At 71.0% G+C, this 57671-nt stretch carries 50 protein-coding genes and 1 tRNA gene (1 of these 51 running past the window's edge); 18 read left to right on the top strand and 33 right to left on the bottom strand.

The window, feature by feature from the left end; translation table 11 throughout:
- The 3 genes from FV229_RS02205 to glgX all read right to left on the bottom strand — a co-directional run.
- Positions 1–1488 carry the 5' portion of an AI-2E family transporter gene (locus FV229_RS02205; protein ID WP_147750370.1) on the bottom strand. It extends 480 nt beyond the left edge of the window, so only the first 1488 of its 1968 coding nucleotides appear in the window; its start codon is at positions 1486–1488; its stop codon lies beyond the left edge, outside the window.
- Between the two features lie 189 nt (positions 1489–1677).
- The gene (locus FV229_RS02200; protein ID WP_147750369.1) at positions 1678–2058 is read right to left on the bottom strand and encodes a response regulator; all 381 of its coding nucleotides are present in this window, start codon (positions 2056–2058) and stop codon (positions 1678–1680) included.
- A 142-nt stretch (positions 2059–2200) separates the two neighbouring features.
- Positions 2201–4471, bottom strand: coding sequence for a glycogen debranching protein GlgX (gene glgX, locus FV229_RS02195; protein WP_147750368.1), 2271 nt, complete (start codon positions 4469–4471; stop codon positions 2201–2203).
- 308 nt (positions 4472–4779) lie between these two features.
- Here glgX and FV229_RS02190 point away from each other — a divergent pair, with 308 nt between their 5' ends.
- From FV229_RS02190 to FV229_RS02180, 3 genes are all read left to right on the top strand, one after another.
- Positions 4780–5544, top strand: coding sequence for an SHOCT domain-containing protein (locus FV229_RS02190; protein ID WP_147750367.1), 765 nt, complete (start codon positions 4780–4782; stop codon positions 5542–5544).
- A gap of 135 nt (positions 5545–5679) precedes the next feature.
- Positions 5680–6747 carry a spore photoproduct lyase family protein gene (locus tag FV229_RS02185; protein ID WP_147750366.1) on the top strand — a complete coding sequence of 356 codons (1068 nt, stop codon included), beginning with the start codon at positions 5680–5682 and terminating at the stop codon, positions 6745–6747.
- Positions 6748–6812: 65 nt separating this feature from the next.
- Complete coding sequence (locus FV229_RS02180) at positions 6813–7277, top strand: nucleoside deaminase (RefSeq protein WP_147750365.1); 465 nt, start codon at positions 6813–6815, stop codon at positions 7275–7277.
- Positions 7278–7301: 24 nt separating this feature from the next.
- Here the strand turns inward: FV229_RS02180 and FV229_RS02175 are convergent, their stop codons facing one another.
- The 3 genes from FV229_RS02175 to FV229_RS02165 all read right to left on the bottom strand — a co-directional run bounded on the left by FV229_RS02175 (position 7302) and on the right by FV229_RS02165 (position 8042).
- Entirely contained in the window at positions 7302–7613 is a 312-nt protein-coding gene (locus FV229_RS02175) for an ETC complex I subunit (RefSeq protein ID WP_147750364.1), read from the bottom strand.
- A gap of 28 nt (positions 7614–7641) precedes the next feature.
- Positions 7642–7718: transfer RNA gene (locus tag FV229_RS02170), tRNA-Pro, on the bottom strand.
- 90 nt (positions 7719–7808) lie between these two features.
- Positions 7809–8042, bottom strand: coding sequence for a hypothetical protein (locus FV229_RS02165; RefSeq protein ID WP_147750363.1), 234 nt, complete (start codon positions 8040–8042; stop codon positions 7809–7811).
- A 262-nt stretch (positions 8043–8304) separates the two neighbouring features.
- Between FV229_RS02165 and FV229_RS02160 the strand changes: the two genes are divergently transcribed.
- Entirely contained in the window at positions 8305–9009 is a 705-nt protein-coding gene (locus tag FV229_RS02160; RefSeq protein WP_147750362.1) for a glutathione S-transferase N-terminal domain-containing protein, read from the top strand.
- Between the two features lie 148 nt (positions 9010–9157).
- Here FV229_RS02160 and FV229_RS02155 read toward each other — a convergent pair whose 3' ends face one another.
- From FV229_RS02155 to FV229_RS02085, 16 genes are all read right to left on the bottom strand, one after another.
- A complete protein-coding gene (locus FV229_RS02155; protein ID WP_147750361.1) occupies positions 9158–10024 on the bottom strand; it encodes an MBL fold metallo-hydrolase in 867 nt (288 codons plus the stop codon).
- Positions 10025–10106: 82 nt separating this feature from the next.
- Positions 10107–11117, bottom strand: coding sequence for an SDR family oxidoreductase (locus FV229_RS02150; protein ID WP_147750360.1), 1011 nt, complete (start codon positions 11115–11117; stop codon positions 10107–10109).
- Positions 11118–11237: 120 nt separating this feature from the next.
- Positions 11238–14447 (bottom strand): multidrug efflux RND transporter permease subunit, encoded by a 3210-nt coding sequence (locus FV229_RS02145; RefSeq protein ID WP_147750359.1) that lies wholly within the window; start codon positions 14445–14447, stop codon positions 11238–11240.
- 161 nt (positions 14448–14608) lie between these two features.
- Positions 14609–15742, bottom strand: a complete 1134-nt coding sequence (locus tag FV229_RS02140) for an efflux RND transporter periplasmic adaptor subunit (RefSeq protein WP_147750358.1) — start codon at positions 15740–15742, stop codon at positions 14609–14611.
- Between the two features lie 118 nt (positions 15743–15860).
- Positions 15861–16181 (bottom strand): rhodanese-like domain-containing protein, encoded by a 321-nt coding sequence (locus FV229_RS02135; RefSeq protein WP_147750357.1) that lies wholly within the window; start codon positions 16179–16181, stop codon positions 15861–15863.
- Positions 16182–16303: 122 nt separating this feature from the next.
- Positions 16304–17584 (bottom strand): glycosyltransferase family 1 protein, encoded by a 1281-nt coding sequence (locus tag FV229_RS02130; RefSeq protein WP_147750356.1) that lies wholly within the window; start codon positions 17582–17584, stop codon positions 16304–16306.
- Between the two features lie 118 nt (positions 17585–17702).
- Positions 17703–18593, bottom strand: a complete 891-nt coding sequence (locus FV229_RS02125) for a LysR family transcriptional regulator (RefSeq protein WP_147750355.1) — start codon at positions 18591–18593, stop codon at positions 17703–17705.
- A gap of 196 nt (positions 18594–18789) precedes the next feature.
- Positions 18790–19767, bottom strand: coding sequence for a thioredoxin-disulfide reductase (gene trxB / locus FV229_RS02120; RefSeq protein ID WP_147750354.1), 978 nt, complete (start codon positions 19765–19767; stop codon positions 18790–18792).
- A 125-nt stretch (positions 19768–19892) separates the two neighbouring features.
- Positions 19893–20924 (bottom strand): mitochondrial fission ELM1 family protein, encoded by a 1032-nt coding sequence (locus tag FV229_RS02115; RefSeq protein WP_147750353.1) that lies wholly within the window; start codon positions 20922–20924, stop codon positions 19893–19895.
- Between the two features lies 1 nt (position 20925).
- Entirely contained in the window at positions 20926–21447 is a 522-nt protein-coding gene (locus FV229_RS02110) for a hypothetical protein (protein WP_147750352.1), read from the bottom strand.
- Positions 21448–21456: 9 nt separating this feature from the next.
- Positions 21457–21933, bottom strand: a complete 477-nt coding sequence (gene greA, locus FV229_RS02105) for a transcription elongation factor GreA (protein ID WP_187273746.1) — start codon at positions 21931–21933, stop codon at positions 21457–21459.
- 132 nt (positions 21934–22065) lie between these two features.
- Positions 22066–25539 carry a carbamoyl-phosphate synthase large subunit gene (gene carB, locus FV229_RS02100; protein WP_147750350.1) on the bottom strand — a complete coding sequence of 1158 codons (3474 nt, stop codon included), beginning with the start codon at positions 25537–25539 and terminating at the stop codon, positions 22066–22068.
- A 434-nt stretch (positions 25540–25973) separates the two neighbouring features.
- Complete coding sequence (locus tag FV229_RS02095; protein WP_147750349.1) at positions 25974–26351, bottom strand: hypothetical protein; 378 nt, start codon at positions 26349–26351, stop codon at positions 25974–25976.
- Between the two features lie 152 nt (positions 26352–26503).
- Entirely contained in the window at positions 26504–27478 is a 975-nt protein-coding gene (cysK, locus tag FV229_RS02090) for a cysteine synthase A (protein WP_147750348.1), read from the bottom strand.
- Positions 27479–27724: 246 nt separating this feature from the next.
- Positions 27725–27877 (bottom strand): hypothetical protein, encoded by a 153-nt coding sequence (locus FV229_RS27190; protein ID WP_187275034.1) that lies wholly within the window; start codon positions 27875–27877, stop codon positions 27725–27727.
- A 110-nt stretch (positions 27878–27987) separates the two neighbouring features.
- Positions 27988–28500 (bottom strand): META domain-containing protein, encoded by a 513-nt coding sequence (locus FV229_RS02085; RefSeq protein ID WP_147750347.1) that lies wholly within the window; start codon positions 28498–28500, stop codon positions 27988–27990.
- A 254-nt stretch (positions 28501–28754) separates the two neighbouring features.
- Here FV229_RS02085 and FV229_RS02080 point away from each other — a divergent pair, with 254 nt between their 5' ends.
- From FV229_RS02080 to FV229_RS02065, 4 genes are all read left to right on the top strand, one after another.
- Complete coding sequence (locus FV229_RS02080) at positions 28755–29072, top strand: helix-turn-helix domain-containing protein (RefSeq protein WP_238270225.1); 318 nt, start codon at positions 28755–28757, stop codon at positions 29070–29072.
- 119 nt (positions 29073–29191) lie between these two features.
- On the top strand, positions 29192–29446 hold the full coding sequence (locus tag FV229_RS02075; protein WP_147750346.1) for a hypothetical protein: 255 nt from the start codon (positions 29192–29194) through the stop codon (positions 29444–29446).
- 73 nt (positions 29447–29519) lie between these two features.
- A complete protein-coding gene (locus tag FV229_RS02070) occupies positions 29520–30119 on the top strand; it encodes a nitroreductase family protein (RefSeq protein ID WP_147750345.1) in 600 nt (199 codons plus the stop codon).
- Between the two features lie 6 nt (positions 30120–30125).
- Positions 30126–31721 carry an AMP-binding protein gene (locus tag FV229_RS02065; protein WP_147750344.1) on the top strand — a complete coding sequence of 532 codons (1596 nt, stop codon included), beginning with the start codon at positions 30126–30128 and terminating at the stop codon, positions 31719–31721.
- Positions 31722–32039: 318 nt separating this feature from the next.
- Here FV229_RS02065 and msrP read toward each other — a convergent pair whose 3' ends face one another.
- The 4 genes from msrP to FV229_RS02045 all read right to left on the bottom strand — a co-directional run bounded on the left by msrP (position 32040) and on the right by FV229_RS02045 (position 37156).
- On the bottom strand, positions 32040–32978 hold the full coding sequence (gene msrP, locus FV229_RS02060) for a protein-methionine-sulfoxide reductase catalytic subunit MsrP (RefSeq protein WP_147750343.1): 939 nt from the start codon (positions 32976–32978) through the stop codon (positions 32040–32042).
- Positions 32979–33093: 115 nt separating this feature from the next.
- Positions 33094–34782, bottom strand: coding sequence for an AMP-binding protein (locus tag FV229_RS02055; RefSeq protein WP_147750342.1), 1689 nt, complete (start codon positions 34780–34782; stop codon positions 33094–33096).
- Between the two features lie 146 nt (positions 34783–34928).
- Positions 34929–35612: a hypothetical protein gene (locus FV229_RS02050; RefSeq protein WP_147750341.1), complete on the bottom strand. Its 684-nt coding sequence runs from the start codon at positions 35610–35612 to the stop codon at positions 34929–34931.
- Between the two features lie 44 nt (positions 35613–35656).
- On the bottom strand, positions 35657–37156 hold the full coding sequence (locus tag FV229_RS02045; RefSeq protein WP_147750340.1) for a leucyl aminopeptidase: 1500 nt from the start codon (positions 37154–37156) through the stop codon (positions 35657–35659).
- Between the two features lie 228 nt (positions 37157–37384).
- Here FV229_RS02045 and lptF point away from each other — a divergent pair, with 228 nt between their 5' ends.
- The 5 genes from lptF (at position 37385) to rsmA (ending at position 44683) form a co-directional block, all read left to right on the top strand.
- Positions 37385–38542, top strand: coding sequence for an LPS export ABC transporter permease LptF (gene lptF / locus FV229_RS02040; RefSeq protein ID WP_147750339.1), 1158 nt, complete (start codon positions 37385–37387; stop codon positions 38540–38542).
- Between the two features lie 6 nt (positions 38543–38548).
- A complete protein-coding gene (gene lptG / locus FV229_RS02035) occupies positions 38549–39637 on the top strand; it encodes an LPS export ABC transporter permease LptG (RefSeq protein ID WP_147750338.1) in 1089 nt (362 codons plus the stop codon).
- 94 nt (positions 39638–39731) lie between these two features.
- Positions 39732–42335 (top strand): LPS-assembly protein LptD, encoded by a 2604-nt coding sequence (locus tag FV229_RS02030; protein WP_147750337.1) that lies wholly within the window; start codon positions 39732–39734, stop codon positions 42333–42335.
- Positions 42336–42414: 79 nt separating this feature from the next.
- Positions 42415–43533: a 4-hydroxythreonine-4-phosphate dehydrogenase PdxA gene (gene pdxA, locus FV229_RS02025; protein ID WP_147750336.1), complete on the top strand. Its 1119-nt coding sequence runs from the start codon at positions 42415–42417 to the stop codon at positions 43531–43533.
- Positions 43534–43819: 286 nt separating this feature from the next.
- The gene (rsmA, locus tag FV229_RS02020; RefSeq protein ID WP_147750335.1) at positions 43820–44683 is read left to right on the top strand and encodes a 16S rRNA (adenine(1518)-N(6)/adenine(1519)-N(6))-dimethyltransferase RsmA; all 864 of its coding nucleotides are present in this window, start codon (positions 43820–43822) and stop codon (positions 44681–44683) included.
- Positions 44684–44717: 34 nt separating this feature from the next.
- Here the strand turns inward: rsmA and FV229_RS02015 are convergent, their stop codons facing one another.
- The 3 genes from FV229_RS02015 to FV229_RS02005 all read right to left on the bottom strand — a co-directional run bounded on the left by FV229_RS02015 (position 44718) and on the right by FV229_RS02005 (position 47930).
- Positions 44718–45701, bottom strand: a complete 984-nt coding sequence (locus tag FV229_RS02015; protein ID WP_147750388.1) for a TIM44-like domain-containing protein — start codon at positions 45699–45701, stop codon at positions 44718–44720.
- A gap of 160 nt (positions 45702–45861) precedes the next feature.
- Positions 45862–46953, bottom strand: a complete 1092-nt coding sequence (locus FV229_RS02010; protein ID WP_147750334.1) for an ATP-binding protein — start codon at positions 46951–46953, stop codon at positions 45862–45864.
- 344 nt (positions 46954–47297) lie between these two features.
- Complete coding sequence (locus tag FV229_RS02005) at positions 47298–47930, bottom strand: helix-turn-helix transcriptional regulator (RefSeq protein WP_147750333.1); 633 nt, start codon at positions 47928–47930, stop codon at positions 47298–47300.
- 199 nt (positions 47931–48129) lie between these two features.
- Between FV229_RS02005 and FV229_RS02000 the strand changes: the two genes are divergently transcribed.
- On the top strand, positions 48130–48477 hold the full coding sequence (locus tag FV229_RS02000; RefSeq protein WP_147750332.1) for a DUF952 domain-containing protein: 348 nt from the start codon (positions 48130–48132) through the stop codon (positions 48475–48477).
- Positions 48474–49565 (top strand): quinone-dependent dihydroorotate dehydrogenase, encoded by a 1092-nt coding sequence (locus FV229_RS01995; protein ID WP_147750331.1) that lies wholly within the window; start codon positions 48474–48476, stop codon positions 49563–49565. The genes FV229_RS02000 and FV229_RS01995 overlap by 4 nt, the downstream gene beginning before the upstream one ends.
- A gap of 71 nt (positions 49566–49636) precedes the next feature.
- On the opposite strand, the gene FV229_RS01990 is transcribed toward FV229_RS01995, so the two are convergent.
- A complete protein-coding gene (locus FV229_RS01990; protein ID WP_147750330.1) occupies positions 49637–49918 on the bottom strand; it encodes a hypothetical protein in 282 nt (93 codons plus the stop codon).
- Positions 49919–50079: 161 nt separating this feature from the next.
- Between FV229_RS01990 and FV229_RS01985 the strand changes: the two genes are divergently transcribed.
- The 3 genes from FV229_RS01985 to FV229_RS01980 are packed head-to-tail and all read left to right on the top strand — an operon-like array spanning position 50080 to position 53554.
- Complete coding sequence (locus FV229_RS01985) at positions 50080–52389, top strand: FdhF/YdeP family oxidoreductase (protein WP_147750329.1); 2310 nt, start codon at positions 50080–50082, stop codon at positions 52387–52389.
- Complete coding sequence (locus FV229_RS27185) at positions 52386–52709, top strand: hypothetical protein (RefSeq protein WP_187275033.1); 324 nt, start codon at positions 52386–52388, stop codon at positions 52707–52709. The genes FV229_RS01985 and FV229_RS27185 overlap by 4 nt, the downstream gene beginning before the upstream one ends.
- 59 nt (positions 52710–52768) lie before the next feature.
- The gene (locus FV229_RS01980) at positions 52769–53554 is read left to right on the top strand and encodes a class I SAM-dependent methyltransferase (protein WP_147750387.1); all 786 of its coding nucleotides are present in this window, start codon (positions 52769–52771) and stop codon (positions 53552–53554) included.
- A 28-nt stretch (positions 53555–53582) separates the two neighbouring features.
- Here FV229_RS01980 and FV229_RS01975 read toward each other — a convergent pair whose 3' ends face one another.
- From FV229_RS01975 to FV229_RS01965, 3 genes are all read right to left on the bottom strand, one after another.
- Positions 53583–54116, bottom strand: coding sequence for a hypothetical protein (locus FV229_RS01975; RefSeq protein WP_246688016.1), 534 nt, complete (start codon positions 54114–54116; stop codon positions 53583–53585).
- Between the two features lie 6 nt (positions 54117–54122).
- Positions 54123–56219 carry a M48 family metallopeptidase gene (locus FV229_RS01970; protein WP_147750385.1) on the bottom strand — a complete coding sequence of 699 codons (2097 nt, stop codon included), beginning with the start codon at positions 56217–56219 and terminating at the stop codon, positions 54123–54125.
- Positions 56220–56421: 202 nt separating this feature from the next.
- Positions 56422–57306, bottom strand: a complete 885-nt coding sequence (locus FV229_RS01965; protein ID WP_147750328.1) for a CoA ester lyase — start codon at positions 57304–57306, stop codon at positions 56422–56424.
- Positions 57307–57671: the final 365 nt, after the last annotated feature.

Below are 57671 nucleotides of genomic sequence, written 5' to 3'. Positions count from 1 at the left end.
CACCACGGCGGCGACCTTACGGTCCGGCCCCGCCGCGGCGACGGCGGCGGCGGCTTCGGAGCTCCCAGTCCGCGCCTTTCCCTTGCGCGGGCGCAGGGCCACCGGCGTCGTCCCGAGGCGGGCGACCACGGTGCGAATCGCGGCGCCGACCTCGCCCTGGCGCGCACGGTCGAGGGTGCCGCGGGACAGGTCGTCCTGCGCCAGCCGCAAGCCGGCCAGAACGACCTCGTCGTAGTAGGTGACGAGCGCGCGCTCCTTCAGGAACTGCCGGCCCTGGTCGATCGCCTCCGCCGGGTCGTTGGCAAGCATGCGCTGGTAGAAGATCTCGGGCGGGTCGAGGGCCGGCTTGTCGCCGAGCAGCACGTCGAGATACCAGAGCCTGTCGACGTGGCGGCCGAGCACGACGAGGCAGACCGTGAGCGGGGTGGCCAGCACGAGGCCGATCGGCCCCCACAGGAACGTCCAGATCGTCGCCGAGAGGATGACCGCGATCGGCGAGAGCCCGGTGGAGTGCCCGTAGAGCAGCGGCTCGATCACGTGGCCGGCGATCGGCTCGACCACGAGGAACAGCGCCGCCGTGGCGATCACCATGCTCCAGCCCGGATCGACGGAGGCCGCCAGCACCAGCGGCAGCAGGGCGCTGATCGCGGCGCCGATATAGGGCACGAAGCGCAGGATCGCCGCGAGCACGCCGAACAGGGTCGGGCTCGGTACACCGATCCACCACAGCCCGACGCCGATCACCACGCCGAAGGCCACGTTGAGGGCGAGCTGCGCCAGGAAGAACCGGCTGAGGCGGCGCGCCGCGTCGTCGATGGCCGCGGTGGTGCGGCGCAGGTCGCCCGAGCCGCCGGCCAGCCGGATCATCCGGTTCCGCAGGTCCTCGCGCTGGAGCAGGATGAAGATCGTGAAGATCAGGATCAGGCCGGTGGTGGCCAGCGGGTGCAGGATCGGCCCGGCGAAGGTCTGGAGGTTCTCGACGAGGCCGGCCCGCGCCGCGCGGATCTCCACGGTGAGCGGATGCCCGGTCGAGCCCGGATCGCCCTTCAGCTCCGGCGGCGGCGGCGGCGACAGCGTCGCGCTCAGGTCCTGGAACACGTCGACGATGCGCGACAGCGTGCCGGTGTCGGCGGTGGCGCCGCGCAGGGACTTGATCTTGTCCTGCATCACCAGGGAGTAGCGCGGCAGGTCGGAGACGAGCTGCCCGCCCTCGCGCACGATCAGGCTGCCGATCCCGAACAGTGCTCCGAACACCACGACGACCACCAGCAGCACCGCCGGCACCCGCGGCATGCGGATGTGCCCGAGCAGGCGCACCGCCGGCACGAGGACGAAGCTCAGCAGGATCGCCAGCGTCACCGGCACGAGGATGTCGCGCCCGAAATACAGCGCGGCCATCACCGCGAGGACGAGCAGCAGCGAGGCCAGGGCGACGAAGACCGGCAGGCCGTTCTTCAGGCGCTGCGCGGTGACGGGGTCGTCGCTCATGGATTACGCTCCGGTTACGCCTGTGTTCGACCGCTCGAGCGTTCCCCCATCGACGCCCCTTATCCTTAGGTGCCCGCGGCAGCGGGCTGCGAAGGAGCCCTCCAGGACCCGCCGAGACCGCGGGAGGGCTCTTTCGAGGCCCGCTGAGCTGCGGTACCTCAGGATGAGGTGGAAGGGAGGAGAACCGCCCTAGCCCGCCGTCGCGGTCTCGCCCAAGGCCGCGCTGATCTGGCTGAGCAGCTTCGAGAAGTCGACGGGCTTGGGGTGGTAGTCGTCGCAGCCGGCCTGGATCGCCTTGTCGCGATCGCCCGACATGGCGTGGGCGGTGAGCGCGATGATCGGGATGCCGCGGGTGTCGCTGCCGGACTTCAGCGCGCGGGCCGCCGACCAGCCGTCGAGGATCGGCAGGTTCATGTCGAGGAGGATCACGTCGGGGCGGCCCGAGCGCGCCTGCTGCACGCCGGCCTCGCCGTCATGAGCCAGGATCACCTCGTACCCGCGACGCTTGAGCCGGCGGGACAGGAAATCCCAGATCTCCTCGTGATCTTCGACCAGCAGAATCTTGGGCATGGATGTTGGGTCCCCGACGCACGGCCGTCCGACGCGTCGCCGCCGCGCATCGATTCTTCAACGCGCGGCGGCCCACGATCGTCCGATTTTTTGTATTCAAACCCTCGTGGCAGATCATCTGCTCGAGGGGAAGGCGCCGCGTTCAGCGATCTTCGTCGTTGAGGTGGAAATGGACCTCTTGGATGTTGGCCCGCTCGAAGGCCTGCATCACGTGCTGGTAGGAGCGCTCCATCTCCGTCACCGCGTCGCCGGGGGTGTCGTCGGGCTTGAGGACGAACATCAGCATCGAGCGCCCGGTCACGTCGTAGCGCTCGCCGGACGTGAAGCTCGCGACCTCCTGGCTGTCGGGCAGGTTGGTGTCGAGCAGGCGCGTCCAGGCCGATCCGCCGACCGACTCGGGCAGGGTGAACTGCACGAGGTCGTGGTAGGCGTTGTACATGATCAGCAAGGTGGCATCGCCGCCGCGCCGGTGCACGCCCGACGCCTGGGCGCGCCCGTCGAGCAGCACCGCTAGGGAGCGGGCGCCGCCGTCGGTCCAGTTCTCAGATCCCATCTCGTGCCCGTCCGGGCGCAGCCACGTCACGTCCTTGACGCCGAACTCCTCGTCGTACTGCCCGGTCAGGTAGCGGCCGCGGCTGAGGATCGGCAGGGCGTTGCGCAGCAGGATCAGGCGCTGGGTGAACTCGGCGAGGTCGCGCTCCTCGGCGCCGATCGCCCCCCAGTCGATCCACGAGACCTCGTTGTCCTGGCAGTAGGCGTTGTTGTTGCCCTGCTGGGTGCGCGCGAACTCGTCGCCGGCCAGCAGCATCGGCGTGCCGTGCGACAGGAACAGGGTCGCGAGCATGTTGCGCATCTGGCGCAGGCGCACGGCGCGGATCGCCGGGTCGTCGGTCGGGCCCTCGACGCCGTAATTGTACGACAGGTTGTGCGAGTGGCCGTCACGGTTGTTTTCGCCGTTGGCCTCGTTGTGCTTGTCGTTGTAGGCGACGGTGTCGTGCAGGGTGAAGCCGTCATGCGCGGTGAGGAAGTTCACCGAGGCCCAGGGCTTGCGCCCGCGCTTGTTGAACTTGTCGGCCGAGCCGGTGATGCGGTTGGCCAGATCCGGCAGCAGGCCCTCGTCGCCCTTCCAGTAGCCGCGCACGTCGTCGCGGAACCGGTCGTTCCACTCGGCCCAGCCGGGCGGGAAGCCGCCGACCTGGTAGCCGCCCGGGCCGCAATCCCACGGCTCGGCGATGAGCTTCACGTCGTTCAGCACCGGGTCCTGGCGGCAGGCGTCGAGGAAGCCGCCGCCCTCGTCGAAGCCGTGCGGCTCGCGACCCAGGATGGTGGCGAGGTCGAAGCGGAAGCCGTCGACGCGCATCTCGGTGGCCCAGTAGCGCAGGGAGTCCATGACGAGCTGCAGCACGCGGGGATGCGAGAGGTTGAAGGTGTTCCCGGTGCCGGTGTCGTTGATGTAGTAGCGCTCCTGCCCCGGCAGCAGCCGGTAGTAGGAGGCGTTGTCGATCCCCTTGAACGACAGGGTCGGACCCTTCTCGTTGCCCTCGGCGGTGTGGTTGTAGACCACGTCGAGGATCACCTCGAGGCCGGCGCCGTGCAGGCGGGCGACCATCTCCTTGAACTCCGAGAAGGCGAAGTCCGGCACCGCCGCGTAGCGACGGGCGGGGGTGAAGAACGAGATCGTGTTGTAGCCCCAGTAATTGACCAGGTTCTTTTCCTGCAGATAGTCGTCCTGCACGAAGGCGTGGACCGGCAGCAGTTCCACCGCGGTCACGCCGAGGCTCTTGATGTAGTCGAGCACGTCGGGGTTGCCGAGACCGGCATAGGTGCCGCGCAGGCGCTCGGGCACCCGCGGATGGTTCTTGGTCAGGCCCTTCACGTGGGCCTCGTAGACGATGGTCTTCTCCCACGGGACGTTCGGCTTGCGGTAGGCGCCCCAGGTGAAGGCCGGGTCGATGACCTGGCTGCGGCGGGTGAACGGCGCGCTGTCGCGCTCGTCGAAGGTCAGGTCGTCGCCGGTCTCCATCTGGTAGCCGAACAGCGCCGGGTTCCAGGTGATCGAGCCGACGAGCCCCTTGGCGTAGGGGTCGATCAGCAGCTTGTTGTGGTTGAAGCGGTGCCCGGCCTTCGGCTCGTAGGGGCCGTGGACGCGGTAGCCGTAGATCGTGCCGGGCCGCGCGTCGGGCAGGTAACCGTGCCAGACCTCGTCGGTGTATTCGGGCAGCGCGATCCGCTCGATCTCCTTCTCGCCGGACTCGTCGAACAGGCAGAGCTCGACCTTGGTCGCGTGGGCGGAGAAGACGGCGAAGTTCACGCCGAGGCCGTCCCAGGTGGCGCCGCGGGGATAGGGCTTGCCTTCCTGGATGCGCGAACGAACGGGGCGGGTCGAGACTACGTTTCGGATTGGGTCGGCCATGTTCACTCCGTCGGCCGGGGCCGCATCACGACGACCGCCGCCTGACGTTCGGCGACGGGGCCCCCGGGCCGTTTTGTGAACGTGCGGCCGACGGCGAAGCTCCCGGGCGCCGGAAATTTTTGCAGCGCAGCGACACGAGCCCGCGATCCGGGCGGAACCCGTTCCGGCACCTGAGATTTTTGCGCACGCTGGGTTCTTCCACCGCCCCGTGCGGCGCGCCATAGAAAGGGCTCGCCCCGGGCACGGCCCGGCATTCGCGGCCCATCGCGGCGCCAATCGGGCGCGTCGCGCCTTCCGGAGCAGACCGCATGAGCGTCGAGGCAACGAACGACGAAGGCCCCGATCACGCCTCCGGGCTGCAGATCGTGGCCGACCGCCACGGCGTCGGCCTCGACGCGGTACGCCACCTGTTGCGGGCGCTGGAGGCCGGCAACGGCACGATGGCGCAGTTCGACCACCCGGAGCTCGGCGGCATGGGCCAGTGGTTCTCCGGCGGCATGGTCATGGTCGGGCGGATGTTCGACGCCGAGCTGAAGGCCCGCGTCGCCGGCCTCTGCGCCGAGCTTGCCGGCGCGCTGCCCGCCGCCGGCTGGAGCGGCCAGGGCTGGAACGCAAGCGAGCGCGGCGGCGGCGAATGGTGGCCGGCGGGTCTCGGCCGGCCGTCGAGCGCCGGCGCCCAGGACGGGCTGCGCTACGCCTACTTCCCCGAGGCGCGGCGGCTGGCGATCGAGTCCGATTCCGGCGTCGCGCTCTACGACACCGGCGAGCACCAGATCTCGGGCGTCTCTCAGTCGAACGGCGCCCTGCGCTTCACGGGACCGCAGGGGAGCATCGGCCTCGACACCCTGCGCCGCCTCGCCCCCGACGCGACCGAGCCCGCACGCGCCGCCGCTTCTATACCCGAACCTTGCTCTCCCCCCGCCTCCACACCGCGGCCTGCGGCCGCGCCGGAGCCGGCGCCAGACGGCGACGTGTTCACGAAGATCGAGCGGCTCGCCGAGCTTCACGGGCGCGGCGTCCTCACCGAGGCCGAGTTCGCCGACAAGAAGGCCGAGCTGCTCTCGCGGATCTAGCGTCGCCCGCAAAACCCTGCCGCGCCGTTGGGCCACAGGGCGGAACGCACCGCTTTCGGGCGTTCCGCACAGGTCGTTCGAGCCCGCCCGCCCCATATGTCGAAGGCGGCCGCGTTCCGGTCCGCCGGACAGCGTATGGCCACGATCGGCGACCTCCTCGACGTCACCACGATCTACCACGAGCCGGCGGTGGAGACGTTTCCGCGCGGGCGCGAGATCCTTGCGCGCTATCCCGACGCGACGCGCATCGCGGTGCCGTCGCACTGGAACATCCCGGCGCTCCACGGCAACGAAGGCTCGGTGGAGGACTGGGTCCGGATCAAGCGCTCGACCCTGGTGCTCGGCGTGAAGAAGGGGCTGACGATGCGCCCCAATGGCCGCAGCGCCCACTTCATCGCGCCCTCGACCTCGAACGGCTGCGCCATGGCCTGCGCCTATTGCTACGTGCCGCGGCGCAAGGGCTTCTCGAACCCGATCTCGCTGTTCGTGAACGTCGAGGCCGCCTGCGCGGCGATCGCGCGGCACGCCACGAGGCAAGGGGCGCTGCCCGAGCCCGACACCATCGATCCGGCCGCCTGGGTCTACGACATCGGCGAGAACGGCGACCTCTCGGTCGACGCCGCGATCTGCGACAACGTCCGCGACCTCGTGGCCCTGTTCCGCACGCTCCCGAACGCCAAGGGTTCGTTCGCGACCAAGGCCGTGAACCGCGACCTGCTCGCCTACGACCCGCAGGGGCGCACCCGCATCCGCTTCTCGCTGATGCCGGCGCGGATCGCCAAGGTCGTCGACGTGCGCACCAGCCCGATCGCGGAGCGGATCGCGGCGATCGACGACTTCGTGGCCGCCGGCTACGAGGTGCACGTCAACTTCTCGCCGGTCATCCTCTACGAGGGCTGGGAGGCGGATTGGCGGGCGCTGTTCCAGGAGATCGACGGCACGCTCTCGGCCGCGGCCAAGGCCCAGCTCAAGTGCGAGATCATCCTGCTGACGCACAATGCCGGCCTGCACGCGGTCAACCTCGGCTGGCACCCGCGCGCCGAAGACCTGCTGTGGCGGCCCGACATCCAGGAGGCGAAGGTCTCGGAGGGCGGCGGCGCCAACGTGCGCTACCGCGCCGGATGGAAGGGCCGCTGGCTCGCCCGCTTCAAGGCGGTGCTCGACGAGACGATGCCGTACTGCACCGTGCGCTACGCGTTCTGAACGGCGAAATCGAACCGTTCTCGCCGGCTCCGCGTTCCCGTCCGCATTCGGGAGAGCGATCCACCATGAGCGACCACGCACGATACCTGAGCGAGGCGGTGCAGCTTGCCGCCGACAACGTCTGCGACGGGGGCACGCCCTACGGCGCCGTGCTCGTGCGCGGCGACGAGGTCCTGGCCCGAGTCGCCAACAACGTGCACACCACCAACGACCCGACCGGCCACGCCGAGATGGTGGCCCTGCGCGAGGCCAGCCGGCGCCTCAACAGCCGCGACCTGTCGGGGAGCGTGATGTACGCCAGCGGCCAGCCCTGCCCGATGTGCCACGCCGCGATGCGGCTCTCGGGGATACGCGAGGGCTACTTCGCCAACGCCGCCGCGACGGCCGGCGAATTCGGGCTGCTCGGTGCCGAGATCTACGCCGAGCTGTGCCGCCCGCTCGACGAGCAGCCGATGCGGCTGAAGCACCTCGACGTACCGGAGGCCACGGCACCCTACGCGGCCTGGAAGGCGCGCAAGGACCAAGCGTGACGGGGTCCGCCGCGTCGCGTCCCGTCAGTGCGTCCAGGGGGCCGTGCGGTTGAACTTGAAGTTGTCGGAGTAGGACAGCCCCTTGCGCGGGGGCGCCTTCTTCGGCTCCTCGACGCGGTAGGCGATGCCGGCCTTCTTGGCGTAGGCGACTGCGTCCTCCAGCGTCTCGAACTTCAGGTGGACCTGCTGCAGCATGTCGCCCGACCCGGTCCAGCCCATCAGCGGGTCGGTCTCGCGCGGTGCGGTCTGGTCGAACTCGAGGTGCCAGACCTTGGTGCGCGCGGTGCCGGACTGCGACGCGTCCTTGGACGGCTGGAAGATGCGGGCGCTCGACATGGCCTTCAGACACCGCTCCGGAAATCGATGGTCGGGGCGATAGGATTCGAACCTACGACCCCCTGGTCCCAAACCAGGTGCGCTACCAGACTGCGCTACACCCCGACATGCATCGGTCTTACGGGGTCGGCGCGATGCCGGCAAGGTTCGATCGGTGTCGCGGGAGAAGACGCGGTGGCCTTGGACGCGGCGGCCCTAGACGCGGATGTCGAGGAGCTTCCGCTCCATGGCGTCGGAGGCGCGCACGACCGCGGCGTTGGCCGCGAAGGAAGCCTTGTCCTCGATCATCCTGACGGCCGTGCTCGACAGGTCCACCTGGGTGGCGCTCGGCAGGCTCGTCCCGATCTCGGCCACCTGCGTGGCGCTCGACGCGAACCTCTGCGACGCGGCGACGAGGCCGGCACTGCTGATCGATGTCGCGCTGATCATGGATCGCCTCCCCGATGCAGCGACTCAAACCATGCCGCCCGTGAAGGAATCGGCCGCGGAGTGGATCGCATTTGATCGAGTCGGCAGTAACGCCCGGCACACGATTCGCGATGAGGCGATGGCCGACGTGATCCAAGCCGGCCTGACCTGCGCGGTCGTACCTTCGGACCCGCCCGGTTCCGAACGCCGCTTGATCCGCGGCGCATCCGACCCACCTGCGGCATCGAGGGCGCGACGGTCCACGTCACGTGAGGAAGTTTCGATGATCGATCTCTACTACTGGCCGACCCCGAACGGTCACAAGGTGACGATGTTCCTCGAGGAGGCGGGGCTTCCCTATACGATCAAGCCGGTCAACATCGGCAAGGGCGAGCAGTTCGATCCCGGCTTCCTCAAGATCGCGCCGAACAACCGCATGCCGGCGATCGTCGACCACGAGCCGGCCGGCGGCGGTGCGCCGATCACGCTGTTCGAGTCGGGCGCGATCCTGCTCTACCTCGCCGAGAAGACCGGCCGGTTCCTCGCCACGGACCTGCGCGGGCGGCAGGAGGCGCTGCAATGGCTGTTCTGGCAGATGGGCGGCCTCGGGCCGATGCTCGGCCAGAACCACCACTTCTCGCAATACGCCCCCGAGAAGATCCCCTACGCGGTCAACCGCTACGTCAACGAGACCAACCGGCTCTACGGCGTCCTCGACCGGCGCCTGGCCGACCGGGACTACGTCGCCGGCGATTACGGCATCGCCGACATGGCGGCCTATCCCTGGATCGTGCCGTGGGAGAAGCAGGGCCAAAACCTCGACGAGCACCCGAACCTCAAGCGCTGGTTCCATGCGATCAGTGAGCGCCCGGGCACGAAGGCGGCCTACGCCCGAGCCCCGGAGGTCAACCCGGACCACGGCAAGACCATGAGCGCGGACGCCAAGAAGGTGATGTTCGGGCAGACGGCCGGGAACACCAAGCGCTGACGGCGCGACGGACCCGCGTCGTCCAATCAGGGGTTCGCCGCGCGCGATGTGTGGTGATCGAAGCGCGGGTCCCCTCTCCCGGGGGTAGAGGGGGTCGCGCCGGGTTGGGCGCGCCAACCCTGATCCGCGGCTGAGCCTGTGAAGCGTGCTACCGCCTCAGCCCATCCAAGGGCACCGGTGCCGCGTGCGGCCGGGTGCCGAGCATGCCGTCGATCAGCGCCAGCACCTCGGCCCGGCCGCAATTGGCGGCGGGCTCGAACGGGGTCCAGGTCTGGGTGAAGTCGAGGCGGGCGAACACGTCGCGGTAGTGGCGCAGCTCGTTCGTCGTCAGCGGCACGCCGCGCACGAAGGCTTTGTGCGCCGAGATCGTCACGGCACGGCGGAAATCCGCGGGGTCGAGTTCGAACTTCAGCGCGTCGCCGCAGAAGCAGATCTTGCGGCCTCGGTCGAACAGCACCGCGTGGCCGTCGAAATGGCCGGCGGTGCGGTGCAGCTCGAGGCCCGGCAGCGGCTCGAGGAAGTCGTCGTAGGGCCACGACACCTGCAGCGCCGCGCTCCAGGTGAAGTCGGCAGCCGGCAGGCACAGCTCCGGGTCGAACCGGTCCTGCAGCTGCACCAGCGCCCCGTAGGCGTGCGGGTGCGAGGACGAGAGCACCTGCATGCCCCCGAGGCTCGCGATGTGGTCGAGCGCCGCCTCGCTGAACACCGGGCAACCCTCGAAGCCCATGTTCCCGGCATCCGTGCAGATCAGGTAGCTGGACGGGCCGATCCCCGAGACCGGCTCGTTCCAGAACCGCCAGACGCCCGGCTCGAGCTCCTGCCAATGGCAGGGGAAGCGTTCCTGGGCTTGCCCCTTGGTCCAGAACTGCCAGCCGTCCTGCGGCACCACGTGGCGGGCATCGAGGCACATCGGGCAGGCGGGCGGCGTCGTGAAGTGGCGCTGCCAGAAGCCGCAATTGTCGCAGACGTAGGCCGGCAGATCGAGGGCGCCGGCAAAGGGCAGGTATCCGGGCACGCGTCGCCTCGTGGCAGCAGGGATGGTCGCAGCGCTTCGTAGAACCGTTCCCGATCGCGTTGCAATCGCGAACGGAAGCCCGTCAGGGCCGCGGCAGCAGGCGGCGCGGAGCGCGGGCGACCGCGGCGGCGCTCGCGAGACCCACCAGGGCGATTCCGGCGAATCCCGCCATCAGCAGGTCGCGCTCGCGGCTGGTCCAGAACGCGGTGCGCGTCGCCTTAGTCCGATCGCCGAAGCGCCCGTCGATGCCGACGTCGCCCGGCACCGGGGCGTCGAGGTTGCCGGCCCGGTCGGCCATGTCCTCGTCGGTCATCTGCTTCGGCCACATCTCGGCGGCCTTCTTGTCGGCGAAGCCCGGGACCAGCGCTTGCGCTGCCGCCATCATCACCGTGCTGCGGCCGACCCAGACCTCGCGGCGTGGGTGCTCGGCGGCGAAGACGATCGCCTCGGCACAGAGGCGGGAATCGTAGACCGGGTCCGGCGCGTTCTGGTCGCGGCCGGTCCGGTTGCGGGTCCACTTGTATTGCGGCGTGTTCACCGCCGGCAGGTAGATCACGCTGAGCGAGACATCGCTCTTGTCGTGGATCAGCTCGCAGCGCAGCGAATCCGTGAAGCCGGAGACGGCGAACTTGGCCGCGCAGTACGGCGCCTGCAGAGCCGCCGCGCGAAAGCCTAAGCCCGACGAGACCTGAAGGATCGCCCCGCGGTTGCGCGGCTTCATGTAACGCAGGGCGGCCAGCGTCCCGTAGACCTGGCTGAGATAGGTCGTCTCGGTGACGCGGCGGTACTCGGCCGGCGTGATCCGGTCGGCCGGGCTCACCACCGTCGACATCGCGTTGTTGACCCAGGCGCGGATCGGCCCGAGCTCGGCCTCGATCCGGGCGGCGGCCGCATCCACCGCCTCGGCGTCCGACACGTCGGCGGAGATGGTGAGGACCGGGCGGCCGTAGGCGGCCAAGGCGGCGGCGGTGGAGCGCAGGCGGCCCACGTCGCGGGCGATCACGGCGACCGCCCAGCCGCGGGACGCGAACAGGTGGGCGGTGGCGAGCCCGATCCCGGCGGTGCCTCCCGTGACGACTGCGACCCGTGCCATGCGCGCTCTTCCCCCCGACGTCTTCGCAGCGACAAGCCGTCGCCGCCGAAACGGTTGCGGCCCGCAGGGCGTGCCCAATGGACACGCCCTGCGGGCCGCTGAAGGTCGCCGGTGATCCGGTCAGGCGTGCGCGGGTGCCGCGGGGGCCGGGGTGCCGCCGTGGCCGTCGTCGGCCTTCTTGCCGCGCTTCCGTCCGATCCAGATCACGATGTTCCGGATCATCACGTAGAAGACCGGCGTCAGGAACAGGCCGAAGAAGGTCGCGCCGATCATTCCGAAGAACACCGCCGTGCCGAGCGCCTGACGCATCTCGGCGCCGGGGCCGGTGGCGATCACCAGCGGCAGCACGCCGAGGATGAAGGCGAAGGCGGTCATCAGGATCGGGCGCAGGCGCAGGCGGCAGGCCTGGATCGCGGCGGCGACCGGGCCCTTGTGCTCGGCCTCCTCGATGTCGTGCGCGAACTCGACGATCAGGATGGCGTTCTTGGCGGCCAGGCCGATCAGCACGATCAACCCGATCTGGGTCAGGATGTTGTTGTCCTGGCCCCGCAACTGCACGCCGAAGAGCGCGGCGAGCACGCCCGTCGGCACCACCATCAGGATCGAGATCGGCAGCGCCCAGCTCTCGTACTGGGCGGCGAGCACCAGGAAGACCAGCAGGATGCCGAGCGCGAACACGTAGACCGCCGTGTTGCCGGTGGCCTTCTGCTGGTAGGCGATCTCGGTCCAGTCGTAGGCGTAGCCTTCCGGCAGCGCCTTGGCCGCGATCTGCTCCATGGCAGTCAGCGCCTGGCCGGTCGAGACGCCGGGCTTGGCCACGCCCTGCACCGGCACCGAATAGTACAGGTTGAACCGCTGCACGATCTGCGGGCCGGCCACGGTGCGCAGCGAGGCGAGCGTCCCCAGCGGCACCAGGGCGCCGGTGGAGGAGCGGACCTTGATCTGCGAGATGTCCTGCTGCGAGGTCCGGTAGGCGGCGTCCGATTGCAGGCGCACCTGGTAGATGCGGCCCAGCGTGTTGAAGTCGTTGACGTAGGCGCCGCCGAGGTCCGCCTGGACCGAGGCGAAGACGTTGGCCAGCGGCACGTTAAGCATCCGGGCGATCGTGCGGTCGATGTCGAGGTAGAGCTGCGGCGTGTCGTTGCCGAAGGTGGTGAACACCCGCTGCACGTCGCTGCTCTGGTTGGCCTGGCCGATCAGCTCGCCGGCGGCCGCCAGCAGCGGGCCGGTCTGCGAGGATTGCCGGCTCTCGATCTGCATCTTGAAGCCGCCGCCGTTGCCGAGGCCGCGGACCGGCGGCGGCGGGATGACGATGACCCGCGCCTCCTGGATGTTGGCGGTGGCCTTCAGCACGTCGCCGGTGATGACGGCCGCGCTGCGCCCGTGGACCGCCCGCTCCTTGGCGCCGGCCAGCGTGATGAACATCACGCCGGAGTTGGTGGTGTTGGTGAAGGTCGCGCCGTCGAAGCCGGCGATGATGACCGTGTTGGTCACGCCGTCGATCTTGCGCGCCTCCGCCGCCGCCCGATTCACCACCGCGGTGGTGCGGTCGAGCGAGGCGCCCGCCGGCAGCTGGACCACGCCGATCAGGTAGCCCTGGTCCTGGTCGGGGATGAAGCCCGTCGGCGTCGTCTGCACGAGGTGGATCGTGCCGAAGATGACGAAGCCGTAGAACACCATCACCGCGACGATGCCGACGGTGTAGCCGGTGAGCAGGCCGACGATCCGGGCGTAGCCGTTCGAGAGCGCCTCGAAGCCGCGGTTGAACAGGTCCGCGAGCCACGCGATGAACCGCGTCAGGAAGAACTTCGGCTTCTTGCGGGCGTGGTGGGGCACCAGCAGCAGCTTGCAGAGCGCCGGCGACAGGGTCAGCGAGTTGAAGGCCGAGATGATCGTCGAGGCGGCGATCGTCAGCGCGAACTGCTTGTAGAACTGGCCCGAGATGCCGGGGATGAACGCCGTCGGGATGAACACCGCGGCCAGCACCAGCGCGATGGCGACGACGGCCGAGCCGACCTCGTCCATGGTCTTGTGCGCGGCCTCGCCCGGCGAGAGCCCCTCCTCCATGTTGCGCTCGACGTTCTCGACCACGACGATCGCGTCGTCGACGACGATGCCGATGGCGAGCACCAGCCCGAACAGGGTGAGGTTGTTCAGCGAGAAGCCGAAGGCCGACATCGCCGCGAAGGTGCCGACGAGCGACACGGGAATCGCGATCACCGGGATCAGCGCCGTGCGCCAGCTCTGGAGGAACACCAGGATCACGATCACCACGAGGCCGACCGCCTCGAAGAGGGTCTTGTAGACCTCCTGGATCGATTCCTCGATGAACTCGGTCGGGTTGTAGGCGATGCGGTACTCGACGTCGGGCGGGAAGTTCTTCTTGAGGTTCTCCATCACCTTCTTGACGGAGGCCGCCGCGTCCAGCGCGTTGGTGCCCGGGCGCTGGAACGCGCCGATGCCCACCGCCGGCGTGGCGTTCAGGAAGGAGTTCGTGGTGTAGTCCTTCTGGCCCATCTCGGTGCGGGCCACGTCCTTCACCCGCACGAGGCGGCCGTTGGTGGCCTTCACGATGACGTCGGCGAACTCCTCCGGCGTCTGGAAGCGGCCTTGCGACTGCACCACGAGCTGGAACGCCTCGCCGGTCTTGGCCGGCGGCGCGTTGAGGGCGCCGGCGGCGACCTGCACGTTCTGCTCCTGCAGCGCCGCGGTCACGTCGGTGGTGGAGAGGCCGTAGGCGGCGAGCTTGTTCGGGTCGAGCCAGATGCGCTCGGCGTACTCGTTGCCGCCGAAGATGGTGATGTCGCCGACGCCGTCGAGGCGAAGCATCTCGTCGCGAATGTTCAGGTAGATATAGTTGGCCAGATAGTTCTGGTCATAGGTCTTGTTCGGCGAAAGCAAGTGCACGACCAGCATCAGGTCGGGCGATGCTTTACGCACGGTGACGCCGAGGTTGCGCACGTCAGGCGGCAGGCGCGGCTGTGCCACCGAGAGCCGGTTCTGCACCAGCACGTTGGCGATATCGAGGTTGGTGCCGACCTTGAAGGTGACGGTCAGCAGCATGTTGCCGTCGTTGGTGGACAACGACGTCATGTAGAGCATGTTGTCGACGCCGTTCACCTCCTGCTCGATCGGCGTCGCGATCGTCGCGGCCACCGTCTCGGCGTTGGCGCCGGGGAAGCTCGCGCGCACGGTCACCGTCGGCGGCACGATCTCGGGATATTGCGAGACCGGCAAGCTCTCGTAGGCGACGAAGCCGAGGAGCAGGAAGATGATCGACGTGACCGACGCGAAGATCGGCCGATCGACGAAGAAGTGGGCAAAACGCATCGGTCAAACCTCTGGGTCGCCGCCCCTCGCGGAGCCGGCCACCGGCGTCGTCGATGGCGCCGCACCGGTCGGGACCGGTGCCGCTCGTCGGCTCGAGACCGCCGGGCGGCCTCGGGTCTTGCTACGCCTCAGGTCTTGCGCGGCCTCAGGTCTTGTTAACCCTAGGTCTTGCTCGGCGGCAGCGTGGTCGATTCCGGCGTGACCTTGGCGCCGGGGCGCACGCGGGACGTGCCGTTGACCACGATGGTCTCGTCGCCCTTCAGCCCGTCGCGGATCACGCGGTAGCCGTCGACCTTCGGCCCGAGCTTCACGTCCCGGGAGCTCACCGTCCCATCCTCGGCGACGAGGTAGACGATGCGCTTGTCCTGGTTGGCGGCGACCGCCTCGTCCGGGATCAGGACGCCCTGGAAGGGCTTCGTCGCGGGCATCGAGACGATGCCGAACAGGCCCGGCTTGATGAAGCCGTCGGCGTTCTCGACCGTGGCGCGCAGGAGGATCGTGCCGGTCGCGTTGTCGACGCGGTTGTCGACGAAGTCGAGGGTGCCCTTGCGGGTCGGCTTGGCCTCGCCCGACAGCGCGATCAGGATCGGGACGCCCTTGCCGCGCTGGGTCTGGCCCATGCCGATGCCGAGCGAGCCCTGGTATTTCAGGAACGACTTCTCGTCGACGGTGAAGGAGAAGTAGATCGGATCGAGCGAGACGATGGTGGTCAGCATCGTCTGGTCGGTGATGACGATGTTGCCCTCGGTGACGAGGCGCTGGCTGATCCGCCCGTTGATCGGCGACTTCACTTCCGAGAAGTCGAAGTTCAGCTGGGCGTTGCGGAGCGCCGCCTCGGCGCTGTCCACGTCGGCCTGCGCCGTCTGCGAGGCCTGCCGGCGCTGGTCGGTGACCTGCTCGGAGATGTTGCCGCCCTTCGACAGGGTCTGCGCGCGCTCCAGGTCGGTCTGCGAGAATGACAGCCGGGCCTTGGCGGAGGTCAGCGAGGCCTGCGCCTGCTCCAGGGCCGCCTTGTACGGGCGCCGGTCGATGACGAAGAGCACGTCGCCCTTCTTCACCGTGGCGCCGTCGGTGAAGTTGATCTTCTCCAGGTAGCCGGTCACCCGCGCCCGGACCTCGACGAACTCGATCGGGTCGAAGCGGCCGGTATATTGGTCCTGCTCGATGATCTCGCGGACCACGGGCTTGGCGACCGTCACCTTCGGCGGCGGGCCGCCCGGCGCCTGGGCGCGGGCCTGCGGCGCGGAGAGCGCCGCGGCGATCACGATGAGGCTTGCGAGCCGACGCTTGTACATGGATGGTTCCCCAGCAGCCCGCCACCTATTCCCCGAAGCGCACACAGGTTGTGCGCCGCCGCACATGGCTTCGCCGCCGCGAGACGGACGACGCGCGCGGTGCGACGCTTCGACGGACCTACTCAATCGCTTCACCGGCCGCCAACCAGTCGCGGTAGCCGCCCTTGTAGTGTTCGCTCAAGGACAGCCCGGTCGCCTGCATCGCGTCGAGCGCGTGGACGGAGCGCACGCCCGAGCCGCAGGAGAAGACCGGGCGGCGCCCGTCCGCCTCGATCAGCGCGGCGACCGCCGTCGGGTCGAAGGTCGAGAGCGGGTGCATCACCGCGCCGGGGATGTGGCCGTTCTCGTATTCGTGCGGCTCGCGCACGTCGATCACCAGCATCGAACCGTCGGCGAGGCCCTGCTTGATCGCATCGCGGTCGAGGTCGACAACACGCATCGGTCGATTCCCTGGGAGAGAGGCCGGCTGCGCGGGCACCGGCGCGCGGGCTGACGCTTTCCCTTATTCGTCAGCCGCCCACGGCGCAACACGCGCCCCCCATCCAGGGCGTGGGCTGCGGATCAGAGTGCGGCCAGCAGCGCGTCGGCCTGCTCGAAATGCGCGGGCCAGCTCGGAGCGACGTAGCCGTCGAGGCGCCGCGCCAGAGCTTCGCGATGTTCGCCCCCCGGACGGCTCAAGTCCTCCACCGCCCGCCGCCAGCCGAGCCCGTCGAGGGGATCGAGGAAGTCGGCGAAGCCCGCGCCGATCTCGCGATGGACCACGATGTCGGAGGCGACCACCGGCACGCCGGAGGCTGCGGCCTCGACGATCGGGATGCCGTAGCCCTCGGTGAAGGAGGGCATCAGCAGGGCGGTGCAGCTGCGCGTCAGCGCGGCGAGGCCATGGGTCGAGAGGCCCGAGACCTCGACGACGTGCGGGCGGATCGACTCGCAGCGCTCCAGCAGGTCGACGACGTTCTCCGCCTCCCAACCGCGGCGCCCGACGAGCACGAGGCGGGGCGTGTTCGGGCCGTGCCGTTCGACGAGGTCGCGCCAGAGGTGCAGCAGCAGCAGGTGGTTCTTGCGCGGCTCGATGGTGCCGCAGACCAGGAAGGTCGGCCGGTCGGGCGCGAATCGCGGCCCTTCTTGCCCGAAGGCCGGCTCGACGCCGAGATGGCCGACCGCGAGCGGCGGCCGCCCGAACCCGTCGGCGGCAAGATGCGCCAGCGTCCGCTCGCCGGTGTCGGCCGAGTTCACGAGGATGGCGGCCGCGTGCCGCCCGATGGTCCGCATGCGCAGGCGGTGGCGTTCGGCCTCGCCCGGCCGGCCGTATTCGGGATGGGTGATCGGGATCAGGTCGTGGACGAAGAACACCGGCCGCACGTCGGCGCGGGTGTAGAGCCAGTCGAACCGCTCCGGCTTGTCGAGGCGCAGGTGCGAGGTGTGGAGATAGAGGCTGCCCTCGGGCAGGGCCGCCACCGGTGCGGCGCGAAAGATGCCGAGCACGGTCTCCGCCTGGATGCGGCGGCGACGGAGCGTGCTCGATCGCGCGGGGCCGCGCCCGGCGGCGACGTCCGCCGGCCGGCCGGCGAGCCGCGCCTCCAGGCGGCGGTAGATCGGGTCGGATTCGGCCGCCACGTCCTCGATCCACCCGGCCGCGACCGCCTCGACGATCCGGGACGCATGCGCCCGGTCGAGCACGCGCGGCCCGAGCCCGGTCGAGACCAGCCCGAAGCGCGGCCCCGCGCCCGCGAGCACGTGGCGGGCGTAGGCGAGGTCGACCCGGTCGATCCCCGACGGGCTCGCATGGCGCAGACGGGTGACGAGGCGGGTGAGGTCGAAGGCGATCGGCCGTGTGGTCATGATGCTCCGCTCGGCCGTCCGAGGCCGTGGCGGGTGTTAGCCGGCGGGCGGACGGAGGGCCAGCGGAGCCGGGTTCGAGGGCTGACGGATCGACGGTGCTCGGCGAAACGCCCGCCCCTCAATACGTCCAGCGCTGGGCCTTCGAGACCAGGAAGTCGCGGAACGCCTGGACGCGGGCGACGGTGCGCATCTCCTCGGCGTAGACGAGGTAGCTCTCCAGCGTCGGCATCTCGCTCTCGCGCAGCACCTGGACGAGGTGGTCGTCGCCGTCGACGGCGTAGTCCGGCAGGATGCCGATGCCGGCGCCGGTCTCCATCGCCCGCTGCAGCGCGCCGATGTTGTTGACGGTGAAGGCGACCGGGCGGCGCTCGCGGCCCTCGCGGCCGACGTTGGCGAGCCAGTGCGCGGCCAGCAGGTAGGACGGCTCGTTGCCGCCGAAGGAGACGAGCCGGTGCTCGTCGAGGTCCTCGACGGTCTTGGGCTCGCCGAAGCGCTTCACGTAATCCTGGCTGGCGAAGGCGTGGTAGTGCACCGTGAACAGCCGCCGCTGGATCAGGTCGGGCTGGGCCGGGCGGCGCATGCGGATGGCGACGTCCGCCTCGCGCATGGCGAGGTCGAGCTCCTCGTTGGTGAGGATCAGCTCGATCCGCACGTCCGGGTACAGGTCGAGGAACTCGGCGACGCGTTGCGCCAGCCAGGCGGTGCCGAGCCCGACGGTGGTGGTCACCTTGAGGTCGCCCGACGGCCGCTCGCTGGTCTCGACCAGGCGCGCGCGGGTGTTCTCCAGCCGCAGCTTCATGTCGCGCGCGGCGCGGAACAGCAGGTCGCCCTGTTCGGTCAGGATCAGCCCGCGGGCGTGCCGGTGGAACAGCGGCGCCTTCAGCTCGCGTTCCAGCGCGCTGATCTGGCGGCTGACCGCGGATTGGCTGAGGCCGATGTCGTCGCCGGCACGGGTGAAGCTGCCGGCCTCCGCCACGTTGAGGAAGATCCGGATCTTGTCCCAATCCACGGCGAGACTCCCTCACGCAAACCGACGGTGCCGGGACGCGCAGGCTCCGTCACGACGCCTGCCACTCATGCGTCCTGGGCATGGTCGCGCGCAAGGCGCGGCACAAAGAAAATGTTGACAGAACCGTCGAGCGGCTTCGATCCGCGCAGTCGTGCCCCGCCCGAATGCGGATTCGGGCGGTCGGATGGACGTCCGGCTACTCGGCGGCCGCCTGGACCGGGCTCTCGCCGATGTCGAGGTTGGCGAGGTACTTCTCCGCCTCCAGCGCGGCCATGCAGCCCATGCCGGCCGCAGTGATCGCCTGGCGGTAGACGTCGTCGGTGACGTCGCCGGCCGCGAACACGCCGGGGATCTCGGTCTCGGCGGTACCGGGGCGGACGCTGAGATAGCCGCCGTGGCGCATCGTCAGCTGCCCCTCGAACACCTCGGTCGCGGGCTTGTGGCCGATCGCGACGAACACGCCGTCGACCGGCACCTCGCTGGCCTCGCCGGTGCGGGTGTCCTTGAGGCGCAGGTGGGTCACCGACGGGGCGGGGCTGGTGGTGCCGCAGATCTCGTCGATCTCGCGGTTCCACAGCACCTCGACGTTCGGGTGCTTGAACAGGCGCTCCTGCAGGATGCGCTCGGCGCGGAACGCGTCGCGGCGATGGATCACCGTGACCTTCGAGGCGAGGTTGGCGAGGTAGAGCGCCTCCTCCACCGCGGTGTTGCCGCCGCCGACCACCGCCACCGGCTTGCCGCGGAAGAAGAAGCCGTCGCAGGTCGCGCAGGCCGAGACGCCGCCGCCCTGGAACTTGGCCTCGGAGGGCAGGCCGAGCCACTTCGCCTGCGCGCCGGTGGCGACGATCAGCGCGTCGCAGGAATAGGTCTCGCCCGAATCCGCCTCGAGCCGGAACGGGCGCACCTTGAGGTCGACCTTGGTGATGTACTCCGACAGGATCGTGGTGCCGACGTGCTCGGCCTGGAGCCGCATCTGCTCCATCAGCCACGGGCCCTGGATCGCCTCGGCGAAGCCCGGATAGTTCTCGACGTCGGTGGTGATCATCAGCTGGCCGCCGGGCTGGAAGCCCGAGATCATCAGCGGCTGGACCATGGCGCGGGCGGCGTAGATCGCGGCCGTGTAACCGGCCGGCCCCGAACCGACGATGATCAGCCTGGAATGGGTGTGGGCCATGGCGTCCTCTACTTCCTAGCTCTAGAGCATTTTCCGTGATCCCTGGATCACGGGGGGATGCTCCAACCTACTGTGTGGTCGCATTCTCTTCACGCGAGCCGGCATCCACCTCGCATGAAAATGCTCTAACCCAGGCGATCCTGCGTCACGCTCGCGCCGTGCGCCGCGCGGAAGGCGGCGTAGCCGTCGGCCAGCGCGCGCGCGATCACCGGCGTCGCGTCGATCGGCTTGTACGCGAGCGGCTCCAACCGCCCGGTAAACGGGCGCAACGCCCCGGCCATCGCCAGCCCGGCGAACATCCGCCGATGGCGGATATAGGTACGCGGCAGGTCGAACAGCAGCACCGGCGCGCCGGTGGAGACCGCCTCGCTGACCATGTTGGCCGAATCCGAGGTCACGACGATGGCGTCGGCCAAAGCCAGCATCGCGACGTAAGGGTTGTCGCCGCCGCCGTCCCAGAGGAAGCCGCCGGTCTCGGCGACGAGCGTGCGGATCGCGTCGCGCAGCGGATCGGGCGTGCGGCGCGAGACGGTGACCATCAGGCGGCAGCCGGAGCCGGCGAGCTTGCGCAGGTCGCCGACGAGGCGCTGCATGTCGAGGGCGCGATAGCTCAGGTGCCGGCTGTCGCCGCCGATCAGCACCGCGACGCGCGGCCCGTCCAGCGCCGACAGCCGCGGGTCCGGCCGGGCGCGGGCCGCCGCGATCCGCTCGGCGGTGACGAGGTGCGGCGCGGTGAGCGTGGTGAAGACGTTGGGGCCGCGCAGGTCGTCGTAGTCGGGCACCCAGATGAAGTCGGCGCTGTCGTGCCCGGTGCGCGGGTCCTTGAGGAAGGCGGTGAAGGTGCGGCCCGCCGCCGCCCGGCGCATCGCGCGGAGATACGGTACCGCGCGGCGCCCCGAGGCGATCAGGATGTCGGGATAGGGGCCGGCCAGCGCGCCGCGGCGGCGATACGGCCCCTGGCGCGGGTCGATCGGCCCCCACGGCGCCGTCCAGCCGAACGGGCCGTTCGCCGGCACGCGGCGGATCTCGTAGGACAGGCCGAGGGTTTCGGCGATGCCGACGCACTGGTTCTCGTCGCCGGCCTTGCCGTCGGTGACGATCCAGGCGCGGGCGCCGGCCAGGGCCGGGCTGGGAAGCGTCTCGCTGGGGGCGGCCACGTCAGTCGGCGGGCAGGTTGCGGACGAGCCAGTCGGCGTAGATGTCGGCGATGGCCGTGACGCGTCGGCGCTCGGATTGCGGATCGTACCAGGCCCCGCCGAAGCTCGACGGGGTCGCCGTGAGCTGCGGGTGGCGGCCGAGCACCGCGCCGTCCCGGGCGACCAACAGGGCCTCGCCGTCGAGGTAGTCGTTCTGCGAGCCGCCGCCGAAGCCGGAGCGGCCGTTGGTGCCGCCGCCGGCATAGGGCCGCAGCGAGAAGCCGCGCACCAGCACCACGAGGCTGGGGCCGCGACCGCCGAGGCGGCCCGCGAAGCGGCTGCGCAGGGCCGCGGTCAGGTCCGCACGCAGCGCCTCGGCCTGCGCGCCCGCACCGAGCGCCAGGAGCGGGCGAACGTCGACGCGCACGTCCGCGAAGCGCTCGCCGCGCAGGCTCGGGAAGTCATCGGCCCGGGCGGCGACGGCAAGCGCCGACGCGGCGAACGCCGAGAGGGCGAGCAGCCCGGCGATCCGGCGTCGCGCCATCCGCACCGGTCAGGCCCCGTACCGGATGCCGACGACCTCGTAGGACTTGCCGCCGCCGGGAGTCGTCACCTCGACGGAATCGCCGACGCCCTTGCCGATCAGCGCCCGCGCGATCGGCGAGGTGATCGAGACGCGGCCCGAATGCACGTCGGCCTCGGGTTCGCCGACGATCTGGTAGGTCTTCTCTTCTTCGGTGTCGTCGTCCAAGAGCTTCACGGTGGCGCCGAACTTGATCTTGTCGCCCGAGAGCTTGGTGACGTCGATGATCTCGGCGCGGGAGATCAGGCTCTCCAGCTCGAGCACGCGGCCCTCGTTGTGGGACTGCGCCTCCTTGGCGGCGTGGTACTCGGCGTTCTCGGAGAGGTCGCCGTGCGCGCGCGCTTCGGAGATCGCCGCGACGATGCGCGGACGCTCCACCTGCTGGCGGTGCTTCAGCTCCTCCTCCATGGCTGCGAAGCCACGCACCGTGATCGGAACCTTGTCTATCGCCATCGTCTCGCGCCACAATGAAGAGGCCCGGCCGGACGCGGCGATGCCGCGCCCTCCGGGCCAGATTCCAACAACCCGTCCGAACGCGTGTCCCGCGATCGGTTCGAAACGTCGTGTCGCCGCCCGGCTTCAGGCTGCGAAGTATTCCTGCAGGGCGCGGACCCGAAGATCGCCTTCGAGATAGGCCTGAATGCCCTCGGCCGCCGCCATCGCTCCCGCCAGAGTGGTGTAGTACGGCACCTTATGCAAGAGGGCCGCCCGGCGCAGCGAGCGCGAGTCCGACAGCGCACCCGCGCCCTCGGTGGTGTTCAGGACGAGCTGGATGTCGCCGTTCTTGATCGAGTCGACCACGTGCGGCCGGCCCTCCAGGACCTTGTTCACCCGGTCGCAGGCGACGCCGTTCACGACGAGGTAGCGCTGGGTGCCCCCGGTGGCCACGATCGAGAATCCGAGGCCGGCGAGTAGCCGGATCGAGGGCAGGATGCGGGCCTTGTCGCCGTCACGCACCGAGACGAACACGGTCCCCGAGCGCGGCACCTTGGTGCCGGAGCCGAGCTGGCTCTTGGCGAAGGCGACGCCGAAGCCGGCGTCCAACCCGATGACCTCGCCGGTGGAGCGCATCTCCGGCCCGAGCAGCACGTCGACGCCGGGGAAGCGCGCGAACGGGAACACCGCCTCCTTCACCGCGATGTGGTTCAGGACCTTCTTCTTCAGGCCGAACGTAGCCAGGGCCTCGCCGGCCATGACGCGGGCGGCAATCTTGGCGATCGGCTCGCCGATCACCTTGGCGACGAAGGGCACGGTGCGGGACGCGCGCGGGTTCACCTCCAGCACGTAGATCGCGCCGTCCTTGATCGCGTACTGCACGTTCATCAGGCCGCCGACCTTCAGCGCAAGCGCCATCGCCTTGGTCTGGCGCTCGAGCTCGGCGATGGTCTCGGGCGAGAGCGAGCGCGAGGGCAGCGAGCAGGCCGAATCGCCGGAATGGATGCCGGCCTCCTCGATGTGCTCCATGATGCCGGCGATGAACACGTCGGTGCCGTCGCAGACCGCGTCCACGTCGATCTCGACCGCGTCCGACAGGTAGCGGTCGAACAGCAGCGGGTTCTTGCCGAGCACCGTGTTGATCTGGCCGGTCTTGTCGTTCGGGTAGCGCGACTTGACCTCGGACGGGATCAGGCTCGGCAGCGTGTCGAGCAGGTAGTCGGCGAACTGCGTCTCGTCGCGGATGATCGCCATGGCGCGGCCGCCGAGCACGTAGCTCGGCCGCACCACGAAGGGCAGGCCGAGGTCGGCGGCGACCATCCGGCCCTGCTCGACCGAGTAGGCGATGCCGTTCTTGGGCTGCTTCATCCCGAGCTTGTCGAGGAGCCGCTTGAACTGGTCGCGGTCCTCGGCGAGGTCGATCGCGTCCGGCGAGGTGCCGAGGATCGGCACGCCGGCGGCTTCGAGCGCGCGGGCGAGCTTCAGCGGGGTCTGGCCGCCGAACTGCACGATGACGCCGTGGAGCGTCCCGTTCTGCCGCTCGGTCTCGATGATCTCGAGCACGTCCTCCTGCGTCAGCGGCTCGAAGTAGAGCCGGTCGGAGGTGTCGTAGTCGGTCGAGACCGTTTCCGGGTTGCAGTTGACCATGATGGTCTCGTAGCCGGCCTCCGACAGCGCATAGCAGGCGTGGCAGCAGCAATAGTCGAACTCGATGCCCTGGCCGATCCGGTTCGGGCCGCCGCCGAGGATGATGACCTTCTTCGCGTCCGTCGGCCGGGCCTCGTCGGCGACCTCGCCGGCGAAGGGGGCGACGTAGGTCGAATACATGTAGGCGGTCGGCGCCTTGAACTCGGCGGCGCAGGTGTCGATGCGCTTGTAGACCGGCCGCACCTTCAGGGCGTGGCGCGCCTCGCGCACCGCCGGCTCGTCGGTGCCGGCGAGCACCGCGAGGCGGGCGTCGGAGAAGCCGGCGGCCTTGAGCTGGCGGAACGCGCCCGGCGTCGTCGGCAGGCCGTGCGCCTTCACCCGGTTCTCCAGGTCGATGATGCCCTGCAGCTGCTCCAGGAACCACGGGTCGATCTTGCACGAGGCGTGGACCTCGGCGTGGCTGATGCCGAGGCGGAGCGCCTGCGCGACGTTGAGCAGCCGGTCCGGCGTCGGCGTGCCGATGGCAGCCTTGATCGCGTTGTGGTCGTCGCCCTTGCCCAGCCCCTCGATCTCGATCTCGTCGAGCCCGGTCAGCCCGGTCTCGAGCGAGCGAAGCGCCTTCTGCAGCGACTCGGCGAAGCATCGGCCGATCGCCATGGCCTCGCCCACCGATTTCATCGCGGTGGTGAGCGTCGGCTCGGCGCCGGGGAATTTTTCGAACGCGAACCGGGGGATCTTGGTGACGACGTAGTCGATCGTCGGCTCGAACGAGGCCGGGGTCGCGCCGCCGGTGATGTCGTTGGCGATCTCGTCCAGGGTGTAGCCGACGGCGAGCTTGGCCGCGACCTTGGCGATCGGGAAGCCGGTGGCCTTCGAGGCGAGCGCGGAAGAGCGCGAGACGCGCGGGTTCATCTCGATGACGATCATCCGGCCGGTGGCCGGGTCGATGGCGAACTGCACGTTCGAACCGCCGGTCTCGACGCCGATCTCGCGGAGCACCGCGAGCGAGGCGTCGCGCATCACCTGGTATTCCTTGTCGGTCAGCGTCAGCGCCGGCGCGACGGTGATGGAATCGCCGGTGTGGACGCCCATCGGGTCGATGTTCTCGATCGAGCAGACGATGATGCAGTTGTCGTTCTTATCCCGAACGACCTCCATCTCGTATTCCTTCCAGCCGAGCACCGATTCCTCGATCAGCACCTCGTTGGTCGGCGAGGCGTCGATGCCGCGCTCGACGATGTCGAGGAACTCCTCGCGGTTGTAGGCGATGCCGCCGCCGGTGCCGCCCATGGTGAAGGACGGCCGGATGATCGCCGGCAGGCCGACCTCGGCGAGCGCGATCAGCGCCTGGCCGAGCGCATGCTCGATGTAGCGCTTGCGCCGGTCGCCCTCGCCCGCATGCCAGGTCTTCTCGAAGGCGGCGACCGCAGCGTCCCGCTCCGCGCCCGCGGGCCATTGGCCCTCGATGCGGGCGATCTCGGCGAGGCGCTTGTCGCGGTCGGCCTTCTTCGGGGCGGAGGCGTTGGCGAGCTCGGACTTGGGCGTCTCCAGCCCGATCTTCGTCATCGCGTCGCGGAAGAGGTGCCGGTCCTCAGCCTTGTCGATGGCCTCGGCCGTCGCGCCGATCATCTGGACGCCGTACTTCTCCAGCACGCCCATGCGCTGCAACGAGAGCGCGCAGTTCAACGCGGTCTGCCCGCCCATGGTCGGCAGGATCGCATCCGGCCGTTCCTTCTCGATGATCTTGGCGACGATCTCGGGGGTGATCGGCTCGACGTAGGTCGCGTCCGCCATGTCCGGGTCGGTCATGATGGTCGCGGGGTTCGAGTTCACCAGCACGATCCGGTAGCCCTCCTCGCGGAGCGCCTTGCAGGCCTGGGTGCCGGAATAGTCGAACTCGCAGGCCTGCCCGATGATGATCGGCCCCGCGCCGACGATGAGGATCGAGGAGATATCGGTGCGCTTCGGCATCGGACGCCTTCGGTACGGTCACGCGTGCCCGGCCGCGCAGCCCCGGTCTACGGGCGGCACGGATGGGCGCAGGCGGCGGGATTGTCGTTGAGGCCCGCGTCTACACGCAGCCGCAGGCGTTTGAAAGGGCGTGCGCACGCATGGTTGGCCCGTCCGCTTTCACAAGCGCTTCGGGCGGGTGCGTTTTCCACCTCCACCCCGGGGCGACCGGTCCTGCTGGGCGAGGCCTGCGAATCGACGGAACAGCCTCGCCGCCGTCATCCCGGGGCTGCGCAGCAGAGCCCGGGATCCAGAGCCGCCGAGGGAGACTGGTTCGGGCGCCACGGCGGTTCTGGAGATTCCGGGCTCGCCTACGGCGCCCCGGAATGACGGGTCCGGGGTTGTCTGACGTGAAAGGTGCGCGCGTGCGGCGGCCGAGAACGCCTTCGGCCCGCTCAGAGGCCGGCGTAGAGCGCGGCGACGGCGCGGTCGATCGAGAGGTAGAACACGCCGAAGGCAATCAGCGCCGCGACCGCGAACTCGACGGCGACGTTCGGCAGGGTCTGCGAGCGGCGGATCACCTCGCGGCCGAAGACCAGCGAGACCCAGGCCAGCGTCAGCAGCGCCGGCATCACGAAGAGGTAGGACACCGTGCTCTCGATGTGGTCGAGGCCGGAGGCGGGATCGAGGATCGCGCGGATGTTGCGCACCCACGGCGCGTAGCAGGCGGCGTAGAGCGTGGTCAGCCACGACAGGCCGACGGCGACCCCGAGGTGGAAGCTGAAGATGCGGTGCAAACGGGAGAAGTCGTCGCGCGCGTCGTCGAAAGTCATCCGTCAGCCCCGTTGGTCGGCAATCGGCCCGGCGACGACCGTTGGCGGATCGTCGTTAACAGGCGGTTGCCGTGGGATGCCGGCCGATCCTGTATTTTCTGTGACGCCGGGCTTCCGCTCGGCGCCACAATTGCGGCCGCCAGGCTAAAGACTCAGCCGATGCCTTCGAACAGGGCCGAGGAGATGTAGCGTTCGGCGAACGAGCACGCGATCGTGACGATGCGCTTACCCTTGAAATCCGGCCGGCTCGCCAGCTCCAGTGCCGCGGCCACGTTGCCGCCGGTGGAGATGCCGCCGGGGATGCCTTCGAGGCGGGCGAGCTCGCGGGCGGTCTCGAACGCCTGCTGGTTCGAGACGGTGATGACGCCGTCGACGATGGCGCGGTCGAGGTTGTCCGGGATGAAGCCGGCGCCGATGCCCTGGATCTTGTGGGGGCCGGGTTGGCCGCCGGAGATCACCGGCGAATCGGTCGGCTCCACCGCGAACACCTTCAGGTTCGGCAGGCGCGGCTTCAACACCGAGCCGACGCCGGTGATGGTGCCGCCGGTGCCGACGCCGGCCACGAACGCATCGAGCTGGCCGTCGGTGTCATTCCAGATCTCCTCCGCGGTGGTCTTGCGGTGGATCTCGGGGTTGGCCGGGTTCGAGAATTGCTGCGGCATCACCGAGCCGGGGATCTCGGAGAGCAGCTCCTCGGCCTTGGCGATGGCGCCCTTCATGCCCTGCGGCCCCGGCGTCAGCGCGAGCTCGGCGCCGAGGAAGGCCAGCATCTTGCGGCGCTCCAGCGACATCGTCTCGGGCATCACCAGGATCAGGCGGTAGCCGCGGGCGGCGGCCACGAACGCCAGCGCGATGCCGGTGTTGCCGGAGGTCGGCTCCACCAGGGTGCCGCCGGGCTTCAGCTTGCCCGAGGCCTCCAGCGCGTCGATCATGTTGACGCCGATGCGGTCCTTCACGCTGGCGATCGGGTTGAAGAACTCGAGCTTCAGCAGGATCTCGGCGTCGATGCCGCGCGCCTGCGGCAGGCGGTTCAGGCGCACGAGCGGCGTGTTGCCGATGGTCTCGGTGATCGAGCCGTAGACGCGGCCATGGCCGGGCTTGCGGTCTTGGGTGTCGGCGGATGCCATGGTCGCGAATCTCCGAAGGGACGCTCAGGTGACGGCGCGCCGGACCGCCCCCGACGGGGCGGGGCCGGGCGTTTCCGGAGCCGGGATATCGCGTGCGGCGGGCGGGGGCAATCGGGCCAAGTGCCGGACAGGGCGATCTTTTTCTCCCCCGCCGGCATGCCTCGCGGCGGCGTGGAAGATCCCGACTGCGCAGACGCCGATGCGGGGAAGATCGTTCTTCGCGCGCCGGGCGGTCGGGGCGACTCGTCAGCTTGCGCCGATCACCAGGAGGATGCCGAGCAGCGGCAGGGCGGCCGCGAGCCAGGCCGCACCGCGGTGGAAGCTCGGCGGCGCGACGTAGCGGGAGACGTCCTGCACGCCAGGGCGGAGCGCCGCCCGCCCGAAACCGACCTTCGCCATGCGCCGCCCCCGTCGTGAACCGGAGGGCAGAAGGCGCGAGGGCGTCTCAAGGCCGGGTGAATCCGGGCCCGGCGTCTCGCGGCGTGGTCAACGGGGCCTTAAACGGGGCCTCAGAGCGCGCGGTCGAACTTCAGCTCGCCGTTGGGGCTCTTGAGCACGAGCTGCGAGCCGACCATGTCCCACTGCGCGGTGGTACGGAGCGCCACGAAGTAGGCCTGCTCGGCCGCCTGGAGGCTCTTGTCGCAGGACTTCTTGGTGAGGGCGAGCGGGCCGACCGCGAGGTGCTGCTCCTTGAGCGGGAAGGCGGTCGCCGCGAAGGTGTTGCAGCCGCCGTAGCCGCGGGCGCGGTACTGCTTGTCGATGATGAAGCTCGGCCGGTCGGCGCCGCCGAACGGCTTGCCGTTGATGCTCACCGCCGTCCAGGTCGAATCGAGCGGGAACACCTTCTCGGTCTGCTTCGCGCCGGGGATGTACTGCTCTTTCTTCTCTTCGCCGCCGGGCCGGCGGTTGCCCTTGCCGAAGCCGCTCATCGAGGCCGCGCCCTGCGCCATCGTCTCGGTGGCCGTGGTCAGCGCCAGCGCACCGGCGGCGCAGGCCAGAGCGGCGATCAGCATCGGTTTCATGGTACGCCCCTTGTCCCGTTGTCCCGGTGCGCCACCCTCGAGCATCCTGAAGCTCGTGCATCCAGAAGCTCGTGGCGGCGCGCGGAAACGCCAATGCGATAGGATTTCAGCGCAATTGTGGTCAAGGCGACCGCGGGCGGGCTTTTGCCGGCATCCCACGCGAAGTTTGCCGGGCGCGCCGCGGGATTTCTGAAACGATCCGGGTTCCGCTCCGTTGTCACGCACCGGATCGATGGATGTGAGGAGAGTTCGGCGTGGCGGGATCTGACGAAGGTGGCCAGAGCGGCGCGGCCCCGAGGCCGATGAGCCCGGTCCAGTCGCGGGCGGCGCGCGGGTTGCTCGGATGGTCGGAAGCCGAGCTGGCCGGCAAGGCCGGGCTGGACGCCGGCTTCGTGCGCGACTTCGAGGCGGGCCACGGCGATCCGCCCTCGGGCCAGCTGGAGGTGCTGCGCAGCGCGCTGATGGCGGCCGGCGTCGCCTTCACCGAGGACGGCAGCTCCGGCGTGCGGCTCGGACCGGCTGGCGGCGAAGGCATCCGCGCCGACGCCCTGACCACCGAGAACGATCGCTGACGAAAACGATCGCTGAATGGGCGCCGGGCCCCGCCTCGGGGACCCGCGCGCCCGTGCCACCTCGCCCCCGCCCCGACGTCGGTTCAGGATCGTGGCCTTCGAATGCGCGAGCCAGGACGATGGCGGACCACAAGGCCGAACTCCGCGAGACCCTGCGCCAGATGGAGATCGCCACCGGCGAGGCGGCGGCCTCCTGCCTACCCGGGCTGCTCGCGCGCCTGCGCCGGCACGAGGCCGGGCTTCCGGGCCATCCGCTGATCCGCCCGTGGCGGCGCTGGCGCATCCGCCGCCTCGCCGGCGCCGTGGCGGAGGCGCGCTGGCACGTCGAGCAGGGGCGGCGCGCGCGCCTGGGCGGGCTGTCCGGCCGCGGCTGAGCCGGCCTTGCCGACAGGGCCGCCGCTCGTGCAAAGCGTTTCCGGTGCGCCGCACCATCCGGAGACCACGCCCGTGAACGAAGACAACCCGCGCCGGCCCGACCACGCGGTCGACCCGCTCTTCGTCGATCGCCGCTCGCCCCGCCTGTTCACCGGCGAGGCGGTGCCCGAGGCGGAGCTGATGCGGATGTTCGAGGCGGCGCGCTGGTCGCCCTCCTCCTACAATTCCCAGCCCTGGCGCTTCCTCTACGCCCTGCGCGACGACGCGCACTGGGAGACGTTCTTCGGCCTGATCCTGCCGGGCAACCAGAAATGGGTCGCCGGCACCGGCGCCCTGGTGTTCCTGGTCTCGAACGAGCGCATGAAGGTCGGCGACGAGCTCAAGCCGTCGGCGAGCCATTCCCTCGATGCGGGCGCGGCTTCGCTGGCCTTCCAGCTCCAGGCCAACCGCCAGGGCTGGCACGTCCACGGCATGGGCGGGTTCGACCGGGAGCGCGCGCCGGGTGTGCTCAACGTACCCGAGCACCACACCATCGAGGCCGCCTACGGCGTCGGCCGCGCGGTGGCGCCGGCCGAGCTCGACGCGGACCAGCGCGCCAAGGAGGCCCATAACGGCCGCCGGCCGATCACCGACTTCGTCTTCGCCGGCGGCTTCCCCGCCGACCGCGGCTAGGGGCGGGTGGACGCGTCCGGGCCGGGTTTCCGCTGGGACATCCCGGCCCGGTACAACGTCGGCGTCGACGTCTGCGACCGCTGGGGCGCGGCCGAGCCGGAGCGCCCGGCGATCCTCGAGGTCGCCGCCGACGGCGCGGTCGCGACCACGACCTTCGGGCGGCTGCGCACGGATTCGAACCGCCTCGCCGGGGCGCTCGCCGCCCACGGCGTCGCGCCCGGTGACCGCGTGGCGGTGCTGCTGCCGCAATCGGCCGCCGTGATGGTGGCGCACGCCGCCGCCTACAAGCTCGGCGCCGTCGCCCTGCCGCTGGCCGGCCTGTTCGGCCCGGAGGCCCTGGCCTACCGGCTGGACGATTCGGGCGCGCGCGCCTGCATCACCGACGCAGCGGGACTCGCCAAGCTCGACCCGATCCGCGGGCGGCTGCCCGACCTCGCGCTGCTGGTCTCGGTGGACGGCGCCGCGGGCGACGCGCTCAGTCTGGCCGACCTGCTCGCCGGCGCCAGGCCCGACTTCGCGGCCCGCGACACCGGCCCGGACGACCCGGCGCTGATGATCTACACCTCCGGCACCACCGGCCAGGCGAAGGGCGCCCTGCACGGGCACCGGGTGCTGCTCGGCCACATGCCCGGCTTCGACCGGATGCACGCCTTCCCGCCCCGCCCCGGCGACCTGATGTGGACGCCCTCGGACTGGGCCTGGGCCGGCGGCCTGCTCAACGTGCTGATGCCCTCGCTCCGCCACGGCGTGCCGGTGGTGGCGCGCGCCGCCCGCTTCGAGGCCGACGCCGCCTTCCGGCTGATCGAACGCCTGCGGATCACCAACGCCTTCCTGGCGCCGACCGCGCTGCGGATGCTGCGGACGATCGCAACGCCGCGGGAGCGCTACGACCTCTCGTCCCTGCGCAACGTCGCCTCGGCGGGCGAGGCGCTCGGCGCCGACACCTATCGCTGGGCGAAGGACGCCCTCGGGCTGTCCGTCGGCGAGGCCTACGGGCAGACCGAGTGCAATCTCGTGCTCTCGGCCGCGCCCGCGGAAGGGGTCGGGCGGGCGGGCTCGGCCGGCATGCCGGTGCCCGGCCACCGCGTCGCGATCCTGCGGCCCGACGGCAGCGAGGCCGGCGTGGACGAGCCGGGCGAGATCGCCGTCGCCCGCCCAGACCCGGTGATGTTCCTGCGCTACTGGAACCAGCCGGAGGCGACCGCGCGCAAGTTCTCCGGCGACTGGATGCTCACCGGCGACCAGGCACGACGCGACGCCGACGGCTACGTCCACTTCGTCGGCCGCGACGACGACCTCATCACCTCGGCCGCCTACCGGATCGGCCCGGCCGAGATCGAGGATTGCCTCTGCACCCACCCGGCGGTGGCGCTCGCCGCCGCGATCGGCAAGCCCGACCCGCTGCGCACCGAGATCGTGAAGGCCTTCGTCGTCCTGCGCCCGGGCCATGCCCCCTCGCCGGAGCTCGCCGACGCGATCCAGGCCTTCGTCCGCACCCGGCTCTCGGCCCACGAATACCCGCGCGAGATCGAATTCCGCGATCACCTGCCGATGACGACAACCGGCAAGATCATCCGCCGGGCGCTGCGCGACGCGGGGTGAAGCACCGGCTCGGTAGGCTCGGTCGGTCCATCTTCCGGGGAGCCCCCTCTCCCCGCGGGCGGGGAGAGGCCCGCAGGCACCTCGCCGTGCCTGCGGGAAGCGGAGGCGGAGCCGCAGCGGCGGTGAGGGGGAGGTGCCGGACGAGGCTCTTCCGTCGCCCCCTCACCGACGGCTGCCGCCTCGCTTCGGCGACGACGAGCTCGGCGAAGCCCTCTCCCCCACCGAAGTCGGGCCTGCCCGACTTCGGCAGGCAAGATCGGATCTCGGGCAGGCCCGAGATCCGTGCGGCGAGAGGGGATGCGCAGCGACCGACTTGCCTCAGGCGAACAGGCGCTCGCCCTGGAGGTCCTTGTACAAGCCCGCCACCTGCTCGCCGTAGCCGTTGTAGATCAGCGTCGGGACGCGGGTGTCGGTGCCGAGCACGCGTTCGCTCGCCTGGCTCCAGCGCGGGTGCGGCACAGCCGGGTTGACGTTGGCCCAGAAGCCGTACTCGGACGGGCCGAGCGCCTCCCAGAAGGTCTTGGGCCGCTCGGCCACGAACGAGACCTTCACGATCGACTTGATCGACTTGAACCCGTACTTCCACGGCAGCGCGAGGCGGATCGGCGCGCCGAACTGGTTCGGCAGCGGCTTGCCGTAGATGCCGGTGGCGATGAAGGCGAGGTCGTTGCCCGCCTCCTCCATCGTCAGGCCCTCGACATAGGGCCACGGGTAGAAGGTGCGCTGGCCGGGCGCCATCTTGCGGTCAAGGAAGGTCGTCAGCTGGACGTACTTCGCCCCCGACGCGGGCTTGGCCAGCGCCACGAGCTTCGCCAGCGGGAATCCGGTCCACGGCACCGCCATCGACCACGCCTCGACGCAGCGGTGGCGGTAGAGCCGCTCCTCCAGGCCGACCTTGCGGATCAGGTCTTCGACCCCGATGTCGAACGGCTTGTCGACGAGGCCGTCGACCTTGATCGTCCACGGGCTGGTCTTGAGGGCGTCGGCCGCCGGCAGCACGGTCTTCGAGGTGCCGAACTCGTAGAAGTTGTTGTAGTCGCCGCTGAACTTTTCAGGGGTCAGCGGACGGTCGAGGGCGTAGGCGTCGTTGCGCGGGGCCGGATAGGGGCCGGTCTCGGCCAGCGCCCGCCCGCCCAGCATCGCCGCCGCCGCGAGGCCGGCGGAGCCGCCGAGCAGCGCCCGCCGGTCGAGGAACACCGATTCCGGCGTGACGAGGTGTTCGGGAATCTCCCAGCCGCGCAACCGCTTGATCAGCATCGTCGTCTCCGAATCGTGTCCGCCGCCGCAGCCGCGCCGCCCCTCGCGGGTGCCGGGCGCCTGCCGCGAACTGAATGTTCGCCGTCTACGGCGCAGGGGTTACCTGCGTTTCGCGTCACGCGGGTGGCGCTTCGTCGCGGAGCGCCCGACGCAGCACCTTGCCGACGTTGGTCTTCGGCAGGCTCGCCTGCAGCACGACCTTGCGCGGCACCTTGTAGCCGGTGAGCTGGGTTCGCGCGTGGGCGCGGATCGCCTCAGGCGTCAGGTCGGGGTCGCGCACGACGACGTGGGCCACCACCATCTCGCCGGTCTCGGCGCTGGGCGCGCCGACCACGGCGCATTCGAGCACGCCGGGATGGGCGGCGAGCACGTCCTCGACCTCGTTCGGGTAGACGTTGAAGCCGGAGACGAGGATCATGTCCTTCATCCGGTCGACGATCCGCACCTCTCCGTCCGCCTCCATCACGGCGACGTCGCCGGTGCGGAAGAACCCGTCGGCGGTGGTGGCGGCGGCGGTCTCGTCGGGGCGCTTCCAGTAGCCCTTCATCACCTGCGGCCCGCGCACGCAGATCTCGCCGGGGGTGCCGGCCGGGACCGGCATCCCGTCGGGGCCGCGGATCGACACCTCGGTGGAGGGCAGCGGGTAGCCGATCGTGCCGGACCACGTCCCCAACCGATACGGGTTCACGCAGACCACCGGCGAAGTCTCCGACAGGCCGTAGCCCTCGATGATGGTCTTGCCGGTGACCGCCTTCCAGCGCGCGGCGACCGCGCTCTGCACCGCCATGCCGCCGGCGACCACGTAGTCGAGCTGCGAGAAGTCCACCGTGTCGATCTTCGGATGGTTGTTCAACAGGTTGAACAAGGTGTTGACCCCGGAGAAGTGCGTGAAGCGCGTCTTCGCCAGCGTCTTCACGAAGCCGTCGCCGTCGCGCGGGTTGGGAATCAGCAGGCAGCTGCCGCCGGTGCGCATGAAGAAGAAGAAGCAGCAGGTCAGCGCGAAGATGTGATACAGCGGCAGCGCGGTGACCATCACCCGGCCGGGCGCTTCGATCCCCTCGAACCAGACTTCGCTCTGGACGACGTTCACCATGATGTTGCGGTGTGTCAGCATCGCCGCCTTGGCGATGCCGGTGGTGCCGCCGGTGTATTGCAGGAAGGCGATGTCGCCCTGCGTCACCTGGATTGCAGGCGCCTTCAGCCCCCTGCCCTGCCGCAGGGCCGCGTCCAACCGCACCGTCTTGTCCGCAGGCAGGACGAAGGGCGGCACCGCCTTCTTCAGGTGGCGCGAGGCGAGATCCACGACCTTGCCCTTGAGCCCGAGGCCGTCGCCGGGGCCGGCGAGCACCACGCGGTCGAGGGCGACGCCGGGCATCGCCTCGGCGACGGTGTGGGCGAAGTTCTCCAGCACGACGAGGATGCGCGCGCCGGAATCGTTGAGCTGCGCCGACAGCTCGCGTGGCGTGTAAAGCGGGTTGATGTTGACCACCGTGCCGCCGGCGACCAGCACCCCGAAGATCGCGACCGCGTAGGCCGGCACGTTCGGCATCATGATCGCGACGCGGTCGCCCTTGGCGAGTCCTTGCGCGGCGAGCCAGGCGGCCAGCGCGCGGGCGGCGGCGCCCATCGCGGCGTAGGTCATCGAAGAGCCGAAGCACGTCACCGCCGGCCTTTTGGCGAAGCGCGCGGTGCTGATCTCGAACAGGTCGACGAGGGTGCCGAGGATGTCGGCGTCGATCTCCGCCGGCATGCCCGGCGGGTAGGCGGCGAGCCACGGGCGCGGTGCCCGGCTGTCCTGGATCACGGCGTTTCTCCATCGCGCACGGCATTCTTGGCCGCGCTTATCGGTCTTGCGTGTTCGCTCCCCTTGGTTGGGACTGTGCGGGATCGCTCCGCCCGCGGCAAGCGAGCGCAGCCGGCCCCGGGCGGCAGGCGCTGACAGCGGGCGGCTTATGCCGTCGCGGCACGCGCCCGTCGGCCGAAAGCCACGACGAGCGCGTGCGGCAGGGCGGCGGCGAGGACCAGCAGCGCGGCGATGCCCGCCTCCGACCCGGTAATGGCCCGGCCCGGCCAGGGTCCGATGCCCTCCGTCCGGCCGAGCCCGAGGAGGGCGGCGGCGAACCACAGGGCGAGGAAACCGCAGAACGCGAACCCGATGCGGGCGCGCCAGCCGGTCCGCTGGCGGAGCCGCCCGGCCGCGAGCCAGCCGAACAGGCCGAGGATCGTGCCGAACAGGAGCGCACCGACCGCGGCCCCGAGGGCGTAGGCGAGCCATAGCGGCTGGCCGGTGAGGAACGCCATGCTGCCGGTGCCGTAGGCGCCGCGCAGGATCACGCCCCCGAAGGTCGGGTAGAGCGAGGCCAGCAGCAGCGCAGCGATCCCGACGACGCCCCACACCGCCCGGCGCGGGACGCCGGCCGGCCCCGGGGCCGCGGCCGCCGCGACGAGGCGCGCCAAGCCGTAGGCCAGGGCGAAGGCGAACAGCGGGTAGCTGTCGAGGAAGAACCCGTAGGCGCGCGGCGCCAGCCATTCCGGCAGGTCGGAGCGCTGGCTGAGGCCCGTGGCCGCGACGAGGCCGAGGGCGAGTAGCGCCGCCACCACGGGGGCGGCGGCGGCAACACTGGAATTCCGCATCGAACCGTCCCCCAGGACCGCGGCCGCTAGACGAAACGCGACCGCTACTTGGCTTCGTAGTGGTCGCGCACCAGCCGGTCGAGCAGGCGCACGCCCCAGCCAGCGCCCCAGCTCTTGTTGATCTCGCTGGCGGTGGAGGACATGCCGACGCCGGCGATGTCGAGATGCGCCCACGGCACGTCGTTGACGTAGCGCTTGATGAAGGCCGCCGCCGTCGCGGCGCCGCCATGACGGCCACCGGTGTTCTTCATGTCGGCGAACTTCGAGTCGATCGCCTTGTCGTAGGCCGGGATCAGCGGCATCCGCCAGACCTTCTCGCCCACCACCTCGCCGGCGGCGTGGATCCGGCCGGCGAGCTCGTCGTCGTTCGAGAACAGGCCAGCAATGTCCTGGCCGAGCGCGACGATGATCGCGCCGGTCAGCGTCGCGAGGTCGATCATGAACTTCGGCTTGTAGGCGCCCTGCACGTGCCAGATCACGTCGGCGAGGACGAGGCGGCCTTCCGCGTCGGTGTTGATGACCTCGATGGTCTGGCCCGACATCGAGGTCACGATGTCGGACGGGCGGTAGGAGGCGCCGTCGGGCATGTTCTCGACGATGCCGATGGCGCCGACGACGTTGACCTTCGCCTTGCGGGTGGCCAGCGCGTGCAGGGTGCCGACGACGGCGGCCGCCCCGCCCATGTCGCCCTTCATGTCCTCCATGCCGCCGGCGGACTTGATCGAGATGCCGCCGGAATCGAACACGACTCCCTTGCCGATGAAGGCGACCGGTGCCTCGCCGGCGGGGCCGCCGTTCCAGCGCATCACCACGACGCGCGGCTCGCGCACCGAGCCCTGCGCCACGGCGAGCAGCGCACCCATGCCGAGCTCGCGCATGCGGGCCGGCTCCAGCACCTCGACCTCGACGCCGAGCTTGGTCAGCTCGGAGGCGCGGCGGGCGAACTCCTCCGGGGTGAGGACGTTCGGCGGCTCGTTGATGAGGTCGCGGGCGAGCGTCACGCCCTCGGCGACGGCGGCGCTCGCGCCCGCGGCGGCCTCGGCCTCGGCGTGGCCGGCGAGCATCAGGGTCAGCGTGGTCGTGGCCTTCGCGTCCTCGGCCTCGGGCTTCTTCTTGGTCTTGTAACGGTCGAAGGCGTAGCTGCGCAGGCGTGCGCCGAGCGCGAAGTCGGCGGCGTCCGTCGGCGTCGCTGCGGCGCCCGGCCAGTCGAGCACCACGCGCGCCTCGCGGCCCGCGACCTTGCCCGCGGTGAAGCCGCCGAGCACCGGCCAGTCGATCTTGCCCCGGTCCTTGTCGGTGCCGAGCCCGACCACCACGAGGCGGTCCGCGTCGACGCCGGCCGGCGCCGGCAGCACCATCGCGCTCAAGGCGCGCGCCTTGAACTTCTCGCTGCCGGCGGCCCGGGAGACCAGGTCGACGCCCGCTTGGCCGAGCGCGTCGCTGGCGCCCGCTCCGAGCACGAGGTCGTCGCCGACGAACACCACGAGGTCCCCGGATCCGCCCCGACCGAGGGGGGCGAAATGGATGGTGATGCCGTCCGACATGGCGTTGCCTTCTGCCCTGTTCCGCTGTCACGAGCGTGCTCGACAGCCGCACGCCCACCGGTGCCCTGTGTAGCCGGTGAGGCGGAGAACGCAACGCGACGCGGGCGCCCTCGAAAGGCCCCAGTTCACGCGCCATCGGAGGACGGGCCGGGCGATCCGGCGGCACGGTCCGGGGCGGGACCGGAAGGGGGCGGCGGGCGCTGTGATGAGGGCGGCGGGGATGATTCGATGACGCAGATCACGCGCTACATCTTCCGCATCGCGCTCGCGGCGTTCCTCGCCTGCCTGGTCGGCCTCGTCGGCACGATCTGGGTGACGCAGGCGCTGCGCGAGCTCGACCTGATCACGGCCAAGGGCCAGACCGTGCTGGTCTTCCTGTTCATCACCGGCTTGTCGCTGCCGACGCTGGTGGTGGTGATCGCGCCGGTCGCGTTGTTCATCGCCGTCGTCTACGCGCTGAACCGCCTCAACGGCGATTCCGAGCTGATCGTGATGTCGGCGGCCGGGATGAAGCCTCGGGCGATCCTGCGGCCCTTCCTCACGCTGGCCTTCGCGGTGAGCGCGCTCGTCGGCTTCATCACCATCGTCGTGATGCCGGCGAGCTTCCAGGAGCTGCGCGACGTGATCACCCGCGTGCGCGGCGACTTCATCGCCAACGTCGTCAAGGAAGGGCAGTTCACCCAGCTCGACAACGGCATCACCTTCCACTTCCGCGAGCGCGGCCCCGGCGGCGCCCTGCTCGGGCTGTTCATCCAGGACCGGCGCGAGGCCGGCAAGACCAAGGTCTACCTCGCCGAGCGCGGCAACGCGATCGACGTGGATGGCGGCAGCTACCTCGCCCTGCAGAACGGCAGCGTGCACCAGCAGCAGAAGGACAGCCGGGATTCCTCGATCCTGACCTTCGAGCGCTACACGATCGACCTCGCGGCCTTCGCGCCGCCGGACGCCGACACGGTGTATAAGCCGCGCGAGCGCTCGACCGCGCAGCTGCTCTTCCCCGACAGGAGCGAGGGCTACTTTAAGCTGCAGAAGGGCCGCTTCCGGGCCGAGCTGCACGACCGGCTCTCGGCCTGGCTCTATCCGCTGGCGCTGGTCTTCATCGCCTTCGCCGCGCTCGGCGACCCGCGCACCACGCGCCAGGGCCGGGCCGGCGCGATGGCCGGCGCGGTGCTGGCGGTGGTCGCGCTGCGCATCGCCGGCTTCACCGCAACCAGCGCGGCGACCCGAAGCGCGGGCGCGGTGGTGGCGATCTACGCGGTGCCGCTGCTGGCGATCGCGCTGTCGTCGCTCGTGATCTTCCAGGGGCCCGCGGTGCGCGGCCTCAACGCCCGGATCGTATCCGCCCTGCGGGGGCGCTTCCGCGCACCCCGGCTCGCCGCCGGCTGACCCGTCATGCTGATCGGCTTCACCCTCGGGCGCTACTTCGCCGCCCGCTTCGCGCGCACCGTGCTCGGCGTGTTCATCACCGTCTTCGCGCTCGTCTACACCCTGGATTTCGTCGAGCTGCTGCGCCGCGCCGGCGACGCGGAGGGCGCGTCCACAGGTTTGATGGCCCAGCTCTCGCTCTACCGCACGCCGGCGGTGGCCGAGGGCGTGCTGCCCTTCGCGGTGCTGTTCGGCTCGATGGCGGCCCTGCTCCAGCTCTCGCGCAAGCTCGAGCTCGTGGTGGCGCGCGCGGCCGGGATCTCGGCCTGGCAGTTCCTGCAGCCGGGCTTCTTCGTGGCGCTGGCGCTCGGCGCCTTCACGGTCGGGGTCTACAACCCGGTCTCGGCGATGATGAAGCAGCGCTCCACCGAGATCGAGGCGAAGATCTTCGCCAAGTCGACCAAGGCCTCCTCGGGCAAGGACCTGTGGATCCGCCAGAAGAGCCTCGACGGCGGCGCGATCATCCGCGCCGAGACCGCGATCGAGGGCACGACGACGCTGGCCGGCGTCCAGGTCTTCACCTTCGACGCGGAAGGCCGCTTCGTCTCCCAGATCGTCGCCGCGCGGGCGAACCTGCACGACGGCTACTGGGAGCTCACGGACACCCGGGTGCTGACGCCGGGCGCCCCGCCGGATTCGTTCGGCACCTACCTCATCGCCTCGACCCTCGACCCGAGCCAGGTGCGGCAGCGCTTCACCCCCCCGGAATCCGTGCCATTCTGGCAACTACCCGACACCATCGCACGCACCGAGCGGGCGGGGTTGGATGCCACCCGCTACCGTCTCCAGTATGATGTGCTCTGGGCCAGGCCGATCCTCTTCCTGGCCATGGTGCTGGTGGCGGCAACCGTTTCCTTACGGTTCTTCCGCTTTGGTGGTGTGGGAAAGCTGGTGCTCGGCGGGGTCGCGGCGGGGTTCGCCCTGTACGTCGCCCGCCAAGTGATGGAAGGCCTCGGAGCCTCCGGGATCGTCGCGGCGCCGGTGGCGGCGTGGTTCCCGGCCGTGGTAGGAAGCCTTCTCGGTACGCTCACGCTTCTGTACCAGGAAGACGGCTGACGCCCGCTCCTCGGATGCGGGTATCGGACGTGGGCGCGGGAGGCGGACGTGGACGGAAACGTGGCGGCGGTCGTCACCGGAGTTGGGACAGGCGTTGCGTAAGGTCGCCGACATCGCGAAGGTCCTCGGGCTGCTGGCGCTCCTCTGCGCCGCGGCGCCGATCGGCGGCACCGTGCCCGCCGACGCCCAGGGCCTGCCGGGCGCAGCCAAGCCTTCGGCCGGCAAACCCGTGGCCGGAAAGCCCGGCGACAAGCTCCTCGTCGAGGCCGACGAGCTGATCTACGACAACGACAAGAACACCGTCACCGCCCGCGGCAACGCCGAGTTGCATTACGGCCCGCGCACGCTGCAGGCCGACCGCGTCCGCTACGACCGGGCGTCGAGCCGCGTCTTCGCCGAGGGCAACGTTCGCCTGACCGACCAGGACGGCGCGGTCGTCACCGGCGAGAAGATGGAGCTGACCGACGACTTCAAGAGCGGCTTCATCGACAGCCTGCGCATCCAGCAGACGGTGGTGAAGAAGGGCGAGACCATCCGCACGCGGTTCTCGTCCCCGCGCGGCGAGCGCCTCGAAGGCGAGCAGACCAGCTTCGACTACGGCACCTACACCGCCTGCGAGCCCTGCCGCGACCACCCGGAGAAGCCGCCGCTGTGGCAGGTGCGCGCCGCCAAGATCATCCACAACAACGAGACGCACACGATCTATTTCGAGGACTCGACGGTCGAGATCGCCGGCATCCCGGTGGCGTACCTGCCGTACTTCGAGTCCGCCGACCCGACGGTGAAGCGCAAGAGCGGCTTCCTCACCCCGCGCTTCATCAACTCGACGGCGCTCGGCACCGGCCTGACAGTGCCGTACTTCTTCAACCTCGCGCCGGACTACGACCTGACCCTGTCGCCGTCCTTCCTGAGCCGCCAGGGCGTGCTCGGGCAGGGCGAGTTCCGCCAGCGCCTCGACAACGGCAGCTACAACCTGCGCGTCTCCGGCATCTTCCAGACGACGCCCTCGGCCTTCCTGCCGGGGCCGCTGGGCGCCGGCGACCGCGACTTCCGCGGCTCGATCGAATCCAAGGGCCGGTTCTACATCAACGAGAACTGGCGCACCGGCTGGGACCTCGTCGGCGTGACCGACAAGTGGTTCCTCGACAACTACCGGATCCGCAACCAGTCGATCACGACGGACTACTTCCGTGAGGCGGTGTCGACCGCGTACCTGATCGGCCAGGGCGACCGCTCGTACTTCGAGATGCGCGGCTACTACTTCAAGGGCCTATCGAGCTTCGACTGGCAGAAGGAGCAGCCCCTCGTCCTGCCGGTGATCGACTACGACAAGCGCATCAACGGCCCGGGCGAGCTCGGCGGCGAGGTCCGCTTCCAGGCCAACATCACCAGCCTGACCCGCGAGGCGACGGACTTCCAGGGCCTGCCGCGCACCGGCACCTACCTGTTCAGCCCGAGCGTCAACGGCATCAGCTATCCGCTCTACGAGACCTGCACGACCTTCAACCGCAACACCTGCCTGGTGCGGGGCCTGGCCGGCACGGACACCCGCGCCTCGGCCCAGCTCTCCTGGCGCCGGACCTTCATCGACGACCTCGGCCAGGCGATCACGCCGTTCGCGTACCTGCGCACCGACGCGTTCTTCGTGAACCCGAGCCTGTCGGGCTACCAGAACGCCCTGGTGCCGCAGATCGCCTCGGTCGACGACGGCTTCACCGGCCGCGTGATGCCGGCGGTCGGCATCGACTATCGCTATCCCTTCGTCAGCGACTTCGGGCCGCTCGGCGTCCACACCCTCGAGCCGATCGCCCAGGTCATCGCCCGGCCGTCCGAGAACCGGATCGGCCACCTGCCGAACGAGGACGCGCAGAGCCTCGTCTTCGACGACACCTCGCTGTTCCAGTGGGACAAGTTCTCCGGCTACGACCGGGTCGAGGGCGGCGTGCGCACCAACCTGGGCGCGCAATACTCGGTGGTCACCGCCTCGGGCTGGTACGCGAACGCGATGTTCGGCGAGTCGATCCAGATCGCGGGCGTCAACTCGTTCCGCCGCGGCGACATCGCCAACGTCGGCCTGAACTCAGGCCTGGAAACCGCGGCCTCCGACTTCGTCGGCCGCGTCCAGGTCTCGCCGAACCAGAACATCAGCCTGATCACGCGCGCCCGCTTCGACCAGGCGGACTTTAAGGTGAACCGCTTCGAGACCGGCATCACCGCCCGGTTCGCGCCGTTCCTGCCGCTGTCGCTCTCGGCGTTCTACTCGTACTACGAGGCGCAGCCGCTGCTCGGCTTCAGCCATCGCCGCGAGGGCATCACCGCGACGGCGACCTACAACATCACCCCGAACTGGTTCGTCACCGGCTCGGCGCTCGTCGACCTGACCCACTACCTCGACACCCGGACGCTCTATTCCGAGGCGCTGACGAGCTACATCGCCAACCCCGTCGGCAACCTGCCGACCTACCAGAACCCGGGCCGGTTCTACCTCTCCGGCATGAGCGTCGGCGCCGGCTACCAGGACGAGTGCACCACGGTCTCGCTCAACTACATCGTCTCGCCGATCGCCACGGTGACCGGCGTCTCCGAGCGCAACCAGACCGTGCTGCTGCGCGTCGAGCTCAAGACCCTGGGCGAGGCGGACCTGCGCCAGAACGTCGGCACCGCCACCACCGCGGATGGCATTGCCTCCGCGCATTGACGGCTAAGACGCACGGGCTCGCGGCGATGGGAGGCTCCTGCTAAGGCAGGCTTCCCGCCGCGAAACCCCGCCGACCCCGATGCTCCCCCTCGCCCTGACGCTCGGAGACCCTGCCGGGATCGGACCGGAACTGGCGCTTGCGGCCTGGCTCGCCAGCACGCCCGCCGACCCGCTCCCCGCCTTCTTCCTCGTGGCAGACCCGGCCTTCGTCGAGCGGACCGCGAACCGCCTTGGCCTCGCCGTGCCGATCGCCGAGATCGACCCCGAGACCGCGACCGAGGTGTTCCCCCGCGCGCTCCCCGTGGTGGCGCTGCCGAGCGGGAACGAGACCTTCGCCGAGCCCGGCGTCCCGGATTCGGTTACGGCCGGCGCGACGATCGAGTCCATCACCGCCGCCGTCGGCTTCGTCCGCACGGGGCGGGCGGCGGCGGTCGTCACCAACCCGATCGCCAAGTTCGTGCTGACCCGGGCGGGGTTCGCCCATCCCGGCCACACCGAGTTCCTGGCGGCGCTCGCGGTCGCCCCCGGCCGGACGCCGCCGCGCCCGGTGATGATGATCTGGAGCGAGACGCTCGCGGTGGTGCCGGTGACGATCCACGTGCCGCTGCGCGACGTGCCCGGGCTGCTGACGCAGGACCTCGTGGTCGAGACCGCCCGCATCGTCGCCCGAGACCTCGCCGAGCGCTTCGGCCTCGAAGCGCCCCGGCTGGTGCTCGCCGGCCTCAACCCGCATGCGGGTGAATCCGGGACGATCGGCCACGAGGACCGCGACGTGCTGGCGCCGGCGGTGGCGCGGTTGCGCGCCGAGGGCGTCGACATCCGCGGACCGCTTCCCGCCGACACGCTGTTCCACGAGCGGGCGCGACGGACCTACGACGTGGCGCTGTGCCCGACCCACGACCAGGCGCTGATCCCGGTGAAGACCATCGCCTTCGACGACGGCGTCAACGTCACCCTCGGGCTGCCCTTCGTGCGCACCTCGCCGGACCACGGCACCGCCTTCGACATCGCCGGCAAGGGCCTCGCCCGTCCCGACAGCCTGATCGCCGCGATCCGGCTCGCCGACCGCCTCGCCCGCACCGAGGCGGCGCGGGCCAGCGGCGCGGGCCGCACCGCCGACATCATCCCCCTCAACGCCTACGCCGGCCGCCCCCGCTCGATGCCGGCCGCGCATTTCGATGCGGAGGACGAGTTGTGAGATGGTCCTTGCCAAGTGGTGCGCCCGCTTCCGCGCGCATCCCCTCTCCCCGCGCGCGGGGAGAGGGCTTTGCCAACCCCATCGTCGGCAAAGCGAGGCGGCAGCCGAGGGTGCGGGGGCGACGCCGGTTGAGGCTCTTCCGGAAGCGCCCCCTCACCGCCGCTAAGGCTTCGCCTCCACTTCCCGGCCGCACAGCAAGGTGCGGCCGGGCCTCTCCCCCCGCGCGGGGAGAGGGGACGCGCACACCTTCCAACGCCTTCGCGATCTTTGACAAGCGAACCGCCCGATGACCGCCTCCGACGGCTTGCCCCCCCTGCGCGAGGTGGTGGCGCGGCATGGGCTGGAGCCGAAGAAGGCGCTCGGGCAGAACTTCCTCTACGACCTCAACCTCACCGGGCGCATCGCCCGCGCGGCCGGGCCGCTCGCGGGCGTCACCGTGCTCGAGGTCGGGCCGGGACCCGGCGGGCTGACGCGGGCGCTGCTCGCGGAGGGGGCCGCGCGGGTGATCGCCGTCGAGCGCGATCCCCGCGCGCTGCCGGCGTTGGCCGAGATCGCGGCGCATTACCCGGGTCGGCTGACGGTCGTCGACGCCGACGCCCTCGCCTTCGACCCCCGACCCCTCGTCGGCGACGGGCCGGCGCGGATCGTGGCGAACCTGCCCTACAACGTCGGCACCGCCCTGCTCACCGGCTGGCTCGACGACGCGGCCTGGCCGCCGTGGTGGGATAGCGCTACGCTGATGTTCCAGCGCGAGGTCGCCGAGCGCATCGTCGCCGACGAGAACGAGCGCGCCGATTACGGCCGCCTCGGCGTGCTCTGCGGCTGGCGCACGCAGAGCGACATCCTGTTCGACGTGGCGCCCTCCGCCTTCGTGCCGCCGCCGAAGGTGACGTCGAGCGTCGTCCGCATCGTCCCGCGCGCCGTCCCCCTGCCCTGCCGGGCGCGGGCGCTGGAAGCGGTGACGCGGGCGGCCTTCGGGCAACGCCGAAAGATGCTGCGCCAGAGCCTGAAGAGCCTGACGCCGGAGCCGACCGCGCTGCTGGCCGAGGCCGGCATCGCCGAGACCGCACGGGCCGAGGAGGTGCCGGTGGCGGGCTTCGTGCGGCTCGCCAACCTGTGGGACGCGCAGAAAAAAGCCGGCGCCCCGTGAGGGACGCCGGCCTGTTTCTCCGAGTCGTGCCGCGTTAGCGGGTCTGCTGGATCGCCGAGAGGATCCACGGACGGCCCGGGTTGCGCACGAAGGTCCAGAGCTCGGTCGCCTCGCCCGGCTCGGTCTCGACGACGCGGTTGGTGTTCCGGTCGACCGTCTCGTCCTTGAGCGTGTAGCGCATCGCCACCGTGGCGAATTCCTGCGCGCCCTCGCCCCAGGCCTCCGACAGGTCGCCCTGCTGGAGCTTCACGTCCGTAATGCGGTTGACGACGCCGCGGGCCTTGTTTCCGCGCAGCTCCTCCTCGAAGTAGCCGGCCATCTCCGGCGTCGCGAGGTTGCGCAGGCCGACCATGTCCTCGTGGGAATAGGCGTCCTGCACCTCACCGAGCAGGCGCTCGAACGACTGGAAGTCGTTCGGGCCGATCTGCACCGGGCGCTGCTGCGGCGGGCGCTGGGCGCCGCCGAGCATGCCACCGGCGCCCGTGGCACCGCCGGGGCCAGCGTTGCTGCCCCCCGCCGCGTTCGGGTCGAGGCCCGAGCGCGCATAGGGCGCGCCCGCCGTCGCCGGCTCGCCGTTGCGGCGGCGGAACCAGCGCACGGCAAAGGACACCAGCAGCACGACGAGGCCGACCTGCAGCAGCAGGCCGAGCATCGAGGCGATGCCGCCGAGCCCGCCGAAGAAGCCGCCGCCGAGCAGCGCGCCGAGAAGGCCGGCCCCGAGCAGGCCCGCCATGAAGCCGCCGCCGAAGCGGGGGCGCGCGGCCGGCGCCTGCATCCCCGGGTTGCTCATGCCCGGGTTGTTCATGCCGGGCGTGGGCTGCGTTTGCGTGCGCTGCATCGGCGCGGCGGTCGGCGCCGTCGTGGTGGCCGACGGCGCGTTGAAGGTGCGCGAGCCGCGCGACCCCATGCTGCCGCCGCCGCCCGGACGGGCCTCGACGGCGGGCGCTGCGACCGTCAACGCGGCGGCCAGCGCCAGAAAGGTCGCCGCACGCTTGCGGCGCGTGGTGGAGGTGAGCATCGATCGGCCCCTGGTCATCTCGAAACGTCCCGGACGTCGTCGGACGCCTTTGCGTCGTCGAACGTCTTGGCGCGAACGCCGACGCATAAGATGGTGACGCCGGGCGGCGTGTTTTAGTCCGTCGCCTCGCGATGTTTTTCGCGTCATCCCTGACAATTCGTCAGCGCAGGGGGGCCGCAGGCCGCTCGGGCGCCGCCGGGAAGACCAGACGCACCTGCGTGCCCTCCCCCGGCCGGCTGTCGAGGGCGATAGTGCCGTTCTGCCGCTTCATCAGCCCGTGCACGATGGCGAGCCCGGCCCCGCGCCCGGCCTCGCGGCTGGTGGCGAAGGGCGCGAGCGCCCGGGCCAGCATCTCCGGCGACATGCCGGCGCCGGTATCCGTGATGCGGATGCCGACGGCGCCGTCCTCCGGCCGCTGCACCGAGCGGTCGCCCGGCGCGATGCGGAAACTCTCGATCCGGATGGTGCCGCCGTCCGGCATCGCCTCGCAGGCGTTGGTGACCACGTGGCCGAGTGCCAGCTCGACCTGCAGCGGGTTGCTGATCGCCCGCGGCAGGCCGGGCGTGCCGGCAAGCTCCAAGCGCACCCCCACGGGCAGGCCGGGCCGCAGGCGCTCCACGGTTGCGGCCACGAGCGCGTCGAGGTCGATCGGGCGCACGTCGGGGGCGATCTTGCGCGAATAGGCCAGCAGCTGGCGCGTGAGCACGGCGGCGCGTTCGGTCGCGTCGGTGGAGCGGCTCATCGCCCGCTGGATGAACGGCTCCTGGCTGTCGCCGAGCCGGCGCTTCAGCCCGTCGATGTAGCCGATTAGGATCTGGAGGAAGTTGTTGAACTCGTGCGCGACGCTGTTGGTGAGCAACCCCAGGGCCTCGCGTTGGCGCGAGAGCACGAGGGCGCTCTCGGCGTCGCGCCGCCGGGTCACGTCGAAGACCTGGCCCAGCCGATAGGGGCTGCCAGAGACCGGGCGCAGCGTCACGCGCGCCCAGAAGGTGGTGCCGTCGCCCCGCGCCGCCAGGAACTCGGCGCCGTCGTCTAGGGCGCGCCGGTCGGCCGCCAGCAGCCGGACGTTGCGCCCGACCAGGGCCGCGGCCTCCAGGCCGGCGAGGTCCAGCAGGGCCGGGTTGGCGTGGACGATCGGCTCGTCCGGCCGGCGCGGGTCGGCGAGGAAGGCGGGCGCGGCGGCATCGAGCAGCGCGATCCAGCCGGCGTGCGGTGCCGGTTCGTTCAAGCCGTCCGCGTCGGGCTCTGCCATGCTCTCGTCCGGCCTCGCGAAGCCACGGCTCCGACCGCTCAGCGATAGCGACATCGGACCGGACGGCCAAGCCTGAAGCGGCGCCCCGGGGGTGAGGCGGTCACCGGATGGGTTCGTGTGCCGGCCTTTCACCTAGGTTGAATGAAAGAAGGCCTATCGACACGATCGCGTGATCCCGGGGCGCCGCAATCGAGCCCGGAACCCAGACCGTAGGTTGCGCTCGGTTGGGCGCCGTCGGCGCCTCTCGATCCCGGGCTCCGCTGCGCAGCCCCGGGACGACGGGGCGCGGGTGCGAGACGACGGAGCGAGGGTGGAAGCGAAACGCGAGAGCGCCCCCGACCCCCCTACTGCCGGATCCACATCACCCGGCCGATCCAGGCGATCTCGCCGACGTTCAGGGTGCGGTCGTCGTGCTCGGGGTTGAGCGAGGCGAGCTCGACGGTGCGTGCCGTGCGGCGGCGCAGCTCCTTGGCGATGACCTCGCCGGAATGCAGCCGCACCACCACGCGGTCGCCCTTGCGGACGCCGGCCGAGGGCGAGACGATCAGCACTTCGCCGTCGCGGAACAGCGGCAGCATCGACTCGCCCTGCACCTCCAGGGCGAAGGCGCGCTCCTCGCCGAGATCGGGAAACTCGATCTCCTCCCAGCCGGGGCCGCCGGTCGGCATGCCCTCGTCGGTGAACTGGCGGCCGGCGCCGGCCTGGGTCAGGCCGATCAGCGGCACGGTGGCGCGCGGCGGCCCCTCGCGGGCCTCGATCAACCTAAGGAAGTCATCGAGGCTGGCGCCGGTGGCGGCTAGGACCTTGGACACCGACTCGGTGGAGGGCCAGCGCTTGCGTCCGTCGACGCCGACGCGCTTGGACCGGTTGAAACTGGTGGCGTCGAGCCCGGAACGTCGGGCGAGGCCGGATGGGGAGAAGCCGTGCCGCTCGGCCAGACGGTCGATGGCATTCCAAATCTGCTCGTGGGACAGCATGCGGGACCAAGGCGAAGACGACCGCAGAGACGCACGGCCTAGTTGTAGGAAAGTAGAACTACGGATCAAGAAAGGCAATCGACCGAATGGCTAATCCACGCCTGCCGGAGGCCGTTACAACCGTCGGGATGGTTGCCGGACGGTTGCCAGGGAACCGCCCGGCGCCCTATCGACGGCGCATCGAAAAGCGGGTGCGCCGATGACGTCGATCTATAAGATCTGTCCCGAGAGGCTGTGGCGCGAGGCGGAAGCCCTCGGTCGCTTCGTCGGCGCCGAGATCGACCGGGCCGACGGTTTCATCCACTTTTCCACAGCCGAGCAGGTGGCCGAGACCGCGCGGCGGCATTTTTCCGGTCGCGACGGGCTCCTGCTCGTCGCCGTCGACGCCGAAGCGCTCGGTCCGGCGCTGCGCTACGAGCCTTCGCGCGGCGGCGACTTGTTTCCGCATCTCTACGGCGACCTGCCCCTCGACGCGGTGCGCCGCGTGAGCCCGATGCCGCTCGGGCCGGACGGCGCGCACGTGCTGCCGGCGGAGATCCCGGCATGATCGGCGCCCTATTTCCGCTGCTGCGCCCGGCGCTGCACGGCCTCGACGCCGAGCACGCGCACAACCTGACCGTTCGCGCGCTCAGCCTGATGCCGCCGCGCACGCCGCCCGCCGACGATTCCCGCCTCGCGGTCGAGGCGTTCGGCCGCCGGTTCCCGAACCCGGTCGGCCTGGCGGCGGGCTTCGACAAGGGCGCGCAGGCGGCCGACGCGCTGCTTGGCTTCGGCTTCGGCTTCGTCGAAGTCGGCGGCGTGGTGCCCAAGCCCCAGCCCGGCAACCCGCGCCCGCGGGTGTTCCGGCTTCCGCGGGACCGGGCGGTGATCAACCGCTTCGGCCTCAACAGCGCCGGCCTCGACGTGGTCGCCGACCGCCTGCGCGCGCGGGCCGGGCGGCCGGGAATCGTCGGGGTCAACATCGGCGCCAACAAGGAGGCCGTCGACCGGCTCGCCGACTACGTCGCCTGCACCGGGCGGCTCGCGCCGCTCGTGGACTTCGTCACCGTCAACGTCTCGTCGCCCAACACGCCGGGCCTGCGCGACCTGCAAGGCGAGGCCTTCCTCGACGACCTGCTCGCCCGGGTGGTCGCGACCCGCGACGCGGCCTCCGCCCGGATCGGATCGGAGAAGGCCGCGATCCTTCTGAAGATCGCCCCCGACGTCACCCTCGACGCCCTGGACGCGATCTGCGCCACGGCGGTTCGCCGCGGGGTGCAGGCGCTCGTCGTCTCGAACACCACGGTGGCGCGGCCGGCCTCCCTCGCCGAGACGGCGCTCGCGGGCGAGACCGGGGGCCTGTCCGGCCGGCCGCTGTTCTCGGCCTCGACGCGGATGCTGGCCGAGACCTACCTGCGCGTCGGCGACCGGCTGCCCCTGGTCGGCGTCGGCGGCGTCGACTCGGCCGAGACCGCTTGGACCAAGATCCGCGCCGGCGCGAGCCTGCTCCAGCTCTACTCGGCCCTCGTCTACGAAGGCCCCGGCCTCGTCGGCACCATCAAGCGCGGCCTGGTCGAGCGGATGCGGGCGGAAGAGCTGTCGAGCCTCGCCGACGTGGTCGGGCGCGACGCGAAGGCGCTGGCGCGGGAGGCGTGACGCGCTCTTTCCTCCCCCCTCTGCAGGGAATGAAAGAGGCGCGAGGTCGGGGGCCGCGGCGGAAAGTCAGCTCACCCCCGCCGTCGCGTTCCGACGAACACCGCGCCGGCGGCGGCGGCACCGAGCAGCAGCCACTTCACCGGCAGCAAAGCGGCGTGCTCGCTCGGGAGCGGCTCGGACACGAAGCGGCCTGGGGCGATCTCGACCCCCGGCTTCCCATACGCCCGCGCGTCGGCGATCTGGTTCGCGGTGACGGCCCAGCCGGCGTCGCGGGCATGATCGTTGGCCATCATCGCGACCCCGACGGCGCATCCGGCCGCCAACGCCGCGAAAACCCGAACCCGTGCCTGCATCGCGCGTCCTTTACCGCCCCCGGGAAACGAGAACCGTTAAAAATGCGCGCGTGCCGGACGCATGAGGGGGGTGCGCCGAGACACGATTGAGAAGCACCCGCGCGGTCTCTTATCTCGCAAGTGCGTGATCGCCACGCGCGAACCTCGATCCAGGCCTCGTCATGACCGATCCCGTCAGCACGCCCAAGCGTTCCTCGGCCGCCGGTGGCTGGGGCGCGCTGAAGAGCTGCGGCAAGCACCTCCTCGGCAGCCGCTCCCCGCTCTCGGGCGCCCGCGCCCTGCTGAAGGCGAACCAGCCGGACGGGTTCGACTGCCCCGGCTGCGCTTGGGGCGACCCGGAACACGGGTCGTCGTTCGAGTTCTGCGAGAACGGCGTGAAGGCGGTCTCGTGGGAGGCCACCGACAAGCGCACCCCGCCGAAGTTCTTCGCCCGCCACACCGTGAGCGAGCTGCGCGGCTGGAGCGACTACGCCCTCGAGGGCGAGGGCCGCCTCACCCACCCGATGCGCTACGACGCAGCCAGCGACCGCTACGTCGCGGTGTCGTGGGACGCGGCCTTCGCCGAGATCGGCGCGACGCTCCATGGCCTCGACCACCCGGACCAGGCCGAGTTCTACACCTCCGGCCGCGCCTCGAACGAGGCGGCCTACCTCTACCAGTTGTTCGCTCGCGCCTACGGCACCAACAACTTCCCCGACTGCTCGAACATGTGCCACGAGGCCAGCGGCATCGGCCTCGCGCACGCCATCGGCGTCGGCAAGGGCACGGTGCTGCTGGAGGATTTCGAGAAGGCGGACGCGATCTTCGTCGTCGGGCAGAACCCCGGCACCAATCACCCGCGCATGCTCGCCGACCTGCGCAAGGCCGCCGAGCGCGGCGCCAAGGTGGTGGTGTTCAACCCTGTGCGCGAGCGCGGGCTGGAGCGCTTCGCCGACCCGCAGAACACCGTCGAGATGCTGCGCGGCGCGAGCCGGCCGATCGCGAGCCACTACCTGCAGCCGCGGCTCGGCGGCGACATGGCCGCCTTCCGCGGCATCGCCAAGGCGGTCTTCGCCGCCGACGACGCGGCCCTCGCCGCCGGCCGTCCCTCGGTGCTCGACCGCGCCTTCCTGGCCAGCCACACCGAAGGGCTCGCCGCCTACCGCGCGGCGGTCGACGCGACCGGCTGGGACGCGATCGAGGACCAGTCCGGCCTGTCGCGCGCCATCCTCGAAGAGGTGGCGGAGATCTACATCACCTCGTCGAAGTCGATCGCGACCTGGGCGATGGGCGTGACGCAGCACCGCCACTCGGTGGCGACGGTGCGCGAGATCGCCAACCTGATGTTCTTGCGTGGCAACATCGGGCGGCCCGGCGCCGGCCTCTGCCCGGTGCGCGGCCACTCGAACGTCCAGGGCGACCGCACGGTCGGCATCAACGAGAAGCCGCCGGCCGCCTTCCTCGACGCGCTGGAGCGCGAGTTCGGCTTCGCCGCCCCGCGCCGGCACGGTCACAACGTGCTGGCCGCCATCGGCGCGATGCTCGACGGCACGGCGAAGGCCTTCATCGGGCTGGGCGGCAACTTCGCCCGCGCCACGCCGGACACGGCCCTGGTGGCCAAGGCGCTGGCCTCCTGCGAGCTCACCGTCCACATCGCGACGAAGCTGAACCACTCGCACCTCGTGCCGGGCCGGGTCGGCTACGTGCTGCCCTGCCTCGGGCGCACCGAGATCGACCGGAACGCCGCCGGCAAGACCCAGATCGTGACCGTCGAGGATTCGATGAGCATGGTCCACGGCTCGGGCGGCATCAACAAGCCGGCCTCGAAGGAGCTGCGCTCGGAGATCGCGATCATCGCGGGCATGGCGGCGGCCACCGTCGGCTCAGACCGGATCGACTGGGCGGCGATGGCCGAGGATTACGACCGCATCCGCGACCGGATCGAGCGCACGGTACCGGGGTTTGCCGGCTACAACGTCCGAGTCCGGCGCCCGCGCGGCTTCATGCTGCGCAACCTCGCCGCCGAGCGCGTGTTCGAGACCGCCACCGGCCGCGCGAACTTCTCGGCGGACGCGCTGCCCGCGGCCACCGAGCACCAAGTCGCAGCGGGGGGCGACAACACCTTCGTGCTGCAGACCTTCCGCAGCCACGACCAGTACAACACCACGATCTACGGCCTCGACGACCGCTACCGCGGCGTCTACGGCGAGCGCCGGGTGATCTTCTGCCACCCCGACGACCTCGTCACCCTGCGCCAAAGCTTCGGTGAGCGGGTCGACGTGGTCGGCCTGCACGCGGACGGTACGTCGCGCATCGCCGAGGATTTCCGCCTGGTGCCGTTCGACATGCCGCGCGGGAGCCTGGCCGGCTACTACCCCGAGCTCAACGTGCTGGTGCCGCTCTCGACCTTCGGCGCCGAGAGCGACACGCCGACCTCGAAATCGGTGCTGGTCACCGTGTGCCCGCGGACGGTGGCGGCCGCGGCGGCTTGAGCGCGGCCGACGACGCGAGCGCGGCCGACGAGACGGCGTTCCTCACGCTGGTCGAGGCGGTCGCGCGGCGGCGGCCCGGCCTCGAACCGATCGAGGCGGTCTTACTGGCGGCGGCCTTCGTCGGCGCGGTCGCCGACAGCCGCAGCCTCGCCAAGGCCTTCGACGTCGCCCACGCCCACGCCCTGCGCGCCGTCGCCGCCCTGGACGAGGCGGGCCTCGTCGCGGTCGGCCGGCGCGACGCCCGGTCGAGCCGCGCCCAGTATGCGCTGACCGAGGACGGCGCCGCCTTGGTCGCCGCCGCGGAGGCCGACCCGGCTTGACGCACGCTCCCGGGTCGACACGTCCGGTGGGCTGCGTTCGAAGAATTCGAGGGCTCGGGATGGAGACGATCCACCGCTCGGCCGCGGCCGGCTATGCCGCCCAGGCCGACACCTACGTCAGCGGCCGACCGGATTATCCGCCGGCGCTGGACGGCTGGCTGCGCGGCGACCTTCGGCTCGGTCCCGGGCGCACCGTGCTCGACCTCGGCGCGGGGACCGGCAAGTTCACCCCGCGCCTGACGGAGACCGGCGCCTGCGTCGTCGCCGTCGAGCCGGTCGCCGCCATGCGGGCGCGACTCATCCAGTGCAATCCCGGCGTCGAAGCGCATCCCGGCCATGCGGAGGCGATCCCGCTCGCCGACGGCGCGGTCGACGCGGTAGTCTGCGCGCAGTCCTTCCACTGGTTCGCCACAGCGGCGGCGCTCGCCGAGATCCGCCGCGTGCTGCGCCCCGGCGGCACGCTCGGGCTGGTCTGGAACGTGCGCGACGAATCCGTGCCCTGGGTCGCGGACCTGACGCGGATCGTCGACGCCTACGAGGACGACACGCCGCGCTATCGTACGGGAGCCTGGCGCGCGGCGTTCCCGGCCGCGGGCTTCGGGCCCCTGCACGAGCGGCGCCTGCCCCACCACCACGAAGGGCCGGCCGAGGACGTGGTCGTCGGCCGCGCGCTCTCGGTGAGCTTCATCGCCGCCCTGCCCACCGACGAAAGGGCGGCCGTGGCCGCCGCGGTGCGGGCGCTGATCGCCGCCACGCCGGAGCTCGCCGGGCGTGACAGCGTCCGCTACCCCTACGAGACGGTGGCGTTCCACTGCGCGGCGGCGGACCGGCCGGCGGCCGCGTGAACGGACGGGCCGTCGCCGGCCGTCGCCGTCAGGCCCCCGCGCGCCGGTTGCGGACGAGCGCGGCGAGCGCCGCCACGATGGTGGCGAACGTCGCCAGGAGCACGACCACGAGGGTGATGGTGCGGTTCACCAGGCGGTCGAGGCCGAGATCGGTGGTGACGAGGTCGGGGCGGGCCGGGTCGGCCATGACGCTGATGCTGTAATCGCCGAGGTGCACGCCCGTGAACACGTAGTTCACCCGGCGCGTCACCGCGCCCTTGGGCGTGGACAGGCTCAGGGTCGCGTCGCAGATGTGGACGACCAGCTTGGTGCTGCACCGCCCGTCGCTCACCCGCGCGTCGGGGACGGGTTGGGCCGCCTCGCGCACCTGCCAATCCGACAGCACCGCCGGCGCAGTATAGAGGGCGCAGGCCACCAGGACGCCGCACAAGCCGGCGACGCCGAGCAGGACCCAGAGGGTCTGTCGCCAGCCGCCGCTGGCCGGCGGCAGCCGCAGGGGGGCCTGCGAAGCGTTCGTGGCAGGGCCGGTCGAGGGGCCGGTGCGGTCGGGCGATGCGGTCATCGAGCCTCAAAGGGTCCGGGTTTCGGATCGGGCGGCTTCGGCCTGGGCCAGGAGGCGACGCGCCTGCGCCGCGACCTGGTAGCGGCCGAGCAGGTCGGCGAAGTCCTGCGGCGTCGTCCGGCGGGGCAGGCCGAGGGCGAAGGTGACGATGCGGCGCTTGGCGTCGAGCTTCACGCCGCGCCCGCCGGGCACGCGGACCGGGAACGGCGCCTCCGGCGGCAGCAGCAGGCGCGTGGCGATGCCGGTCTGGTTCACGCTGATGTCGAGGTCGGCGATCGCCTCCCAGGCGATAGACCGATCGAGCCCCGGCACCTCCAGCCCGTCGGGGCGCAGGATCAGGGTGACCCGCTCGCCGCGCCAGAGCCGGTAGCCGCCCAAAGCCCCGAGGATCGCGCCGAGCACGAGCACGACGACCGCGAAGTAGCCGGCCTCCCGCGCCGAGAGACTCGGGAAGCCGAAGATCGCGAGGCCGAGCGCCGCGAGGCCGAACAGGACGGCCGCGCCGACGAGCACGAAGGCGCCGGGGCGGCTGTTGTCGCGCAGCACCTGGTCCTCGGCGGCGACGCCTGCCGCCGCCGTCTCCAGGTCGGCCCGCACGGCCGCCTCGTGCTCGCGGACCACGCCGAGGAAGTCGGCCGTCGCCGCCCGGCACAGGCCGGCCGGGTTGGCGAAGTAGGCGCCGAGCTGGTTGAGGGCGTGCGCGGGCGGCGCCGTCGCGGCCAGGGCGAGCAGGTCGGGTCCGAGCGGCACGCCGAGCGCCGCCACGCGCTCGCGGGTCGGCGGGTGGGTGTCGGTCGGGTGGGCCTGCTCCGCCTCCAGGTGGGCGGCCGGGTCGTCGAGGCCCTGCGCGACCGCGCGGTCGAGCACGGCGGCGACGAGGTCTGAGGGCGCGGAAGCCGGCGCCTCGGCGGCGGCGTCCAGGGTCTCGGCGATGCGCGGCTGCACGGCACCGGTGCGCAGCAGCGCCCGCGCGGAGGCCTCGGCCGTGGTCAGGCCGGCGCCGGCAGCGTCCGCCGCGAACTCGCGCGCCCGGCTCCAATGGCGCACGGCGAGGTGGAAGCGCTCCATCACGAACACGCCGAGGCGCAACGACGGGCCGAGCAGGCCGAGCGAGCCCTGGTGGCCGGCCGCGACCGCGTCGAGGGAGCGCCCGACGCCGGCATAGATCGGCAGGAAGCGCTGGCTGTAGGCGGTGTCGCCGCCGGCATAGTGGGCGAGCTCGTGGCCGATGATCGCCGCGACCTCGTCGCCCCGCATCAGGGCGAGGTAGGGCAGCGGCAGGTAGAGGATCCGGCCGGCCAGGCGCTCGCCGCCGGGCTGCAACAAGGCGGGGCCGGCGCTGACGAAGAATCCACCGGTGAGGCCGACCACGACGGCTTCGGGCTTGAGCGCGCCGAGGCGGTCGGCAAGCCCCTCGGTGAGGCGCCACAGCCCCGGCGCCTCCGCGGCCGAGACCGGGCGGCCGAGGATCGGCAGCGGGTCGGGCTCGAAGGCGGCGAGCGCGCGGCGCAGGCCCCACAGGGTGCTCGCCGCCGCGATCACGGTCGCGCCGACCGCCACGGCGGCGACGCCGAGGAGCTTCAGCGCGCCGCCGTCGAAGCCGGACTGGGCGAGCATCCCCGCCTCGAAGATCACGGCGGCGACGAACCCGGCGGTGGCCGCCACGATCTGCAGCGCCAGCGCCGCCGGCAGGAGTTTGCGCACCAGGGAGAACCCGCCCACGAGCGCGTCGCGCGAGGTGCGCCCCACCAGCCCGAGGACGGCTCCGGCGAGCAGCACCAGGATCGAGAGCGCCGCCGCGAGCCCGCCGCCCACGACCACAACCGGCGGCAGGCTGCGGCGCCAATCCATTAGCGTGGTCATGGTCGCGACCTCGCCGCGCGCGTCGCGCGCCTTGTCCAGGGCGAGGGGGCCGCCGTAGGTCTGGCCGCCCTTGCGGAACTGCAGGGTGTAGTCGACGCGCCCGTCGCGCGGCGTCCGCGCCTCCAGGTCGGCGACGATCGCGGAGAGGTGGCGATGCTCGGCCGCGAACGCGGCCCAGTCGTCGTCGGCACGCCGGCCCTCCCAGAGGCCGAGCAGCATCACGAGGAACGGCAGCAGCACCGTGGCCGCCACGAGGCCCACCAGCGCGCGCAGGCGCCGTGGCGGGGGCGTGATCGTCGTCTGAGCGATGAGAACCTCCTTGTGGGAGACGAGGGACGAGGGCGCGCGCCGCAGCCGACGGCCATGACGGGACGAGGCCGAACGGCGCCCCCGCGCAACGCGCTTCCGACCGACCGGCCCTCGGCGCTACTGGCCCTTGTTGCTATTGCCCCTTGGCCTTGATCGCCTCGGACCACGTCACCGCGCGCTTGGCCATGCCGACGTGCTGGCGCTCGTACATGCGGTTCTCGACCTTGATCGCCGCGCGCTTGGCGTTCTCGGGCCGGTCGAAGGCTTCGAGCACGAGGCGGGCGCGGCGCACCTCCTCCTCGGTCGGGGCGAAGGAGGTGTTGGCCGGCTCGAGCTGGTTCGGGTGGATCAGCGTCTTGCCGTCGAAGCCGAGGTCGCGCGCCTGGCGGCACTCGGCGCGGCAGCCCTCGACGTCGCCGATGTCGTTCCAGACGCCGTCGAGGATCGCGAGCCCCGAGGCGCGGGCGGCGGCGAGGGTGAACATCATCCACGGCAGCATCGGCACGCGGCCGGGAACGAGCTGGGCCCAGGTGTCCTTGGCGAGGTCGTTGGTGCCGAGCACGAAACAGGTGAGCCGGGTACGCCGGTCGCGGCTGGCGCGGGCGATGTCCTGGATGTTCAGGATCGCGGCCGGCGTCTCGATCATCGCCCAGACGGCGATGCCGTCCGGCGCGTCGAGGGCTTCGAGGTGGTCGGCGATGCTCTCCAGCACGGCCGGCGAGGACACCTTCGGCATCAGGATCGCGTCGGGCCGCGCCTCGATCGCGGCGCGCAGGTCCTTCTCGCCCCACGGCGTCTGGGGGGCGTTGACGCGGATGATCAGCTCGCGGTCGCCGTATTCGCCGCTCTTGACCGCGGCGCAGACCTGCTCGCGGGCGAGGTCCTTCTCCTCCATGGAGACCGCATCCTCCAGGTCGAGGATCAGGCAGTCGGCCGGCAGGGTCTTGGCCTTGTCGAGCGCACGCTGGTTCGAGCCCGGCATGTAGAGGACGCTGCGGCGGAGGCGGAGATCGGACATTCGGCGAGTCACCCCGTAGAAAAGTGCGCGACCCTACCGCAATGCACTCGCCTTGCCAGGGGCCGCGGCGACGAAACTCCGAGATTCCGCCGCGATCGAAACCGGAGGCACCGTGCCGTCCGCGCAACGGCGGAGCCCCGCTTTGGTCACCTTCCGCGGCCAAGGGCGGGGAAACGCCACGGATTTCGAAGGTCTCCCCATGCTGCGACGCACGCTTTTCGGACTGATGCTGGCCTCCAGCCTCGCCCTGCCCGGCGCCGCCTCTGCCGCCAGCAACACGGTGGTCGGCGTCGGCTCCGGCGCGGTTGCGGGCGCCCTCGTCGGCGGCCCGATCGGGGCGGTGGCGGGCGCGGTGATCGGGGGCG

The organism is Methylobacterium sp. WL120 (assembly GCF_008039465.1).
Taxonomy (GTDB): Bacteria; Pseudomonadota; Alphaproteobacteria; order Rhizobiales; family Beijerinckiaceae; genus Methylobacterium; species Methylobacterium cerastii.
This window is presented reverse-complemented; position numbering and strand designations above follow the sequence as displayed.

Coding starts and splice junctions, on each gene's coding strand:
- glgX (WP_147750368.1), bottom strand. CDS start 4,471: ATGGCCGACCCAATCCGAAACGTAGTCTCGACCCGCCCCGTTCGTTCG.
- FV229_RS27190 (WP_187275034.1), bottom strand. CDS start 27,877: ATGGCGAAGGTCGGTTTCGGGCGGGCGGCGCTCCGCCCTGGCGTGCAG.
- carB (WP_147750350.1), bottom strand. CDS start 25,539: ATGCCGAAGCGCACCGATATCTCCTCGATCCTCATCGTCGGCGCGGGG.
- FV229_RS01975 (WP_246688016.1), bottom strand. CDS start 54,116: ATGACCGCATCGCCCGACCGCACCGGCCCCTCGACCGGCCCTGCCACG.
- FV229_RS02095 (WP_147750349.1), bottom strand. CDS start 26,351: ATGACTTTCGACGACGCGCGCGACGACTTCTCCCGTTTGCACCGCATC.
- FV229_RS02050 (WP_147750341.1), bottom strand. CDS start 35,612: ATGCGGAATTCCAGTGTTGCCGCCGCCGCCCCCGTGGTGGCGGCGCTA.
- FV229_RS02075 (WP_147750346.1), top strand. CDS start 29,192: ATGGCGGACCACAAGGCCGAACTCCGCGAGACCCTGCGCCAGATGGAG.
- FV229_RS02150 (WP_147750360.1), bottom strand. CDS start 11,117: ATGGCACGGGTCGCAGTCGTCACGGGAGGCACCGCCGGGATCGGGCTC.
- FV229_RS02130 (WP_147750356.1), bottom strand. CDS start 17,584: ATGACCACACGGCCGATCGCCTTCGACCTCACCCGCCTCGTCACCCGT.
- FV229_RS01990 (WP_147750330.1), bottom strand. CDS start 49,918: ATGCAGGCACGGGTTCGGGTTTTCGCGGCGTTGGCGGCCGGATGCGCC.
- FV229_RS02015 (WP_147750388.1), bottom strand. CDS start 45,701: ATGCTCACCTCCACCACGCGCCGCAAGCGTGCGGCGACCTTTCTGGCG.
- FV229_RS02180 (WP_147750365.1), top strand. CDS start 6,813: ATGAGCGACCACGCACGATACCTGAGCGAGGCGGTGCAGCTTGCCGCC.
- FV229_RS01980 (WP_147750387.1), top strand. CDS start 52,769: ATGGAGACGATCCACCGCTCGGCCGCGGCCGGCTATGCCGCCCAGGCC.
- FV229_RS02140 (WP_147750358.1), bottom strand. CDS start 15,742: ATGTACAAGCGTCGGCTCGCAAGCCTCATCGTGATCGCCGCGGCGCTC.
- lptG (WP_147750338.1), top strand. CDS start 38,549: ATGCTGATCGGCTTCACCCTCGGGCGCTACTTCGCCGCCCGCTTCGCG.
- lptF (WP_147750339.1), top strand. CDS start 37,385: ATGACGCAGATCACGCGCTACATCTTCCGCATCGCGCTCGCGGCGTTC.
- FV229_RS02185 (WP_147750366.1), top strand. CDS start 5,680: ATGGCCACGATCGGCGACCTCCTCGACGTCACCACGATCTACCACGAG.
- FV229_RS01985 (WP_147750329.1), top strand. CDS start 50,080: ATGACCGATCCCGTCAGCACGCCCAAGCGTTCCTCGGCCGCCGGTGGC.
- FV229_RS01995 (WP_147750331.1), top strand. CDS start 48,474: ATGATCGGCGCCCTATTTCCGCTGCTGCGCCCGGCGCTGCACGGCCTC.
- msrP (WP_147750343.1), bottom strand. CDS start 32,978: ATGCTGATCAAGCGGTTGCGCGGCTGGGAGATTCCCGAACACCTCGTC.
- rsmA (WP_147750335.1), top strand. CDS start 43,820: ATGACCGCCTCCGACGGCTTGCCCCCCCTGCGCGAGGTGGTGGCGCGG.
- FV229_RS02085 (WP_147750347.1), bottom strand. CDS start 28,500: ATGAAACCGATGCTGATCGCCGCTCTGGCCTGCGCCGCCGGTGCGCTG.
- trxB (WP_147750354.1), bottom strand. CDS start 19,767: ATGGCCCACACCCATTCCAGGCTGATCATCGTCGGTTCGGGGCCGGCC.
- FV229_RS02005 (WP_147750333.1), bottom strand. CDS start 47,930: ATGCTGTCCCACGAGCAGATTTGGAATGCCATCGACCGTCTGGCCGAG.
- FV229_RS02200 (WP_147750369.1), bottom strand. CDS start 2,058: ATGCCCAAGATTCTGCTGGTCGAAGATCACGAGGAGATCTGGGATTTC.
- FV229_RS02110 (WP_147750352.1), bottom strand. CDS start 21,447: ATGGCGCGACGCCGGATCGCCGGGCTGCTCGCCCTCTCGGCGTTCGCC.
- FV229_RS02190 (WP_147750367.1), top strand. CDS start 4,780: ATGAGCGTCGAGGCAACGAACGACGAAGGCCCCGATCACGCCTCCGGG.
- FV229_RS02175 (WP_147750364.1), bottom strand. CDS start 7,613: ATGTCGAGCGCCCGCATCTTCCAGCCGTCCAAGGACGCGTCGCAGTCC.
- FV229_RS02045 (WP_147750340.1), bottom strand. CDS start 37,156: ATGTCGGACGGCATCACCATCCATTTCGCCCCCCTCGGTCGGGGCGGA.
- FV229_RS01965 (WP_147750328.1), bottom strand. CDS start 57,306: ATGTCCGATCTCCGCCTCCGCCGCAGCGTCCTCTACATGCCGGGCTCG.
- FV229_RS02010 (WP_147750334.1), bottom strand. CDS start 46,953: ATGGCAGAGCCCGACGCGGACGGCTTGAACGAACCGGCACCGCACGCC.
- FV229_RS02160 (WP_147750362.1), top strand. CDS start 8,305: ATGATCGATCTCTACTACTGGCCGACCCCGAACGGTCACAAGGTGACG.
- FV229_RS02000 (WP_147750332.1), top strand. CDS start 48,130: ATGACGTCGATCTATAAGATCTGTCCCGAGAGGCTGTGGCGCGAGGCG.
- FV229_RS02145 (WP_147750359.1), bottom strand. CDS start 14,447: ATGCGTTTTGCCCACTTCTTCGTCGATCGGCCGATCTTCGCGTCGGTC.
- FV229_RS02165 (WP_147750363.1), bottom strand. CDS start 8,042: ATGATCAGCGCGACATCGATCAGCAGTGCCGGCCTCGTCGCCGCGTCG.
- FV229_RS02135 (WP_147750357.1), bottom strand. CDS start 16,181: ATGCGTGTTGTCGACCTCGACCGCGATGCGATCAAGCAGGGCCTCGCC.
- cysK (WP_147750348.1), bottom strand. CDS start 27,478: ATGGCATCCGCCGACACCCAAGACCGCAAGCCCGGCCATGGCCGCGTC.
- pdxA (WP_147750336.1), top strand. CDS start 42,415: ATGCTCCCCCTCGCCCTGACGCTCGGAGACCCTGCCGGGATCGGACCG.